Source organism: Flexistipes sp. (genome assembly GCF_036172515.1).
Lineage (GTDB): Bacteria > Chrysiogenota > Deferribacteres > Deferribacterales > Flexistipitaceae > Flexistipes.
The window spans coordinates 1-57,671 of sequence record NZ_JAXKVW010000013.1 but is presented as its reverse complement, the minus strand read 5'-3'; the positions used below and the strand labels follow the sequence as shown (position 1 = coordinate 57,671).

At 38.7% G+C, this 57,671-nt stretch carries 55 protein-coding genes and 1 rRNA gene (1 of these 56 running past the window's edge); 29 read left to right on the top strand and 27 right to left on the bottom strand.

All coding sequences use genetic code 11. The features are described from left to right. The 3 genes in view from topA to xerA are tightly spaced (each overlapping or abutting the next) and all read left to right on the top strand, a layout consistent with a single transcriptional unit that may run on beyond the window. A protein-coding gene (topA, locus tag UMU13_RS09230; RefSeq protein WP_328218610.1) for a type I DNA topoisomerase crosses the window boundary here: on the top strand, nucleotides 1-915 show its end. It extends 1,512 nt beyond the left edge of the window; the window shows 915 of its 2,427 coding nt (coding positions 1,513-2,427); the start codon falls outside the window, past its left edge; it ends in the stop codon at nucleotides 913-915. Beyond that, a complete protein-coding gene (gene trmFO / locus UMU13_RS09225; protein ID WP_328218609.1) occupies nucleotides 915-2,249 on the top strand; it encodes a methylenetetrahydrofolate--tRNA-(uracil(54)-C(5))-methyltransferase (FADH(2)-oxidizing) TrmFO in 1,335 nt (444 codons plus the stop codon). The genes topA and trmFO overlap by 1 nt, the downstream gene beginning before the upstream one ends. After that, nucleotides 2,224-3,120: a site-specific tyrosine recombinase/integron integrase gene (xerA, locus tag UMU13_RS09220; RefSeq protein WP_328218608.1), complete on the top strand. Its 897-nt coding sequence runs from the start codon at nucleotides 2,224-2,226 to the stop codon at nucleotides 3,118-3,120. Before trmFO ends, xerA begins: the two co-directional genes overlap by 26 nt. A gap of 239 nt (nucleotides 3,121-3,359) precedes the next feature. Here the strand turns inward: xerA and selD are convergent, their stop codons facing one another. From selD to cfa, 4 genes are all read right to left on the bottom strand, one after another. Further along, entirely contained in the window at nucleotides 3,360-4,388 is a 1,029-nt protein-coding gene (gene selD, locus UMU13_RS09215; protein WP_328218606.1) for a selenide, water dikinase SelD, read from the bottom strand. Between the two features lies 1 nt (nucleotide 4,389). Then, the gene (gene yedF / locus UMU13_RS09210; RefSeq protein WP_328218604.1) at nucleotides 4,390-4,974 is read right to left on the bottom strand and encodes a sulfurtransferase-like selenium metabolism protein YedF; all 585 of its coding nucleotides are present in this window, start codon (nucleotides 4,972-4,974) and stop codon (nucleotides 4,390-4,392) included. 92 nt (nucleotides 4,975-5,066) lie between these two features. Continuing rightward, nucleotides 5,067-6,374 carry an aminotransferase class I/II-fold pyridoxal phosphate-dependent enzyme gene (locus UMU13_RS09205; RefSeq protein WP_328218603.1) on the bottom strand — a complete coding sequence of 436 codons (1,308 nt, stop codon included), beginning with the start codon at nucleotides 6,372-6,374 and terminating at the stop codon, nucleotides 5,067-5,069. Between the two features lie 148 nt (nucleotides 6,375-6,522). After that, a complete protein-coding gene (gene cfa, locus UMU13_RS09200) occupies nucleotides 6,523-7,638 on the bottom strand; it encodes a cyclopropane fatty acyl phospholipid synthase (RefSeq protein WP_328218602.1) in 1,116 nt (371 codons plus the stop codon). A 198-nt stretch (nucleotides 7,639-7,836) separates the two neighbouring features. Between cfa and UMU13_RS09195 the strand changes: the two genes are divergently transcribed. Both UMU13_RS09195 and arsM read left to right on the top strand, forming a co-directional pair. Next, nucleotides 7,837-8,187 carry an ArsR/SmtB family transcription factor gene (locus UMU13_RS09195; protein ID WP_328218601.1) on the top strand — a complete coding sequence of 117 codons (351 nt, stop codon included), beginning with the start codon at nucleotides 7,837-7,839 and terminating at the stop codon, nucleotides 8,185-8,187. Next, nucleotides 8,172-8,933, top strand: a complete 762-nt coding sequence (arsM, locus tag UMU13_RS09190) for an arsenite methyltransferase (protein ID WP_328218600.1) — start codon at nucleotides 8,172-8,174, stop codon at nucleotides 8,931-8,933. Before UMU13_RS09195 ends, arsM begins: the two co-directional genes overlap by 16 nt. A 277-nt stretch (nucleotides 8,934-9,210) precedes the next feature. Here arsM and UMU13_RS09185 read toward each other — a convergent pair whose 3' ends face one another. The 5 genes from UMU13_RS09185 to UMU13_RS09165 form a co-directional block, all read right to left on the bottom strand. Beyond that, nucleotides 9,211-9,894, bottom strand: coding sequence for a TVP38/TMEM64 family protein (locus tag UMU13_RS09185; protein WP_328218599.1), 684 nt, complete (start codon nucleotides 9,892-9,894; stop codon nucleotides 9,211-9,213). Between the two features lie 151 nt (nucleotides 9,895-10,045). Then, nucleotides 10,046-11,452: a dihydrolipoyl dehydrogenase family protein gene (locus UMU13_RS09180; protein WP_328218598.1), complete on the bottom strand. Its 1,407-nt coding sequence runs from the start codon at nucleotides 11,450-11,452 to the stop codon at nucleotides 10,046-10,048. Next, nucleotides 11,439-12,080, bottom strand: coding sequence for a TIGR04282 family arsenosugar biosynthesis glycosyltransferase (locus UMU13_RS09175; RefSeq protein ID WP_328218597.1), 642 nt, complete (start codon nucleotides 12,078-12,080; stop codon nucleotides 11,439-11,441). Before UMU13_RS09175 ends, UMU13_RS09180 begins: the two co-directional genes overlap by 14 nt. After that, nucleotides 12,077-14,059: an arsenosugar biosynthesis radical SAM (seleno)protein ArsS gene (gene arsS / locus UMU13_RS09170; RefSeq protein ID WP_328218595.1), complete on the bottom strand. Its 1,983-nt coding sequence runs from the start codon at nucleotides 14,057-14,059 to the stop codon at nucleotides 12,077-12,079. Before arsS ends, UMU13_RS09175 begins: the two co-directional genes overlap by 4 nt. Further along, a complete protein-coding gene (locus UMU13_RS09165) occupies nucleotides 14,056-14,751 on the bottom strand; it encodes a TIGR04283 family arsenosugar biosynthesis glycosyltransferase (protein WP_328218593.1) in 696 nt (231 codons plus the stop codon). Before UMU13_RS09165 ends, arsS begins: the two co-directional genes overlap by 4 nt. 57 nt (nucleotides 14,752-14,808) lie before the next feature. On the opposite strand from UMU13_RS09165, the gene UMU13_RS09160 reads away from it, so the two are divergent. From UMU13_RS09160 to UMU13_RS09125, 8 genes are all read left to right on the top strand, one after another. Beyond that, complete coding sequence (locus tag UMU13_RS09160) at nucleotides 14,809-15,252, top strand: C-GCAxxG-C-C family protein (RefSeq protein ID WP_328218591.1); 444 nt, start codon at nucleotides 14,809-14,811, stop codon at nucleotides 15,250-15,252. A 314-nt stretch (nucleotides 15,253-15,566) separates the two neighbouring features. Then, nucleotides 15,567-16,889, top strand: coding sequence for a sigma-54 interaction domain-containing protein (locus UMU13_RS09155; RefSeq protein WP_328218589.1), 1,323 nt, complete (start codon nucleotides 15,567-15,569; stop codon nucleotides 16,887-16,889). A 221-nt stretch (nucleotides 16,890-17,110) separates the two neighbouring features. Next, the gene (locus tag UMU13_RS09150; protein WP_328218587.1) at nucleotides 17,111-18,187 is read left to right on the top strand and encodes a TRAP transporter substrate-binding protein; all 1,077 of its coding nucleotides are present in this window, start codon (nucleotides 17,111-17,113) and stop codon (nucleotides 18,185-18,187) included. A 65-nt stretch (nucleotides 18,188-18,252) separates the two neighbouring features. Then, nucleotides 18,253-18,762 (top strand): TRAP transporter small permease subunit, encoded by a 510-nt coding sequence (locus UMU13_RS09145; protein WP_328218585.1) that lies wholly within the window; start codon nucleotides 18,253-18,255, stop codon nucleotides 18,760-18,762. Continuing rightward, nucleotides 18,752-20,074 (top strand): TRAP transporter large permease, encoded by a 1,323-nt coding sequence (locus UMU13_RS09140; RefSeq protein ID WP_328218583.1) that lies wholly within the window; start codon nucleotides 18,752-18,754, stop codon nucleotides 20,072-20,074. Before UMU13_RS09145 ends, UMU13_RS09140 begins: the two co-directional genes overlap by 11 nt. A 15-nt stretch (nucleotides 20,075-20,089) precedes the next feature. Continuing rightward, entirely contained in the window at nucleotides 20,090-21,265 is a 1,176-nt protein-coding gene (locus tag UMU13_RS09135) for a thiolase family protein (RefSeq protein WP_328218582.1), read from the top strand. A gap of 20 nt (nucleotides 21,266-21,285) precedes the next feature. Continuing rightward, complete coding sequence (locus UMU13_RS09130; protein ID WP_328218581.1) at nucleotides 21,286-22,653, top strand: 3-oxoacid CoA-transferase; 1,368 nt, start codon at nucleotides 21,286-21,288, stop codon at nucleotides 22,651-22,653. Nucleotides 22,654-22,655: 2 nt separating this feature from the next. Next, nucleotides 22,656-23,414 carry a 3-hydroxybutyrate dehydrogenase gene (locus UMU13_RS09125; protein WP_328218579.1) on the top strand — a complete coding sequence of 253 codons (759 nt, stop codon included), beginning with the start codon at nucleotides 22,656-22,658 and terminating at the stop codon, nucleotides 23,412-23,414. 415 nt (nucleotides 23,415-23,829) lie between these two features. Here the strand turns inward: UMU13_RS09125 and UMU13_RS09120 are convergent, their stop codons facing one another. Further along, nucleotides 23,830-25,113, bottom strand: a complete 1,284-nt coding sequence (locus UMU13_RS09120; protein WP_328218578.1) for a 4Fe-4S dicluster domain-containing protein — start codon at nucleotides 25,111-25,113, stop codon at nucleotides 23,830-23,832. 66 nt (nucleotides 25,114-25,179) lie between these two features. Then, on the bottom strand, nucleotides 25,180-26,472 hold the full coding sequence (locus tag UMU13_RS09115; protein ID WP_328218577.1) for an MFS transporter: 1,293 nt from the start codon (nucleotides 26,470-26,472) through the stop codon (nucleotides 25,180-25,182). Nucleotides 26,473-26,661: 189 nt separating this feature from the next. On the opposite strand from UMU13_RS09115, the gene UMU13_RS09110 reads away from it, so the two are divergent. Genes UMU13_RS09110 through UMU13_RS09090 form a run of 5 tightly spaced genes read left to right on the top strand, consistent with a single transcriptional unit; the run spans nucleotide 26,662 to nucleotide 31,034 of the window. Further along, nucleotides 26,662-27,759, top strand: a complete 1,098-nt coding sequence (locus tag UMU13_RS09110; protein ID WP_328218576.1) for a DegT/DnrJ/EryC1/StrS family aminotransferase — start codon at nucleotides 26,662-26,664, stop codon at nucleotides 27,757-27,759. Between the two features lie 2 nt (nucleotides 27,760-27,761). Then, nucleotides 27,762-28,394, top strand: a complete 633-nt coding sequence (locus tag UMU13_RS09105) for a lysophospholipid acyltransferase family protein (protein ID WP_328218575.1) — start codon at nucleotides 27,762-27,764, stop codon at nucleotides 28,392-28,394. After that, nucleotides 28,369-29,616 carry a 3-deoxy-D-manno-octulosonic acid transferase gene (locus UMU13_RS09100; protein ID WP_328218574.1) on the top strand — a complete coding sequence of 416 codons (1,248 nt, stop codon included), beginning with the start codon at nucleotides 28,369-28,371 and terminating at the stop codon, nucleotides 29,614-29,616. Before UMU13_RS09105 ends, UMU13_RS09100 begins: the two co-directional genes overlap by 26 nt. Beyond that, nucleotides 29,588-30,475, top strand: coding sequence for a lysophospholipid acyltransferase family protein (locus UMU13_RS09095; RefSeq protein ID WP_328218572.1), 888 nt, complete (start codon nucleotides 29,588-29,590; stop codon nucleotides 30,473-30,475). Before UMU13_RS09100 ends, UMU13_RS09095 begins: the two co-directional genes overlap by 29 nt. After that, nucleotides 30,441-31,034, top strand: a complete 594-nt coding sequence (locus UMU13_RS09090; RefSeq protein ID WP_328218571.1) for a D-glycero-alpha-D-manno-heptose-1,7-bisphosphate 7-phosphatase — start codon at nucleotides 30,441-30,443, stop codon at nucleotides 31,032-31,034. The genes UMU13_RS09095 and UMU13_RS09090 overlap by 35 nt, the downstream gene beginning before the upstream one ends. Here UMU13_RS09090 and argF read toward each other — a convergent pair. Together argF and UMU13_RS09080 are read right to left on the bottom strand one after the other, a co-directional pair. Then, entirely contained in the window at nucleotides 31,031-31,945 is a 915-nt protein-coding gene (argF, locus tag UMU13_RS09085) for an ornithine carbamoyltransferase (RefSeq protein WP_328218570.1), read from the bottom strand. The genes UMU13_RS09090 and argF overlap by 4 nt on opposite strands. After that, nucleotides 31,946-33,112, bottom strand: coding sequence for an aspartate aminotransferase family protein (locus UMU13_RS09080; RefSeq protein WP_328218569.1), 1,167 nt, complete (start codon nucleotides 33,110-33,112; stop codon nucleotides 31,946-31,948). 95 nt (nucleotides 33,113-33,207) lie between these two features. Between UMU13_RS09080 and UMU13_RS09075 the strand changes: the two genes are divergently transcribed. Then, entirely contained in the window at nucleotides 33,208-34,506 is a 1,299-nt protein-coding gene (locus tag UMU13_RS09075) for a 4Fe-4S binding protein (protein ID WP_328218567.1), read from the top strand. After that, entirely contained in the window at nucleotides 34,503-34,919 is a 417-nt protein-coding gene (locus UMU13_RS09070; RefSeq protein ID WP_328218566.1) for a hypothetical protein, read from the top strand. The genes UMU13_RS09075 and UMU13_RS09070 overlap by 4 nt, the downstream gene beginning before the upstream one ends. Nucleotides 34,920-34,940: 21 nt before the next feature. Here the strand turns inward: UMU13_RS09070 and amrA are convergent, their stop codons facing one another. The 3 genes from amrA to msrB all read right to left on the bottom strand — a co-directional run bounded on the left by amrA (nucleotide 34,941) and on the right by msrB (nucleotide 37,464). Next, on the bottom strand, nucleotides 34,941-35,507 hold the full coding sequence (gene amrA, locus UMU13_RS09065; protein ID WP_328218565.1) for an AmmeMemoRadiSam system protein A: 567 nt from the start codon (nucleotides 35,505-35,507) through the stop codon (nucleotides 34,941-34,943). 479 nt (nucleotides 35,508-35,986) lie between these two features. After that, entirely contained in the window at nucleotides 35,987-36,376 is a 390-nt protein-coding gene (locus UMU13_RS09060; RefSeq protein ID WP_328218564.1) for a pyridoxamine 5'-phosphate oxidase family protein, read from the bottom strand. 14 nt (nucleotides 36,377-36,390) lie between these two features. Beyond that, a complete protein-coding gene (gene msrB / locus UMU13_RS09055) occupies nucleotides 36,391-37,464 on the bottom strand; it encodes a peptide-methionine (R)-S-oxide reductase MsrB (protein ID WP_328218621.1) in 1,074 nt (357 codons plus the stop codon). A gap of 115 nt (nucleotides 37,465-37,579) precedes the next feature. Here msrB and UMU13_RS09050 point away from each other — a divergent pair, with 115 nt between their 5' ends. After that, nucleotides 37,580-38,317 carry a sulfite exporter TauE/SafE family protein gene (locus tag UMU13_RS09050; RefSeq protein WP_328218563.1) on the top strand — a complete coding sequence of 246 codons (738 nt, stop codon included), beginning with the start codon at nucleotides 37,580-37,582 and terminating at the stop codon, nucleotides 38,315-38,317. Between the two features lie 20 nt (nucleotides 38,318-38,337). Here the strand turns inward: UMU13_RS09050 and UMU13_RS09045 are convergent, their stop codons facing one another. Next, nucleotides 38,338-38,580 carry a hypothetical protein gene (locus UMU13_RS09045; protein ID WP_328218562.1) on the bottom strand — a complete coding sequence of 81 codons (243 nt, stop codon included), beginning with the start codon at nucleotides 38,578-38,580 and terminating at the stop codon, nucleotides 38,338-38,340. Nucleotides 38,581-38,735: 155 nt separating this feature from the next. Next, a complete protein-coding gene (locus UMU13_RS09040; protein WP_328218561.1) occupies nucleotides 38,736-39,323 on the bottom strand; it encodes a DJ-1/PfpI family protein in 588 nt (195 codons plus the stop codon). Nucleotides 39,324-40,005: 682 nt separating this feature from the next. Between UMU13_RS09040 and UMU13_RS09035 the strand changes: the two genes are divergently transcribed. Next, nucleotides 40,006-40,302 carry an STAS domain-containing protein gene (locus UMU13_RS09035; protein ID WP_328218560.1) on the top strand — a complete coding sequence of 99 codons (297 nt, stop codon included), beginning with the start codon at nucleotides 40,006-40,008 and terminating at the stop codon, nucleotides 40,300-40,302. 3 nt (nucleotides 40,303-40,305) lie between these two features. Next, nucleotides 40,306-41,727, top strand: a complete 1,422-nt coding sequence (locus UMU13_RS09030; RefSeq protein WP_328218559.1) for a HEAT repeat domain-containing protein — start codon at nucleotides 40,306-40,308, stop codon at nucleotides 41,725-41,727. Nucleotides 41,728-41,931: 204 nt separating this feature from the next. On the opposite strand, the gene hslU is transcribed toward UMU13_RS09030, so the two are convergent. Then, the gene (gene hslU / locus UMU13_RS09025) at nucleotides 41,932-43,254 is read right to left on the bottom strand and encodes an ATP-dependent protease ATPase subunit HslU (RefSeq protein ID WP_328218558.1); all 1,323 of its coding nucleotides are present in this window, start codon (nucleotides 43,252-43,254) and stop codon (nucleotides 41,932-41,934) included. Nucleotides 43,255-43,267: 13 nt separating this feature from the next. Further along, the gene (gene hslV / locus UMU13_RS09020) at nucleotides 43,268-43,801 is read right to left on the bottom strand and encodes an ATP-dependent protease subunit HslV (protein WP_442902145.1); all 534 of its coding nucleotides are present in this window, start codon (nucleotides 43,799-43,801) and stop codon (nucleotides 43,268-43,270) included. A gap of 309 nt (nucleotides 43,802-44,110) precedes the next feature. On the opposite strand from hslV, the gene UMU13_RS09015 reads away from it, so the two are divergent. Further along, nucleotides 44,111-46,525 (top strand): Lon protease family protein, encoded by a 2,415-nt coding sequence (locus UMU13_RS09015; protein WP_328218556.1) that lies wholly within the window; start codon nucleotides 44,111-44,113, stop codon nucleotides 46,523-46,525. A gap of 45 nt (nucleotides 46,526-46,570) precedes the next feature. Here UMU13_RS09015 and htpG read toward each other — a convergent pair whose 3' ends face one another. Together htpG and mnmA are read right to left on the bottom strand one after the other, a co-directional pair. Next, entirely contained in the window at nucleotides 46,571-48,451 is a 1,881-nt protein-coding gene (htpG, locus tag UMU13_RS09010; RefSeq protein ID WP_328218555.1) for a molecular chaperone HtpG, read from the bottom strand. A 480-nt stretch (nucleotides 48,452-48,931) separates the two neighbouring features. Continuing rightward, nucleotides 48,932-49,966: a tRNA 2-thiouridine(34) synthase MnmA gene (gene mnmA / locus UMU13_RS09005; protein ID WP_328218554.1), complete on the bottom strand. Its 1,035-nt coding sequence runs from the start codon at nucleotides 49,964-49,966 to the stop codon at nucleotides 48,932-48,934. A gap of 432 nt (nucleotides 49,967-50,398) precedes the next feature. Here mnmA and UMU13_RS09000 point away from each other — a divergent pair, with 432 nt between their 5' ends. Then, a complete protein-coding gene (locus UMU13_RS09000; RefSeq protein ID WP_328218553.1) occupies nucleotides 50,399-51,175 on the top strand; it encodes an RsmB/NOP family class I SAM-dependent RNA methyltransferase in 777 nt (258 codons plus the stop codon). Here the strand turns inward: UMU13_RS09000 and UMU13_RS08995 are convergent. Next, complete coding sequence (locus tag UMU13_RS08995) at nucleotides 51,162-51,854, bottom strand: class I SAM-dependent methyltransferase (protein ID WP_328218552.1); 693 nt, start codon at nucleotides 51,852-51,854, stop codon at nucleotides 51,162-51,164. The genes UMU13_RS09000 and UMU13_RS08995 overlap by 14 nt on opposite strands. Before the next feature lie 228 nt (nucleotides 51,855-52,082). Here UMU13_RS08995 and UMU13_RS08990 point away from each other — a divergent pair, with 228 nt between their 5' ends. Then, the gene (locus UMU13_RS08990) at nucleotides 52,083-52,838 is read left to right on the top strand and encodes an SDR family oxidoreductase (protein WP_328218551.1); all 756 of its coding nucleotides are present in this window, start codon (nucleotides 52,083-52,085) and stop codon (nucleotides 52,836-52,838) included. Nucleotides 52,839-52,904: 66 nt separating this feature from the next. On the opposite strand, the gene UMU13_RS08985 is transcribed toward UMU13_RS08990, so the two are convergent. After that, the gene (locus UMU13_RS08985) at nucleotides 52,905-53,165 is read right to left on the bottom strand and encodes a ComEA family DNA-binding protein (RefSeq protein WP_328218550.1); all 261 of its coding nucleotides are present in this window, start codon (nucleotides 53,163-53,165) and stop codon (nucleotides 52,905-52,907) included. Nucleotides 53,166-53,353: 188 nt separating this feature from the next. Between UMU13_RS08985 and UMU13_RS08980 the strand changes: the two genes are divergently transcribed. Both UMU13_RS08980 and UMU13_RS08975 read left to right on the top strand, forming a co-directional pair. Continuing rightward, on the top strand, nucleotides 53,354-54,184 hold the full coding sequence (locus UMU13_RS08980) for an SIR2 family NAD-dependent protein deacylase (protein ID WP_328218549.1): 831 nt from the start codon (nucleotides 53,354-53,356) through the stop codon (nucleotides 54,182-54,184). Then, nucleotides 54,177-55,103: a surface lipoprotein assembly modifier gene (locus UMU13_RS08975; protein ID WP_328218548.1), complete on the top strand. Its 927-nt coding sequence runs from the start codon at nucleotides 54,177-54,179 to the stop codon at nucleotides 55,101-55,103. Before UMU13_RS08980 ends, UMU13_RS08975 begins: the two co-directional genes overlap by 8 nt. Nucleotides 55,104-55,286: 183 nt before the next feature. Here the strand turns inward: UMU13_RS08975 and UMU13_RS08970 are convergent, their stop codons facing one another. Continuing rightward, a complete protein-coding gene (locus tag UMU13_RS08970) occupies nucleotides 55,287-55,571 on the bottom strand; it encodes an FmdB family zinc ribbon protein (protein WP_328218547.1) in 285 nt (94 codons plus the stop codon). A 381-nt stretch (nucleotides 55,572-55,952) separates the two neighbouring features. On the opposite strand from UMU13_RS08970, the gene UMU13_RS08965 reads away from it, so the two are divergent. Further along, a complete protein-coding gene (locus UMU13_RS08965) occupies nucleotides 55,953-57,077 on the top strand; it encodes a DUF362 domain-containing protein (RefSeq protein ID WP_328218546.1) in 1,125 nt (374 codons plus the stop codon). Nucleotides 57,078-57,104: 27 nt separating this feature from the next. Here UMU13_RS08965 and UMU13_RS08960 read toward each other — a convergent pair whose 3' ends face one another. Continuing rightward, the gene (locus tag UMU13_RS08960; protein WP_328218545.1) at nucleotides 57,105-57,533 is read right to left on the bottom strand and encodes a C-GCAxxG-C-C family protein; all 429 of its coding nucleotides are present in this window, start codon (nucleotides 57,531-57,533) and stop codon (nucleotides 57,105-57,107) included. Between the two features lie 34 nt (nucleotides 57,534-57,567). Beyond that, nucleotides 57,568-57,671 (bottom strand): 5S ribosomal RNA (rrf, locus tag UMU13_RS08955); the annotation flags it as partial.

The window sequence follows — 57,671 nt, the reverse complement described above, 5'->3', positions numbered from 1 at the left end:
ATTTCCACGATTATCGAAAGAAACTATGTTCTCCTTGAGGAAAAGAAATTCAGACCCACTGAATTGGGAAGAATTGTCAACAAGCTGTTGATTTCAAATTTCACAAATCTTTTCAATGCGGAATTTACGGCGGAAATGGAAAAAGAACTGGATCAGGTGGAATCCGGAAGCAAGGAATGGGTGGAACTGCTGAATGAATTTTATAAAGATTTCAGAAAAGAACTCGATAAGGCCGAAGATAAATTTGATGCAGATCTCACAATCGACGAAAAGTGTCCGAAATGCGACAAAAAGTTAATTATAAAATACGGTAAAAACGGCTCATTTATTGCCTGTTCCGGCTATCCTGACTGCAGATTTTCATGTAATTTTGAAAGGGATGAAAACGGTAAAATCAAACTGACCGATGAAAAAAACGGCAAATCCACAGGATTGAAGTGTGAAAAATGCGGAAGCGAACTTGTCATCAAGCAAAGCAGATACGGCGAAATACTGGCATGTTCGGCTTATCCTGATTGCAAAAATATAAAAAGTTTCCTTCGTTTAAATGATGGGACTCTGAAAGTAATAGAGCCCGGCGAGAAATTAGAGGACAAATGTCCCAAATGTGAATCCGAACTGGTTGTAAAAAGCGGCAAAAACGGTATATTTGCAGCCTGTAGTTCATACCCTGATTGCAACTATACTGCAAATATCAAAGTGGATGAAGATGGTAATTTAAAACCTCAGATACTTAAAATCGATACGGTTAAATGCGAAAAGTGTGATGCGGAAATGGTTTTAAAACGAAGCAGAAGAGGTTCTTTTTTCGCATGCCCCAACTACCCCGACTGCAAGAACACCAAAGCTGCCGTTACAAATGAAGACGGACTGGTTACTGTAAAACAGAAAAAAGCCAAGTCAAACACCGAATAATGAGAAACAATGTCAAGACAATAACCATTATCGGCGGCGGCCTGGCCGGCACGGAAGCCGCGTATCAGCTGGCTGAACACGGGTTTAATGTAAAGCTTTATGAAATGCGCCCCGATAAAATGACTCCCGCCCACTCCACTGGTTTCCTGGGAGAGCTTGTTTGCTCAAACTCTCTCAAATCAGAATCACTTTCCACCGGCAGCGGCCTTTTGAAAGCAGAGCTTGATAAACTGGGCAGTATTATTATTAAAACTGCTCAAGAAACAAGAGTTCCCGCCGGAAATTCTCTTGCCGTTGACAGACAGGCACTTGCCAGACAACTCACAGAAATTATAAAGCAGCATGAAAACATTGAGATAATAAATGAAGAAATAAAAGATATTCCTGCAGACAGGCCTTTAATAATCGCCACAGGCCCGCTGACTTCCGACTCATTTGCCCAGACTCTAATGAAAAAACTGGTATCAGAGGAATTATTTTTTTACGATGCAATTGCCCCTGTTATAAGTGCCGATTCAATCGATTATAACCACTGCTTCTTTAAAAGCCGTTATGACAAGGGTGAGGCAGACTATTTAAACTGCCCCTTAGACAAAGAAACTTTTGAACTTTTTTATAACGAGCTTTTGGATGCGGAGAAAGTGCCGTTAAAAGATTTTGAGGAAGCTTCCGTATTTGAAGCCTGTATGCCTCTTGAAGAAATGGCTGAAAGGGGCGAAAAAACACTCACTTTCGGCCCGTTAAAGCCTGTAGGTCTCGACCACCCGGATACCGGCGATAAATACTATGCTGTTCTTCAGCTTAGAAAGGAAAATAAAGAAGGTACAGCATATAATCTTGTAGGATGTCAGACAAAGATGAAAATTCCCGAGCAGAAACGTGTTTTCAGAATAATACCTGCTTTAAGAAATGCTGAATTTCTCAGATACGGCTCCATCCACAGGAATACATATATTAACTCACCCCTTTATCTTGCAAATAATTACAGGATGAGAGAACGATACATCTATTTCGCAGGACAGATAACAGGTGTGGAAGGTTACATTGAATCGATAGCAAGCGGCTTAACCGCTGCATACGATCTGATATTCAGGCTGCTTTTGGACAAACAGCTAAACTTTCCTGAAACCACTGCACTTTCAGCCCTGCAGCGTTATGTTCAGGAGTATAAAAACAAATACGCCCCTTCGAACTTTCATTTCGGTCTGCTTCCCCGGCTTGAAGAAAAAATCAAAAAGAAGAAATTAAAAAAAGAGAAGCTGAGCGAGAGGTCACTGAAGGATCTTCAAAGATACTGGGTGGATAACTATGAGAATCGGCAGAGCAGTAGATAAGTTTTTATACTTTCTCCAAAATGAGAAAAACTGCAGTAAACATACCATTAAATCCTATTCAAAAGATCTGAACGATTTTATAGATTATCTGCAGGATGAAAATATCCGAATAAATGAAATCGACTTTTTTCTGCTCAGAGGTTTCATCGCCGGTTGTTATGAAAGGAAACTGGCAAAAGCCACTGTGGAGAGAAAAATATCAACAATAAAATCATTTTACAAGTTCCTCACTATGAGAAAAATCATTGAAGATAACACAGCCAAACCGCTAAAATTCCCAAAAAAGGAGCAGAAATCCTTTAACATTTTTAATATCGACGACCTTTTCAATCTTCTGGAGGCACCTGATAAAGAATCCGCCGCCGGTTTAAGGGATGCTCTGATTCTGGAGCTTTTATATGCAACCGGGGTAAGAATCTCCGAACTTGTGGGCATAGAGATATCCGATATCGATTTCAGCGGTAAAAGACTGAGAGTGATGGGAAAAGGAAAAAAAGAACGCATAATACCGTTGGCCGATATTCATCTAAAAATGATAAAGGATTACAGCAAAAACAAAGATAAAATTCCTAAAAACAGAACAGTAAAAACCCCGCGCCTTTTTATAAACAAATTTGGAATGGCTTTAACTGACAGAAGTGTAAGAAGAATTGTGGATAAATATCTGAAAATATCAGGACTACCATCAAATTTCAGTCCGCATGATTTCAGGCACTCTTTTGCAACCCATATGCTTGAAGGCGGAGCAGATTTAAGAACAATTCAGGAACTGCTCGGTCACAGCAGCCTCTCAACAACCCAAAAATATACCCATCTGAATCTCTCTGAGCTGTTAAAGATTTACGACAAAACACATCCGAAATCAAAATAAAGGTACCGTGATGCGTCATGGATGACTGGTTCAAGGTTAGTGAAAGTGAAATAGTTATTTATTGTTATTAATGATTATTCCTTGTGTAAGGCCTGCCCTGCTTGACCTGTTAAATATAAAAAAATTTGTACAGGGTGAAATAATCAAAATTGGTGAAAGTACTAAAAACTCAGCACTCAGAACTTAACACTTAACACTTAACACTTAACACTTAGCACTTAGCACTTAATACCAACATCCTATTCAAATACAATATAATGATCAGACAGATCCGCAGCTTCACCGATTATACAGCTGTCTTTATAACCGCTTCTTTTTAATTCATTAACCAGCTCATCCGCGTACTTCCTATTTACCCCGATAAGCAGACCACCCGAAGTCTGAGGATCAAACATAAGCATTTCTTTATTTCTATGATTTTCACTGAAAGAATAATGGTGGGCAACAAACTGTCTGTTATGATAGGCACCTGCAGGGATTATTCCCATTTCGGCGTAATTCAGAGCACCCTCAATTACAGGGATTTTTTCAGTAAAGAAATTTATGCTGCAACCCGAAAATTTAGACATTTCCAAAGCATGTCCGGCCAGACCGTAACCCGTTATATCGGTGCATGCAGACACCGGATAATTTTTGATAATCTCAGATGCTTTTTGGTTTGATAAAAGCATAAGCTCGGTTACATCTGATATTTCATCTTCCTCAGCCATTTCCCCTTTAATTGCTGTTGTTATAATACCGATTCCCAAAGGCTTCGTGTATACCAGCGCATCCCCGGGTTTAAGAGTGTTATTTTTCAATATCTTCCCGTCATCAATCATACCTGTAACAGAAAGGCCGAATTTCACCTCGTTGTCTTCAAGAGTATGCCCGCCGACAAGTACACAGCCGATTTTCCCAAGCTCATCGCAGGCTCCCTGCATAATCTCATGCATTATGCTGCCGGCAATATCACAGTTGTACATTAACAGCGTCATAGCCGTCAGAGGTTTCCCCCCCATTGCATAAAGATCACTCAACGAGTTAACCGCCGCTATTCTGCCGAAGTTATAGGGCTCATCAACCACAGGTGTAATAACATCAATACTTTGCACCAGGTATTTGTTTTCAGCAATTTTATACACACCGGCATCATCGCTGGTTTCAAATCCAACCAGCAGGTTATCGTCTTTATAAACCTTCAAGCCTTCGAGTGTCTTCTGCAGGTCCTCCGGACCTATTTTAGCCGCTCAGCCTGCAGCTTTTGCCAGATGTGTCAATTTAATCATCTTACAACCTTATCACCTTATCCGCATCGAACAGCTTCTTCATTACCGTATAAGCATCGGTAACTTCTCCGACCTGCAAATCATCCTCCAGGTTAAAATATTCCAGGCATGTACCGCAGCTTAAAATGTTTACCCCCTTTAGCTGTTGCAACGCTTTTATTGTTTCGTCATTTGTGGTGGTTAAAAAAACACCGCTGTTAACGAAAATAATTGTTTTAGGCAGATAATCCATATTTTCTATATTTTTAATAAAATTATCCATCAGTTTCTTGCCAAGATCGCAGTCGCCGCTTCCGATAGACTCGCTGCCTACATATAAAACAACTTTTGTACTATCAGTCTTTCCGGACTGATTTGCTGCAGGAATGGAACATGTAAATCCTTTTGCAATTTCAATCGTAAATTCACCGTTTTTTTCACTTACATCAGCCGAAAATCCCTGGCTCTGTGCAAATTTTAAAACATTATCCCTGGATATCTCAGAATCCAGCAGTATTGTAACAATCCCTTCTTCAAGAGAATCCAGAGCTTTCTTAGTCATTATCACCGGTTTTGGACATTCTTTGCCTCTGGCATCAACATTCATGATAACCCCTGGTATTTCTTAATACAGTTTTATGATTAACGCCAAAAAGAAACCGCCCGCTTGACGCAGACGGTTTTAATAATTTTTCAAATTTACTTATTAAGATCTTTACAGCCTTTGTATATAAACTCAAAGAGTTCTTCAATTTCATCAACCTCAAGGCACGAAAAAGCAATTCTCAGATCAGTTTTGTTGACTGATATTGTTCCCACGCCGTATTTATCCAACAAATGGATACGAAGTTTTTCAGCGTCTACATTTTTTAATTCCAGACACATAAAATATCCGGAATTAAAAGGATAATATACAAATTCATCGTCATATTTACCGCTGTCCAGAACCTCCTTTACTTTCAATGCTCTTTTCTGCATTACATCATACTTTTTCTGCTTGTCCTTATAAAAATCAGGATGGGATAATGCCCGTAAAACAAATGTCTGCGAAGGATGAGGACAATTGGAGATTGTCGCACGTATTATGCCCCCGACCTTCTTTTCAAGAGCTGTAAAAGTCTTCGGCATATCTTCCCCGGAAGTGCTGCCGAAAGTTATAAAACCTACTCTGAACCCCCAGACATACTCTTCTTTTGTGGCACCATCCAGTTTGATAGGCAGGAGATTTTGGCTTCTTCCCGCAAGATATCCGAAAAGAGACTCTTTTAAGGTATCTTCATAAAAAAGACCGAAATATGCATCATCAGTCACTGCAACTATTTTAACACCGCTTTCCGCAATCTTAACCAATCCGTCAGCAATCTGCTCACCTTCCTTTACTGTAGGCATATAGCCTGCCGGATTATTGGGAAAATTCAGGAGCACAACAGCTTTACCGTTAATCTTACCGCATTCTTCCACCTTTTTAAGCATGGCATCAACATTAAAGGATCCTTCAGGAGTAAATGTGCTATAAGTGCTTATTTCCGCCCCTCTGCGAACGGTATAGGTCAACCTGTAATTTCCCCAGAATTTGTCAGGCAGCACAACTGAATCCCCTTTATCAACAAACAGATCAGCAACAATGCTTAGTCCGTGGGTGAGTGCATTGGTAACAACGGGGTTACTTGTGTATACGCCCTCCATTCTGGGGTTTTCCTTAAACATCTTCTTTTTCCACTCTTTCCTGAGCTCCGGCTTGCCTGTTGCAGGGGCATAGGGAAAAATATCTGCAGGTTTAAAATCCTTTAAAGGTTCATACATACAGTCCAGATACATAGGGCCGTTATTTTCCGTAGCAATCCCGATTGTAGCATTATATTTTGTAGCCTTTTCTTTCGCTTCAGCCGATTGGGTCAAAATGCCCTTTGGAAAGAAAATATTTTTTCCCAAATCTGAAAACATTTCAACTATAGTGGGGTTTTCTTCTGCGATCATTTCATTAAGTTCTTGAGCTAACGGGTTCATATAAAACCTCCTGATTTTTTAACTGCACATATATATAAATTATATTTTAACACATGTAAACTGCCTGTTTCAATTAAAGAAGGGAATTTAATGAATGTTATCTCACGGAAAATAAGAAATAAAAGGTTTAGTGCCCTGAACAGCTAAATTATACAAATCTGCAAAAGGGCTGTTCTTTCCTCTCATGGGTAAACACAATCTGCCATAACTGAAGATGTCTTGCCCTGAAGCCGCCTGCAGATGAAAGAAGATAATACTCCCACATGCGCTTGAATGTTTCGTCATAGTCGTTTTCAAGCTTTCGCCACGAATTAAGAAAATTATTATGCCAATGCATAAGGGTTCTGTCATAATGAGGGCCGAAATTGTGCACATCTTCAATAACGAAGCGATTTTCAGCAGCCCTTGCAATCTGTGCTATACTGGGCAGGCTGCCGTTGGGAAAAATATATTTATTCACCCACGGATCACAGTTCACCGATGACGTGTTGGATCCAATTGTGTGCAGTAAAAATATACCATCAGGCTTCATGCATCTTTTTACAGTATCCATAAACTCTTTGTGATTTTTTGGCCCTACATGTTCAAACATGCCTATAGATACAACTTTGTCAAATTTTCCTTTAATCTCTCTGTAATCGGAATTTACTATTTCCACGGGCAAATCCCTGCAAAGCTCTCTTCCATACTCAATCTGCCTTTCGGAAATATTTACACCGACAACTTTGCATCCATAGTTCTCAGCAGCGTATTTGGCAAATCCGCCCCATCCGCACCCGATATCCAGAAGAGTATCTTTTTCATTTAATTGCAGCTTCTTACAGGTAAGATCCATTTTGTTTTTTTGCGCAGTCTCCAGATCTTCCTTGTTGTAAAAATATCCGCAGCTATACTGCATATAAGGATCCAGGAAAGATTCAAAAAGTTTGTTCCCAAGATCATAATGTCTTTCAGCAATTATGCGTGCTCTTGAAGAGGACTGTCTGTTAAAAACCAATGAGGGCAAAATATATAGAAAATCTCTGAAATTTTCCTTTATTTCTGTATGCAGGTTATGGGTTAATATTTTGTTAATAAATTCATCCGGAGCTTCACAATCCCACCATTTAAGCATGTAACCTTCGCCAAGAGCGAGATTCTTGCGAAGCAAGACATCCTTGAAAAGCTGCTCGTTATGAACAGTAATGTCCCAAGGTTTGTCTCCATTGATAGTAATATCAGCTTTTTCAAGAATTGAGGACACAAATTCTTCAGCGTTTTTCATATTCCACCTGCAACTTCCTTATTTTATCAATGTTATAAAATTATTGTCAACAGAAGTTTGTTTTCCGCTAAACACATGCTCTTAAAACACTTTGTAAAAATAACAGTATTTGCCCTGCCAAAGAACACATATTTTCTCTTGCTTTTTTAAGTCAAATCATTTATCGTATTTTTACGATAAATAAGTGAAGGTAATAGTATGATAAAAAAAGATAAATTCAGCGGAGATGAAATACAACTGGCCGCCATTGCCAAAGCTCTTGGTCATCCGGCGAGAATTCAGATCATTAAATTTCTTGCGGAATCCGGAGAATGTATGTGCGGCCGGATTGTCGATGTGTTACCTTTGTCCCAGGCTACAGTATCTCAGCATCTTCGCACACTAAAAAACGCCGGTCTGATAAAAGGAAATATTGAAGGCCAAAGGGTATGTTACTGCATTGACGAAAAAGCGTTTAAACTGTTTGAGAATGAAATAAACGCTTTCCTGAAGAATATAACTCTTAACAATACATGTAAAAATGGAGGTATTAAATGTCAGACAAGCTAAAAGAACTTATTAAAAACAAATACGGCGAAATAACCCGCCAGTCGGATTCCTGCTGTTCTTCCGGCGGATGCGGCTGTGAACCAATGGTATCCGGAGAAGACTATGCAACCCAACCCGGATACACGGAAGATGCCGATTTTGGTTTAGGATGCGGTATCCCCACACGTTTCATAAATATACAACAAGGCGATTTAATTGTAGACCTCGGTTCAGGTGCAGGAAACGATCTTTTTATTGCCCGCAGATTTACTGGAGAAAAGGGGTATTGTATAGGAATAGACATGACGGAAGAGATGCTGAAAAAAGCCGAAGAAAACAAAAAGAAATTAGGCTACAAAAACGTTGAATTCCGTTTGGGTGATATAGAAAATATCCCTGTGGATAAAAATACAGCCGATATTGTCATGAGCAATTGTGTCATCAACCTTGTTCCGGACAAAAACAAGGCGTTCCAGGAAATCTACCGTATTTTAAAGCCGGGCGGGAAATTCTGTATTTCCGATATCGTCATCGAAGGGGAAATGCCCGTTGAAATAAGAAGTTCTGTTGAAATGTATGTGGGATGTGTTGCCGGTGCAATAAGTAAAAATGAATATCTGGATATAATAAAAAGTGCAGGATTCAGTGATGGGGAAATAGTTGAGTTAAAAAAGCTTAATTCAAAAATCCCGGAAATTGAACGCCTGGAATTAAACAAGGATGAAAATTTTGGAGTATTCAGCGCAACTTTTTTAGGCGAAAAATAATACATTAAAATTTTTAATTAAGGAGAGCGTGACGTAAAATGCTATGGTACCAAGTTGCAGTCAAAAAAGTAACAAACTTATCAGTATTAAGTACTAAGTTTTAAGCACTAAGTTTACACCTTTAATACCACATTGTAGTCAAAAGAGTAATAAAATTTAGTAGGATATACTTGCTTTTTGGAACTGGCGTATTATTTTTTGGTGAAATGGTGAAGTAGTAAGGTAGAAAAGTATTTATTGGATGCCCGCTGAACCAATACACCAATAGCCAATACAATTAAAGTTCCGGTTTTTGTTTTGCAAATAATTTCTTCAAGACTGGTGGTACAATTGCAAATAATCCCAGCACTGTAAAAGCCAGAATTACTTTCGTACTGAATATCTCCCCCGGACTGTCAATACTGCCCAGATTGCGCCCAGCGTATGTATAGACCAAAGAACCGGGTAAGATTCCCAAAGACGTAGTCCAGAAAAAAGTCCAGATTCTTATGTTTGTAAGTCCTGCCAGAAAATTGATCAGAAAAAAAGGGAAAACGGGTATTAACCTGAGCGTCAACAGATAATAATGTCCGTTGGTTTTAAGTTCTACGTTGAATCTCTTTAAACTTTCTGCATATTTTTCCTGAATTTTGCCACCCAGCAGATATCTCGCAACAATAAAAGCCATGAGCGCACCTGCTGTTGCCCCTATGTTTACATAAAATACACCCGGAAATACATTAAACAGCATCCCGCCGCCTAATGATAGAATAGCTGCACCCGGTAATGAAAATGTTATGGCAAAAAAATAAATAAGGATAAAGGATATTGAAGAAGCAAAATAATTGTTTTCTACCATTAGTAACAGTCTGTTTTTGTTTTTAATGATATTTTCGAAAGTCAGATAATCCGCCAGAGGAGAGTTTCTCAGTATGATTATCGCCGCAATAAACAATATTATTATAACTGTTTTTTTATTCATCAAAATTTTCATCATTTTTTCCTTACTTATATTGGCATATTGGTATATTTGTGTATTTGTTTATTGGTTGAGTAGTTGAGTGGGAATTCAACATTGACCCCTACTACCCATAATACCCATACTACTTCCAAGAACCTCTAATAACCTCTTTTCACTTAAACTTCTTAATTAACTTAACAAAGAAATTATTGTTTATTTTGTGAATATATGCGGCTCTTGCAAGATATTTCAAACACTGCGCATAGGTGGGATAAGTAAAAATTATTCTGTCCAGCCTGTAAAGCGGTACATTGTTATCCATCGCAATCTGAACCGCCGCTATTATCTCCCCGGCACGCTCTGAAAGAATCGTCGCACCAAGAATTTTGTATGACTTATCCGTAAAAATTTTGGCCATCCCGGTATTTGTACCATCTGTTACAGCCCTGTCCAGACTATCAAAGGGAAATCTGAATGTCAGAAAATTTTCTCCGTATTTCTGTTTTGCTTGGACAGCTGACAATCCCGTTTTAGCCAGTTCAGGTTCGGTATATGTACACCAGCCCAGTGTTTTGTAATTAATACTCTTTTTCACAGGCAGAAACATATTCTGAACAGCAATAATAGCATGGTTTTCGGCCAGGTGAGTAAATTTATAGGGAGCCACAACATCCCCGGCGGCATAAATATTCTTGTTATCCGTCTGAAGCTGGTTATTAACATGAACCCCTTTCTTATCGAAGCTGACTCCGCATTTTTCCAGATTCATATCAAAAATATTTGGTTTTCTCCCCGTTGCCACCAACAAACTTTCCGAGCAAATACCAAAATTTTCACCTTTTTTCTCCACAATGCACTGTATACCATTTTTTTCTTTTTTTAGCTCTTTAACTTCTGTCTCCAGATAGAAATTTATCCCTTCGTTTTCCATCGTTTTTTGAAGAATTCCGGTCAATTCGCTGTCATCGTTGAAAAGTATTCTGTCACTCATCTCCACCACATTAACACTGACTCCTAAACGTCTGAAAGCAAAAGCCATCTCTATCCCTATGGGACCGCCGCCCAGAATAGTAATGGATTCAGGAGGTTTTTCAATCTCGAAGACACTCTCATTTGTAAGATATTTCACATCTTCTATCCCGGCTATCGGAGGAACAAATGCGGAAGAGCCTGTAGCAATCAAAAATTTTTTAGCGGTATAACTATTGTCATTAAGCCTTATGGAATTTTCATTCTTGAAAAAAGGCTCTCCTGTTACTACGTCAATCCCTTCATTTTGGAAAACTTCCGGTGTCTCCCCTGAATAAACATCGGCTCTTAATTTCCGCACATGCCCAAACACCGAATCAGCATTATCAAAATAACCTTTTATTCCGTAATCATCTGCGTCCTGTATATGTTTTGCAACAGAAGCAGATTTCAGAAGTGTTTTGCTGGGTACACATCCGTACCATGTGCAGTCACCTCCAAGGTAACGTTTTTCCACAAGGAGTACACTTTTCCCCAGCCCTTTCGCAAGTTTGGCCCCAACGAGTCCCGCCGAGCCTCCGCCCAGCACAATCAAGTCATAAGTTTTCATACATTTGCTCCACAAAAGAAGATAGTTGTTTATCATATTTCATTTCATTTTTAAGATCTTCCAATGTATCCACATCGTTCAATGTTTCCAATAACTGAACACTTCCGGATTCATTTATCTTTTGCAGTGTATCAGAATAAACATCAGGGCCACTCCATTTTATACCCTCAAAGATATCCTTCTTCAAAAAGCCTTTCTGCATACCTATCAGATAATAACCGCCGTCATTCGATCCACCCAGACAGTAATGATAATTTCTGAGTGATTCCTCACCGTATTTTATCAGGTTTTCGGAAATTCCCGGAATATCACTGCCCATAAGCAAAGCACAGTCAAAAGTCTTTTCTGAAAATATCTTTTCAAAAGCATTATACATTCTTTCCCCCAGACTTTCTCCCGTCTGAGTTTTTATGTTCTTATATCCGGAAATTTTTGCAAATTTTTCCACATTCTCTTTTCCGGAAACAAACCAGTAAACATCCTCAATATTTTTCAATTCAGAAAACAACCTGTTTAGTAAAAATCTATAAATTTCCACCGCAAAGTTGTCTGATGAATCAGAAGCCAATCTCGTTTTAACATTTCCGGCCTCAGGATATTTCACAAATACAATCTTTGCACATTTCAACAGCAGCATCCTTTATCTGTATTATCAACATTCTCTTTACCCTGTATTTTTCCTCCGCAATCCTCAAACGCTCCGAAATGCTCATCAAAATCACCTATAATTGTAAAATAATTTCTAAATCTGGATTTGCTGAGCATAAGAGCTGTGTTGCCGCAAACCCTCTCGGGCTTATTTTTTTCAAAAACATGTTCTTCATCCAGAATAAATTTGTTTTCCGAATATTTCAGCTCGCCTTTGTATATTGCCACATGCCCGTAATCTTCACAGGCATCCTCCAGTCCATCAATTTTAAACAGTCTGTATGTAACGGAATAAAATCTTGCATTTCCCACAAGGTCTTTAACCTTTTTATTTGTAATCTCAATCTCACGGAAATTCATAACCCTTGGATCATTAAACCCCGCCTTGCGCGCAAGCCTCATAAAATCATTTATATAAAGAGCTCCGCCAAGACATTCCGCATAAAGAAGATCATTTTTTCTGATATCATCCGGCAGTCTCCTGTCGGCATAAACATCTGAAAAGTAAAACTCACCGCCGTTTTTCAGCATACGATAAATATCATCCAAAACCCTCCCCTTATCCTCAGTCAGGTTTATCACACAGTTGGATATAACCACATCGGCAGAACCGGAATAAACATATTCCAATGCATTTTCTATATAATCATGCACAAATTTTACATTTTTGTTTTCATATCCGAAAGCTTTCATCTGGGTATTGACATATTTTCGGGCCACATCTATCTGCTCATTCGTCATGTCTATACCGAGCACTCTTCCATGTTCTCCTGCAAGTTTGGATATTATATAAGAATCTCTTCCTGTGCCGCAGCCCAAATCAACCACACTGCACCCTTCCAGATGCAGAGGAATTGGAGATCCGCAACCGTAGAATTTCATCTGGATTTCATCGGCAATCAACGGAGAAATATCTTTCACATATTCGGGAATATCGTCGAGATCGCAACATGCAGTAGTTTTAAGATCGTTTGAGGAGCTCAGAGTACTGCCGTAATAGCCTTTAACCACCTCTTCCGTGTCAAAACTTTTCAATTCACCGTGGCAGCTGCTCCCCCTGTTAACAGTACAGGCAAGGCAGTGCTCTCCTACAATAATTTCAGATTCGAAATTATCCGGGTCAATATCCCAGAAATAAACGTCCTCAAATCCCTTTACAGGTATCCTTAGTGCATAATTAAAGTCACAATCGTAAATTCTGCCGTCATGACCGACAGTCAGCAAACTCCGGCACATTACGTTTTGCCATGTGGCTTTGTTATGATTACTGAAAAGCAGATCGATATAATTTTCATACCGGTTGTTCTTTACAAGATAATCCCGAAAACGTTTAATGGGAACATTAACAATTGCCGATAGCTTATTGAACGACACACCGAAATTTTCACCGAGGAAATTTCTGAATTCATTCTGGAGTTTTACCTGTTCCGGCGGGAGATAATCACCGGCAGGGTTATAAACAATATCCAACGGCAGTGTTGTTCCGTAACCAATTTCATTCAAATCTTTCAGAACATTTATTGATGTTTTATAATAATTCTTCCCCCTCTGGGTGTCTGTTATATCCTCAAGAATGCTGGGCAGCGAAGCTATAATCTTAACATTATATTTTTTATAAAGTTCTTTAAAATGACTGTATTTACTGCTGTTCAGTATTGTCAGACTAGATCTTACAGTTAACTTTTTCAAATTTCCCAATTCTTCCAGAAACATCCTGAAGTTGGGGTTCATTTCCGGTGTTCCGCCTGTAATTTCTATATTTTCAATGTTCATTTTTTTAAGTTTTTCAATAACTTTAACAGAAGTATCATAATCCATTATATTCTCTCCCTCCGGAGAGGCCTCAATATGGCAGTGGCTGCATGCGTGATTGCAAAGATTACCCATATTTATTTGTATGATTGACAGTTGTTTCCTTTTTAGCGAGATTTTGTTGATTGTATTCTGCACTTCATTCATTTTTGACTCCTGTAAAACTTTTTAAGATAATGTGGATTTATATTAAATACAAAATAAAGTATTTGTAAATACCAATTACGCATCGTTGCTTTTAAAATTCCTTCAGATTCCCATCTTCTTGAAGATGTTGTCACCGTTTCTTTTAAAATATGAATCTTTGCTCCACTTTTTTTTAACTTCCTGACAAGATCCACATCTTCAAAAACAGGTATCTCTAAAAAACCTCCTGATTCAAAATAAGCCTCGCGTTTCACAAAGATTGCCTGATCCCCAAAAGGCATCTGCAAATATTTCGCCCTTAAATTCGTAAAAAATTCTATTATTCTGTAAAGATGTTTGCCGGAATCAATTTTTAAGCTGAAGGCTCCGCAGGAAGAAATTTTGTCACAAGTGTCTGTAACAGCTGAATAAAAATTATCAGGAAGTTCGGTATCTGCATGAAGAAAGAGCAGAAGATCACCTGTTGAGTGCTCAGCACCTTTTTTAAGCTGAGTACCTCTGCCCTTTTCGCTTGTAATTGTTTTCAGATCGTACTTTTCAAGCCTGGAGATTGTAGAACCTGAGCTATCACCGTCCACAACAACTATTTCCACATTAAAATTCTTTACTTTCCGCTGGAGTACGGCAACAAAATGGTCAATATTGTATTCTTTGAAAACGGGAATTATTATTGAAACTTTTTTATTTTTCATAACTCTAATAGATATCATATTTTCAGATAAAAAAAAGCATATACAAGAGGCTTAAAGTTGGACAAAAATTTAAAGGAAGAAATCACTTCATATGCAGTGGATGAATTCAGAAGAGGGTATTTCTGTTCTGAAATTATCGTCAGGGCTTTCGAAAAATTTACAGGCCACAGATTCTCTGATGAAATACACAGAGGAATGACAGCTTTTGCCGAAGGCATCGGATCTAACGGCTGTATTTGCGGTGCTGCTTCGGCAGTTACCTTTGTAATAAGCACCTTTGAAGGGAGAACAAACAATAAACAGAACTATAAAAATGCTTTCGATTTAAGCAATAATTTTATGAAGGAATTTAAAAAGAAATACGGGTCAGCCTGCTGCAGAGTTATAACCAAAAATGCAGCTGGCAAGCTGGGATTCGGAAAATTCAAACACTGTCCATATATCACCGCTTTTTGTGCATTGAAAGTCGTGGAACTTTCACAAAAACATGAGTGGATTTAGCTGAAACAGCTATTTTGTACAACTCTTACTTATAATAATCAGAAATATTTCCCAAGGATTTAAAAGTATATACAAAAACAGCGCTGTCAAATTATTTAAAGGACTGTTATTGTAAAAATATTTTAGTTAGCATAATATTAATATTCAAGTTTCGCACTTGCACCTATTGTAAGTCTTTGCGAGGAGTGCTAACGACGAAGCAATCTCTCTTTTTTTATTATTTTGAGATTGCCACAACCCTGTATCCACAGGGTTTCGCAATGACCGACGTAAGTGCGAAACTTGAATTAATATAAAAAAGCAAAGGTATTAATATGGAACTCAGATTTAATGAAAGCCTTTTCAGAACAATCTTTGACAACGTTTATAATGGCATATACGTAGTTGACGGTGAAGGCAGAACACTTCTTGTCAATAAAACCTTTGAAATGATGTCCGGATTTACCAACGAAGAGCTTGCCGGAAAAACACTTTACGACCTGGTTCATCATTACAAATATTTTTCCGGTGCAGCAAGCTTACTTGTTCTTGAGCGAAAAAAACCTGCGACAATAACCTATAAGACGAAGACCGGTAAAAACCTTTTAGTGAAAGGCAAACCCATTCTTAATGATAAAAACGAAATAGAATTAATCATTAATACCATATGGGATTTAACAGTGATTAAATACAACGATGTGCTGGACAAAGATACTGCCAGAGACTCTTATTTGAAAGAAGAAGGGTTCATTGCCACAAGCGAAAAAATGACAGAAGTAATAGATACCGTTCTCAAGCTTTCTAATACAAGTACCACAATATTGCTCACCGGAGAAACAGGGGTGGGCAAAAGCGTTGTGGCCGAAATGGTGCATAGAACAAGCAAAAGAAAAAATAATAAATTTTTAAAAATAAACTGCGGGGCTATTCCAGAAGGTTTGATAGAGTCAGAACTTTTCGGATATGAGCCTGGAGCCTTCACTGGCGCAGACAAAAAAGGTAAGCTTGGAATTTTCGAGTCGGCAGACAAAGGAACGGTGTTTCTCGATGAAATATCCGAACTGCCCCTTTCTGCTCAATCGAAATTGTTGTTGTTTTTACAGGATAAGGAATTTTTTAAGATTGGGGGCAGAAAATCTATAAAAACAGATACCAGAATAATTGCCGCAACAAATAAAAATTTATGGGAATTGGTGAAAAGTGGAAAATTCAGAGAAGATCTGTATTACAGACTGAATGTGATTCCCATAAATGTTCCTGCATTAAGGGAAAGAACTGACGATATTCCTGTGCTGGCAAAATATTTTCTCAACAAATTTAATCAGCATTATCATGCTTATAAATATTTTTCAGAAGAGTTACTCGAAGCTTTTCAATCGTTTAATTGGCCCGGGAATGTAAGGGAATTGGAAAATGTAATAGAAAGATTAATTCTTTTATCTCCTAACCAGGAACTGACAACAGAAGATTTTTACCGTATTCAACAAAAAAGAAAGATAGTGCCTAAAAAGTCGCTGCAAAATATGCTTGATAAATTTGAATATGAAATACTTGTGCAGGCTAAAAAAGAACATTTAACCACACGAAAAATTGCTAAATCTCTTGGCATCAGCCAACCTAAGGTAGTAAGACTTCTCAAAAAACATTCTCTAAATTAAAACAATTTTATATAACATAAGCACTTATGATTCATATTGTTATCGAACGATTCATGAATGAATCATTATTATATTCAACGATATGAATAACTTAAATACCATGGCCATTTTTGATTCAAATATGAATCTATATTTACCCGCAAACACACTAAATTAAGGCTTTTTATTTTGGAACGCTTTTTGCTTACAGTATAAGTATAGAACGTCATAGGAGGATGCATATGAAGAAATTGGCATTAATCATTTCGATAGTTTTTATGCTATCAGCAGCAACTACTACTTTTGCTGCAGAGACTTACAACTGGAGACTTGTTACAACATGGAGTACCAGTATCCCTTTTTATGAAACAGCACAGCATTTTGCTAAGACTGTGGACAAATTATCCGAAGGTCAGCTTAAAATTAAGGTTTATCCGGCTGGCGCTATTGTCCCTGCATTTCAGGTATTTGATGCAGTAAGAAACGGCGTAGCCCAGATGGGACACGACTGGCCAGGCTACTGGAAAGGCAAAGATCAAGCATTCGTTCCTTTTGCATCTGTGCCTTTTGGTATGAACAGTCTTGAATATACTATTTGGCTTCAACATGAAGGGATGGATTTAGCCAAAGAGGTTTACGGGAAATTCGGTCTTGTACCTTTAATGGGAGGCAATCCCGGACAGGAAATCGGTTTTTTTACAAAGAAGGCGGTTAATTCTGTGGATGAAATGGGCAAAATGAAGATTCGAACTGTCGGCTGGGCTGCAGAAATATTTGAAAAAATGGGTGTAAATGTATCCCCGCTGCCAGGTGGAGAAATTTATCTTGCTTTTGAGCGTGGTGTATTGGATGGAGCAGAATTCAGCACTCCAAGTACAACTTATCCGCTTGGATTCCAGGAGATAGCTAAAAATGTGTTGGTACCCGGATGGCATCAGACTTCATGCCAGAACATGTTTATGATTAATGAGAAAGCTTATAATGAGCTCCCTGATCATCTGAAGTATGTCCTGGAAATAGCATCCCGGGAAACACAATTGTGGTCAATGGCGGAAAGGGAGTACGGAAACGCAGTCGCAATAAAAAATTATAAAGAAGAAGGTGTATCGTTTAACAAGCTTGATGATGAGTCGCTTAACAAACTCAGAGAAACAACAAAGAATTACCTTGAAGGCTTAAGAAAGAAAAACGCTTTGTTGGATAAAGTACTAACATCCCAGGAAGATTTAATACAGCTATATTCAAACTGGAAAGAAGTAAAAAGCGGCGTTTCGGCATATCCTTATGAAGATTATGTCAAAGGAAAGCATTTGGAATAATAATCAAATTTTACCCACTAAGCCGGAGAGATTATTCTCTTCGGCTTAATTAAAAGGTGATCAGTATGAATACTGCAATTAGATGGATCGACACTCTCAATACTGCAATAGGAAAAGCTTTAAGTTTTATTGTTTATATCTTACTTGTAATTGTTTTATACGAAGTAGTCAGCAGGAAAATTTTTGGGAACCCCACTGTCTGGGGTTTTGAGTTAAGCTATATGTTATACGGTTTTTTATTCATGATAGGGTATGCTTATGCTTTGAAATCAAAGAGTCATGTTAATATAGACATATTTTATTCCCGTGCAACCCCAAGGAAGCAAGGTATTCTGGATATTATCGGCTATTTGGTATTCTTTTTTCCTTTTATATATTTTGGATTAAAAGCTTCATATCAATTTACAATTCAATCGTGGCAGATTATGGAACACAGTCAATCCACATGGGCTCCGCCTGTGTATCCTTACAAAACTACATTACTGATTGGTTTCTTCTTACTATTTCTTCAGGGAATTTCGGAATTTCTCAAAGCCATATACAAAGTTAAAACGGGAGAAATGTATGAGTCCTGATTTATTAGCAATAGCAATGTTTGTTGTCCTCCTCCTGGCAGTATTCTTAGGGCATCCACTTGGGTTTACACTTGGAGGACTTGGAATAATTTTTGGGGTTATAGGATACGGTCCCGGAGCTTTTTTTATTTTAACCAGTAAAACATATGGTCTGATGACAAATTACGTATTAGTAGCAATACCGTTATTCATTTTAATGGCACAATTTCTTGACAAGTCAGGGGTTGCAGAAGACTTATACGAATCGATGTATATCGTCCTGGGACCTGTCAGGGGCGGCTTGGCTCTTGCAACAATCGTAGTAAGTACGGTTTTTGCTGCCACAACAGGTATAATTGGGGCATCTGTTGTGGCAATGGGCCTCCTTGCAGCACCGACAATGCTTTCCAAAGGATATCAGAAAGAGCTGACGGCCGGAGTTATAACTGCCGGCGGTACACTGGGGATATTAATTCCACCTTCCATAATGCTTGTTGTTTACGGCGGGCTTATTGGAATGTCAGTGGGTAAATTATTTTTGGCTGCATTTATCCCCGGTTTACTACTTTCAATGCTTTATCTTATATACACTTTCGTACTTTGCTATATAAGGCCGGATTACGGGCCTCCTATCCCTATGAAAAAAAGAACCCATACCACAGCTCAAAAGATAGGGATGACACTAAAATCTATGCTGCCACCTTTATTTCTCATTTTTGCTGTACTGGGCAGTATAGCAGCAGGTGTCGCAACCCCAACTGAAGCCGCAGGCTTAGGTTCACTCGGAGCGTTGCTTCTTGCTGTTGTAAACAAAAGAGCAAACTGGAAGTTTTTCAAAGAGTCTTCTTATTCCACTTTAAAAATAACATGCATGGTAATGCTTATTTTTGTGGGAGCTAATTTTTATACCGCTATTTTTATGGGACTTGGCGGCGGAGATATGTTTGAGAAATTGTTGTTTGCAGTCAGTGACAACAGATGGGTAATTCTGGCAGTAATGATGATAATAATGTTTTTGCTCGGCATGTTTGTCGACTGGCTTGGCATTTTACTGTTATGTGTTCCGATTTTTACTCCGATAGCCGTAGGGAAACTTGGTTTTGACCCTCTTTGGTTTGCTTTAATTGTCTGTGTAAACTTACAGATGTCTTTCCTTACGCCACCCTTTGGATACGCTTTGTTTTATCTTAAAGGGGTGGCGCCCCCTGGAATGCAATTAGGTCATATTTACAGGGGTATTATCCCTTTTGTAATTCTTCAGGTAATAGGGTTGATATTGATTATTATTTTCCCCGAACTGGTTACATGGTTACCTAATTTTATAATGAACTAACAAGGAGAATTTAATATGGAAGAGGTATATTTATTTGAAGCACTGAGGACACCGTTCGGCTCTTTTGGGGGTTCTCTTTCAGATGTTCCGGCTACCGATTTGGCAACGACTGTTATCAAGGAAATTATAAAAAAATACGATTTGCCAAATGATACAGTTGATGAAGTTATTCTGGGGCAGGTCATACAGGGAGCTGCCAGGCAGGCACCGGCAAGACAGGCTATGCGCAATGCAGGCTTAAGCGATAAAGCGCATGCCATGACGATAAACAAGGTATGCGGAAGCGGCTTAAAATCCGTAATGCTTGCCGCCCAATCGATAATGCTTGGCGATTCCGACCTCGTACTTGCAGGTGGGATGGAAAGTATGTCTATGGCACCATATGCTTTGGAAAAGGCGCGTTACGGTTACAAAATGGGTAATGGAAAAATTATAGATACAATGATTGTTGATGCTCTGGAAGATCCATATTCCGGAAATCATATGGGTGAAATTACCGAAGAGAGTATCAAGAAGAATAATATAAGCCGTGAAGAGCAGGATGAATATGCAATAAGGTCATATACACTTTCACAGAATGCAATTCAAAAAGGAACCTTTAAAAATGAGATTGTACCGGTAACCAAAAAATCAAAAAAAGGCGACATTGTAGTAGACACCGATGAAGAACCCGGAAGGGGTAAAATCGAAAAAATCACAAGCCTGAAGCCCGTCTTCAAAAAGGACGGTTCTATCACGGCGGGCAATGCTTCCACAATAAATGACGGGGCAGCTGTACTCCTTGCAGGAAGTAAAAAAGCCGGTGAAAAATACGGATTGCGCCCTAAGGCAAAAATCATCGCTTATTCCACAAACAGCATACATCCCGATGATTTTGGAGAGGCACCGATTGGAGCAATAGAAAAGATTCTTAAAAAATCCGGCTTCAAAAAAGAAGATATCGATCTGTATGAAATTAATGAAGCTTTTTCCGCCGTTCCTCTTATGGCGATAAAAAGTCTGAGTCTGGATTTTGATAAAGTCAATGTAAACGGTGGAGCTGTTTCTCTGGGCCACCCTGTTGGAGCAAGTGGAGGCAGACTGACTGCAACACTTTTGAGAGAGTTGATAGCAAGAGATAAGAGATACGGTATTGCATCACTGTGTATCGGTGGCGGCGAATCTGTTGCTGTTTTAATTGAAAAAATTTAACAATTAAGGAGGGTTTTTCAATGAACAAATTGTATAAGAATGCTGAAGAAGCATTATCTGATGTCATTAAAGACGGAATGTTGGTTGCCGCCGGAGGTTTTGGACTTTGCGGAATACCGGAAAATTTGATTAACGCATTAAAAGAGAGTAATGTAAAAGATTTAACCGTTGTCAGTAATAATGCAGGTGTGGACGATTTCGGGCTCGGTCTGCTGCTTCAAACAAGACAAATCAAAAAAATGGTGGCTTCCTATGTAGGTGAAAACAAAATTTTCGAACAGCAATACTTAAATGGTGAGCTGGAACTTGAGCTTGTCCCACAGGGGACACTTTCCGAGAAATTAAGAGCGGGAGGGGCAGGAATCCCGGGATTTTATACAAGAACAGGGTATATGACAAAACTGACAGAGGGCAAAGAGATAAAAAACTTTAACGGTGTGGATTATGTTCTGGAGGAAAGCATTGTTCCGGATCTTTCTATTATCAAAGGGTGGAAAGCCGATAAAGCCGGAAATGTCATCTTTCGATATACTGCAAACAACTACAATGAACCGGCAGCAAAAGCAGGCAAAATGACAGTGGTGGAAGTTGAGGAAATTGTTGAAGTCGGAGAGCTTGACCCGCATTGCATACATCTGCCTGGTGTATACGTGGACAGGCTTATTAAAGGTAGAAATTACGAGAAACCTATCGAGCAAATAACCACTTCGGATTCCGGAGTAACGGCAAAAGGCTTTAATGAGAAAAGAGAATGGATGGCAAAAAGAATTGTCAAAGAACTAAAAGACGGGGCATACGTTAATCTTGGGATCGGTATGCCGACACTTGTGGCCAATTATATTCCTGAAGATATTGAAATTACACTGCATTCGGAAAACGGGCTTATGGGTATCGGACCGTTTCCAAAAAGAGATGAAGTTGACCCTGATCTGATTAATGCAGGAAAACAAACTGTCACTTTTAAAAAAGGAGCCTCTTTTTTTGATTCATCTGAATCGTTTGCAATGGTCAGAGGTGGACATATTGATCTTTCGGTTCTTGGAGGTATGCAGGTGAGCAAATACGGTGATCTTGCCAACTGGATGATACCGGGAAAGATGGTTAAAGGTCCCGGTGGTGGAATGGATCTGGTCAGCGGTGTTAAAAAGCTGGTTATAATGATGGAGCATGTCGCCAAAGACGGCAGCCCAAAAATACTGAATGAGTGCAGCCTTCCTTTAACGGGCAAAAATGTTGCCAATATGCTTGTTACTGATAAAGGTGTCTTTAAGATAGATAAAAATGAAGGTTTGACATTAATCGAAATATCACCGTATTCAGACCTTGAGGACATTAAAAACTCCACAGGCTGTGATTTTCAGGTAGCTGATAATTTGATAGGAGGATAACCATGAAAAACAGAACAGCGATAATAACCGGTGCTGCAAGCGGTATCGGTTTGGCTATATCAAAAAAATTTGCTGAAGATGGAGCCAACGTTGTTATGGCGGACATTAATGATAGAGACGGCATTAAGGAAGCGGAAAAAATAAACGCATACTTTATTAAAAGTGACTTAACAAAACAAGAGGATTGTAAAACTCTGATTGATGAAGCTTACAATAAATATGGCCGGATAGACATTCTGGTTAATAATGCCGGTATTCAGCATGTAGCACCAATTGATGAATTCCCGGAGGAAAAATGGAATTTTATAATAAATCTTATGCTGACTGCTCCCTTTCTTCTTACCAAATACGCATGGCCTTATTTAAAAGAAAACAAGTGGGGCAGAGTGATAAATGTAAACTCAGTTCACGGACTAAGGGCGTCAGAATTTAAATCGGCATATATATCTGCAAAACACGGCCTTATGGGGCTTACTAAAACTACTGCGCTCGAAGGAGCTCCTTACGGCATAACGGTTAATTCCATTTGTCCGGCATATGTCAGAACTCCCCTGGTGGAAAATCAGATAAGTGACCAGGCAAAAACACACAATATATCTGAAGATGAGGTGATCGAAAAAATAATGCTGAAAAAAGCATTTGTTAAAAAATTGATAGAGCCTTCCGAAGTTGCAGAGATAGCTTCATTTCTTTGTAAGGATGCCGCTTCTACAATCACAGGAACATCAATAACCGCCGACTGCGGGTGGACTGCGAGCTAAAATAAGTTAGCAGATATGCAGAAATTGTTAATATATAGATAGAGATTCCTCGATTCCGCTTCGCTCCACTCGGAATGACATAAAGTCCTGTCTAACATCCGCCTCGTGCGGATAAATAGAATGTAAACATATTTACCAGTCTAAAAGACTGATGCTAGCCGCAGGCATTCTTTCGGACGAAGTGAGAAATCTCTACCATATGAAACGACATAACGAATAAATATGCAACTGTGCCTTGAATGTGTCAGTGCCTCCCAAAATTACCATTATTTGGTTGATCCCTCTCTGTGCCTTCTTCGGTGCTGACACTATATGGTAATTTTATCAGAAGGTTAGGAGAGGGGTCATTTGAGCTATGTTATGGCAGTAATGTTTAAACAGCATTTTCGACAGGAAACGACAGTTTGAATACAAACTATAGACCGGATTTTTTCTCAATAAGACGCCCGAGATAGCGGGATTTTATCTGCTCTGCAGCGAGAACTTTCTTTACCGGCGGTAATTTCAATACTGACCCCATTATAGCCGCCATTGCTCTGTGTGAAAAAAGGGCTCTGTTATCAAAAATCAGATGTTCAAGCCCGCCTCTTTCAATTGACATCATAACTGCTTTGTGAACCGAATTAACCGGAGTAATAACCCTTTTTTTACGAGGCTCCATATTAATGCACTGTGCAGGACATACGCGTACACAGACTCCGCATCCCAGGCACCTGTCTTCATCAATATCAGCCTTTTTGTATCGTGGCTTAACCGGGTTATTGGCAGAAACAAGGCTCATTGCCTCCACAGGGCAGACCTCAACACATTTGCCACAGCCCGTACAATCATTATGTACGATTTCAGGCATGAAATTAGAGGTATGAACCGGATTCATCAGACCGAATTTTCTTGCAGCTATCATCGCCTCACAACAACATCCGCAACAGTTACAAATAAACGAAACTTCATGCTGAACATTTTCACCAAATTGTACCAGATTATTTTCATATGCCTCTGCAAGAAGCTCCAATCCTTCATTTGCATCCACCCGCCTTGCAAAACCATGTCTGATCAGTGAATCAGCGACCGTTCCGAAGGTCATGCAGATGTCCATTGGTGCATCACAGTTTTTTCCCAAATGCTGCATTTTATGGCGGCAGTAACACATACTAACACCCATATGTTCTGCTGTTTCAATAACTTTACTGGCTTTTTCGTAATCATAAACAAAGAGATCACTGTCCCTTGGGATGGTGTCTTCATTAACAAAGGTTCTGCCCAGCTGGGTCTCACCATTTACAAAAAGAGCCTTTATAAAATCCTCTTCAACTGTTATATACTGATAAAAAAGCTCGCTTAATAGCTTCTGATCGATATCGCCCCTTGTCCGCATCATTGAAAATTCAAAGAAACCTGCCATAGGCGGTGGCAGCACATAATGTTTTTCCCCTTTTATTGTCATATCAAGCAAGAGTACTCTGTCAGCAAGACTCTCCAGTATTCTGACCGCTTTCACTTCAGATATTTTCCATATGCCGGCTGCCTTTTTTGAGGTAAACGGCTTAATGGGAAGCAGCGCAATAAGTGAAGCTTCCTTTTCACTCATGAGTACAGATAGAATTTTATATAAATATTCTGAAGGAGGGGCTCCCTGCGGGAATCTGTTCAGCCTGTTTGTAAGCTCGGCAAAACCCTGCCGTGCGGTAAGATGAGCCATTAGCAATCCTTTTTAAAACTAATCAGAAAAATTATAACACATAAAAAAGTTATCAAAAATGCTAATTTACTTAAGCGGTTCCCTGCTGCCGTCTTTAATCCATAAAGATACCGCAAAGGCAACCAAAGAAACAAAAGCAAGAAATATCGCTGGAGCCGTCGAAAGCGAGGTAACCTCTATCAGCCATGTGGAAATCATAGGGGCAGATCCACCAACTACACCAAGCCCCAGATTGTATGCGACCGAGTACCCGGAAAGTCTGTCACAACTGGGAAAAAGTTCTACAAACATTGCCGGGGCAGAGCCAAGAGGTACGGCCACAATCACTATAAAGATGAATTGTAACAATACAACACCGGCAAAGCCTGCAGAAGGAAGGAAATAATATGCCGGCCAGGAAATGACAGCAGAAATCAACATTGCCAAAGAAATAAAATGTGTTCTTCTTATGAGATGGTCACTTAATTTGCCTGCGAACGGAATAAGAATCATCAAAAATGCTGTAGCTGCTGTATTTATCCTCATTGCACTGTCCAATTGAAAATTAAGCTCTTCATGTAACCAAGTGGGTAAATATACTAACGGAATATAAAACAAAACACCATAGGCGGAAGCAAAAAGAATAGCCTGTATCATTTCTTTTCTGTTTGTCGTAAAAGCAGCCAACAATGGAGATGTTTCCGACCTTTGCTTGTGATGTTTTTCAAAATGCTTCGACTTGGGCAAATCTTTCCGTAGGATTATTGCGATAGTTCCCAAAACGCCACCGAAAAGAAAAGGTATTCTCCAACCCCATGAGGTAATTACTTCAGAAGATAAAGTTGTAGTAAGTAATGCTGCAATACCGGATCCCAAAAGCATTCCAAATATACTGCCGGTATTAGCCCAACTGCCTGTAAACCCTCTTTTACCTGTTGGGGCTGTTTCGACCAGATATGTCACAGAGCTTGAAAATTCTCCGCCTACTGAAAGTCCTTGAACCAGCCTTATCAAAACAAGTAAAATAGGTGCCAGAATTCCTACTGTATCAAAGGTGGGCAGACACCCCAAAAGAAAAGTCGGCAGCGACATCATGGAAACAGAAATAAGCATCGTTTTACTTCGCCCGAAGGTGTCGCCAAACCAGCCAAATAAAGCTGACCCCAAAGGCCTCATAATAAAACCGGCAGCAAAAACCCCATAAGTAGCAAGCAGGGAAGCTGTATTATGACTGCTGGGAAAAAACTGCTGAGAAATGATACTGGCCATATATCCATAAAGAGCAAAATCATACCACTCCATTACATTCCCGATAAAACCAGCCAGTACAGAAGTATATTTTTTCCCTATACTTTCAAGTTTTGCAATTCCCGGCACCATTACCGCCTCCTAACTCCATGAACATTTAATTAAAAATATATGTACTCCGATAAAATGCAATAAGTGAACTTAAAATAAATAATGAAAGAATTGTTTAAATCTCTTAACAATGTTATTTTTTCAAAGACTTATTGCTTTTTATTATATCATTGATTATAATTTTTGTTTGTTTAAACTCAGGAGGCAAATATGATACCAATGCTGGATTTGAAAAGAGAACTTGCAGATATAGGAGATGAAATAAGCAAAGCCGTTGATAAAAGTATAGGGGGAACAAAGTTTATTTTGGGACCTAATGTCAAAGAGTTTGAAAGAAATGCAGCTGATTATCTCGGCTGCAAATATACTGCCGGCGTTGCAAGCGGTACTGATGCACTTCATCTTGCATTAAAGGCTTCCGGAATAAAGGAGAATGACGAGGTAATCACAACGCCTTTTACCTTTATTGCGACAGCCGAAGCCATTGTATACTGCGGAGCAAAACCTGTTTTTGTGGATATCGAGCCTGAAACAATGAACATAAATCCGGAACTCATAGAAAAAAGCATCACAGAAAAAACAAAAGCAATTATTCCGGTGCACCTTTTCGGTAACCCTTGCAGAATGGATGAAATTAAACAGATTGCAGACAAATACAATCTGGCTGTTATAGAAGACTGCGCACAATCTTTCGGAGCAACTTATAACAATAAACAAACGGGAACTCTCGGAGACATCGGTTGTTTCAGTTTTTTCCCCAGCAAAAATCTGGGATGTTACGGGGACGGCGGCCTGATTTCAACAAGCGATGAAAATATTTATAACGATATAATGGCTTTGAGAAATCACGGTTCTTACGAAAAATATTACCATGACAGAATAGGCTTCAATTCGAGACTGGATGACATTCAGGCGGCTATTTTGAATGTTAAAATCAAATATATAGACAAAGCTAATGAAGACAGAATACTTGGAGCAGAAAAATACAAAGATATTATACAAAACAATGTTTCATATCAGAAGGTTGAGAACAAATCAAAACATGTATACCACCAGTTTACTATCAGAAGTGAAAAAAGAAATCAAATCATGTCAGAACTTCAAAAGCACGAAATAGCCTCAGCCATCTATTACCCGGTTCCTCTGCATCTTCAAAAAAGCTTTGCTTCTCTTAATCATAAAGAGGGAGATTTCCCTGTATCGGAAAAACTTACAGAAGAAGTACTTTCTCTGCCGGTAAATCCTTATCTGGAAGATGAAGAAATCACAGTTATCAGTGAAATAGTAAAGTTAGCAGCCGGAAAATAATAATGTCCTTAGGCAGTAAAATCGGGTTTACTCTACTTTTTTATATCATCAGAATCTATTCATGGACATTGAGATTCAATGCTGTATACCTTTCCGATGAATTTAATAATAATAAAAAAAAAGTTTTTGCCTTTTGGCACGGTCAGCTTCTTCCTTCAGTTTTATTCTACAAAAATACGCAAACTGTAGGCATTGTATCAAAGAGCAAGGATGGTGATATTGCTGATTTTTTTCTCAAAAAACTTGGTTACAAAACGGTAAGGGGTTCCTCCTCCAGAGGCGGAAGTGAAGCTCTTATGAACGCTGCCAATTTAATGGAAAAAGGATTTAATGCAGCTGTTACGGTGGATGGACCAAAGGGACCGAAATTTTCAGTAAAACCCGGCGTGATGTATCTGGCAAAAAAAACCCGTGGTGAAATCATCCCTGTTGTATGCAGTGTGAAATGGTACAAAAGGTTTAGCAGCTGGGATAATTTCATCCTTCCCGCTCCGTTTTCCAAAATCAACATATATTTCGGTAAAAATGTTCAAGTGGCTGAATCCATGGACAGAGAAACAATAAACAGCGAGATAAAGACTTTAAGAAAAGAAATGCTGGAGCTGACGCGTGTTTATTCTAAAGATTTTTTATAATATTTTTATTTACCTGTCTATTCCTTTTGCGCTGCCTGTGGGGTATATTTTTGCGTATAAAAAAGGTGAACAGGATTCGTATTTCGAACGTTTCGGATTTATCCGTCTGAAAAGTGAACATAAAAAATCCGTTTGGTTTCACTGTGCAAGTGTGGGAGAAGTAAAGAGTATTAAATCCCTTGTGGATGAAATCAGAAACGCATACCCTGATTATTCTGTTGTTTGCTCTACAATGACTGCCACCGGTAAATCAGTGGCAGAAAAGTATCTGCGCCCTGATGAAGCGTTTTTACTGCCTGTAGAAAACAGCATTGCCATTAAATATTTAATCGATGTACTTAACACGAAAATTTTTTTTATTGTGGATACAGAACTTTGGCCTAATCTCATAAACTCCGTGCATACAAGATGTAAACTGTGTATGGTCAACGGCAGGATTTCCGATAAAAGTTTTAAAACATACAAAAGGTTTTCTTTTATTTTCAGGCCGCTCTTAAGACGTTTTCAGACTATCTTTGTAAAAAGCACTGCCGATTTAGAAAAATTTTCAATAATTACAGGAAAAAAGGATAATATTATAAATTCAGGCAATATAAAATTCATGCAGCCCGTTGAAATAAAGTTGTCTCAACCCTCTGAGGCTCTCCAAAAAAAGAGCATTTTTCTGGCGGCAAGCACACACGTTGGTGAAGAGGATATTATATTTAAAGCATTCAGCCGGTGTAATAATCTGGATCACCTCGTTGTAGCACCCAGGCATATAAACAGAGCTGACTCTATTTGCGCCAAAGCTAAAGAATACGGCTACCGGTGCGGCAAACTAACAGACCTCGATACAGCTGAATATTTTCCGGATGTTATCGTTGTGGATAAGCTCGGTTTGCTTGAAGAACTTTACTATATAACAGATAAAATCTTTATAGGAGGGTCCCTGACCGATATAGGGGGGCATAATATTTTTGAAGCTCTTCAGTTTCTAAAATATATATCAACCGGTCCTTACATGCAAAATTTTCAGGAAATAATGGATATCGCCCGGGAATATGATGTTATAAAAATCATTGAGAATGAAAAAGATTTGGTCGAATACATAACAAATAATTACGATAAAACGGACAGCTTTGATTCATTTTTTAAGAAATTACATGAATCAAATAAAAATAAAATGAAAATGATTTTAAAAGAGATACCGGATGAAAACAGCAGTAAGATTGCTCAGTAATTTTTTGAAAAATAAAGACTGGCAGACACTCAACAAATACGGCAGAATCATCGGTCTGCTCTTATATTATATCCTCAGAAGCAGACGCAGTGTGGTGGCAAAGAATCTTGAGATTACAACGGGCAAATCAAATAAAAAATTACAGAAAAGCGTGTTTAAAAATAACTTCGCATCCTTTATGGAAATATTTTTTGCACCAAAAATTAACGAACAGTTTATTGTGAACAATGTTGAAATAGATAATGAGAAGGATATTCGGGAATTCATCAGAAAAAATAAAAAATTTGTGCTTGTAAGTGCACACATAGGAAGTTGGGAACTGGCTCCGCCTATCATCTCGAAGGTGTTCAAAACGAGAATTGCCGTAATCGGCAGACGGATAAAAAACCCGTATGTCGACTCACTGGTGGCTGACTTGAGAAGTTCCGGCAAAGTTGAATATCTGCACCATAGGAATATCACGGGCAATATTTACGAGTACCTTGAAAACAACGTCCCCATAGGGGTACTTCTGGATCACAGCGCAACGAAGAAAGATTCGATTTATGTTGATTTTTTCGGTTTGAGAACCACTTTTAATGCCGGTATACCTGCAATTTGTATCCGGAAGAATATTCCAGCTCTAATCTGCTTCTGCATACGTGAGTCAGGAAGAATAAAACTGATCAGTTACCCTCCCGTTTACCCGGACTCAAAATTAAAGCTTAAAAGTCGTGTAAGAATGTTTGCAAAAGAGATAAATACAATATATGAAGATATCATAAAGAAATATCCGGATCAGTGGTTGATGCTGCATAAAAGATTTAAAAGACTGGAGCAGAGTGATGGCAAAAAGACCGATAGTATTTATCGATCGTGACGGAACACTGAACAAAGAAGCCGGATATATAAATCATATAGACAACTTTCAGCTGTATCCTTTTGTATATCAGGCCATACGCCTGTTAAACCATTTCAATATACTCTCCGTTGTTATAACAAATCAGGCGGGCATCGGACGGGGTTATTTTACTGAAAGTTTTTTAAAGGATGTACATAATAAGATGTTCTCTATGCTGAAAAAGAACGGGGCTTTTATTGACGGACTGTATTACTGTCCTCACCATCCTTCTTCAAAACTGGCTGAATATGCCGTTGAATGCGATTGCCGAAAACCGAAAACAAAAATGTTGGAAAAAGCTTTGGAAGAATTCTCACCAGAAGTGGATAGAAAAAAGATGTACGTCATAGGAGATAAATTCAGCGACATTAAAATGGGTAACAATTTCGGATGCAGAACGGTTATGGTAAAAACCGGTTACGGCAAAGGTGAATTAATGTCCAAAGACAAAAATAGCCCGAAGCCTTCGAAGATTGAAAATAATTTCCTTTCAGCAGTTTTATGGATAATCAGAGACCTTAACCTGAATGCCTTTTAAGATTCCCCGATAAGTTTTGCCATAATAGCTTTCTGTGCATGCAGTCTGTTTTCCGCCTCATCAAAAACAACGGATGCACCGGATTCGAACACATCCTCAGTCACTTCCTCTCCCAAATGTGCCGGAAGGCAGTGCATAAAAATAGTGTTCTTTCCCGTACTTTGCATAAGTTTTCCATTTACCTGGAAATCAGCAAATTTTTCCTTTCTGCTGCCTGCTTCACTCTCCTGCCCCATACTTGCCCATACATCCGTATATATAACATCCGCACCTTTCACCGCAGTAAAAGGATCATTGGTCTGGGAAATATTGGAGCCGCTTCCCTCTGCAATTTTTACCGCATCATTAATATATTTTTCGTCACATTCATAGCCTCTCGGAGAAGCTACAACAATATCCATACCAAACTTTGCCGCTCCGATAACCCATGAATGAGCCATATTATTACCGTCGCCGACAAAAGCAACCTTTACCCCTTTAAGTTTCCCAAGTTTTTCGTATATCGTAAGAACATCTGCCATCACCTGACATGGATGCAAGTCATCGGTTAGTCCGTTTATAACAGGGATAGATGCATTTTCTGCCAATTCTTCAAGCTTGGCATGCGCAAAAGTTCTTATCATTATGCCGTCCACATATCTGCTCAGTGTCCGGGCTGTATCTTTTATTGATTCCCCGCGCCCCAGCTGGATATCGTCTTTGCTCAAAAATAACGGGTAACCCCCTAATTCATAAACACCCACTTCAAAAGAAACCCTCGTACGTGTGGAAGATTTCTCAAAAATAAGAGCGATTTTCTTGTCAGCCAAAGGCTTTTTTGTATAAACACCGTTTTTCATCTCATCTGCCAGCTTTATAAAATCAAATAATTCTTCAGAACTAAAATCTTTTAACGTCAAAAAATCTTTCATCTAATCCTCCGACAGATCTTTCAATGTCTTCTCAGCCAAACCAAGGCCGTAATCCAGATCATCCTTTGCGGTATTAAGGGGAGGATAAAACCTGACGGTATTATCTCCTGCCGGGACAAGCAAAAGTTTATTTTCCGCCGCAGCTTTAATAAACTCTGCCGCCTCCATACCTTTCAGGGACGCTCCAACCATAAGCCCCTCTCCTCTTATTTCCGCCTTTTTTCCAAACAGATTTTCAAGTTCTTTTTGGAGATAAGCCCCGTTTTGCCTGACCTTCTCAAGAAAACCCTCTTCCGTCATAATATCCAGAACTTTGTTTGCAGCGGCACAGGCGAGATAATTGCCACCGAATGTGGTTGCATGGGTACCTGGCTTAAAATAAGTAGAAACCTTTTCAGAAGCGACCGTTGCACCAATAGGCACACCGTTTGCCAAGGCCTTTGCGAGGGTCATAATATCAGGTTTTATATCACAATGCTCATATGCAAACATCTTTCCTGTCCTCCCCATGCCGGTCTGAACTTCATCAAAAATCAGCAGAATATCTTCCTTGTCGCAATAATCCCTGAGCTGCTTCAAAAATCCCTTTCCGGCTACTTTCACACCACCTTCACCCTGAATAACCTCAAGCATCACAGCAACAACATCACCATTGTCTGCCTGGGTACGTATCGCCTCAAAATCCCCGAAAGGGACATGTTTAAAAAAATCAGCCACAGGTCTGAAACCATCTTTGACTTTATCCTGTCCTGTTGCGGAAAGTGTTGCATAAGAACGGCCGTGGAAGGAGTCTTCCATCGTAATAATCTTATATCTTATTCCTTCATATTTTTTGTTTCCGTAAATACGGGCAAGTTTTATAGCGGCCTCATTGGCTTCCGCACCGGAATTACAGAAAAACACATCCCCACCGAAAGAAAGCTCGGACAGCTTTTCCGCTACTTTTTGCTGCAATTTGTTTTCAAACAGATTGGAAGTATGTATTAATCTTGAGGATTGATCACAGACAACTTTTGAAATATCTTTATTGGCATGCCCCAGATTAACTACGGCAATACCGGAAGTAAAATCTATGTATTTTTCACCCTTTTCGTCATAAAGATAACATCCGGAACCGCTGTTAAAACTTACAGGCATTCTGTTATAAGTATTCATAATTCCGCCCATATTTACCTCCGTTTAAACTTTTATTGTACATATTTTGTTTTAAAAATCAATTTTTTATATTGTGTTAATTTGTGTTATTCTATATATAAATCATCATGCTGCCAAAAAACAGTTCTGAAATAATAACAGAGTTTATCGAACAGGCCGGTTTCAGTACAGGTTTTGCTGAAATTAATTTCCCCATATTTTTCCCGGAGTATGACTTAAGGCTTTCAGCTTCTGAAGGTATTGACTATCTTTTGGGTGCTGCCACATCAGGCAACAAAAGTATTGGTTTTTTTCACTCACCGGTCTATTTTAATTTACATAATTTTATTAAAAGCGAATGCATCCTCATAACCACCAGTCTGCCTGAAAACCTTTGTGTTCCGGTAATTTTCTGTAAAGATATTATTTCTCTTAAAAATAAGCTTACTACCGCAATCAGGGTTTCAGAAGAATCCGGGCTCCCTGTTATCCTCGTAATAAGTGAATCCGTTCTTTTTAACTATTGCGAAATCGATGACTTCGAATTTGATAGTGAACGAATGGCCCCTGCCATAGACAAAAAAGGTCTGAGCAGAAAAATTTCTACTGACAATTTTCTGGAAAATCTGAATATTGCTGAAGCACTCCTGTCAGCTTCTTTTGACAACAAATTTTCTTCCGGTGATATAATTTCATTAAACGATGTTCAGGGAACTTTTTTTGACTATATAGTGCCTCATATAAAATCCCCACAGCTGGAATCCCTCGAAAAATGCTCAGAAATTTTTATTTCCGAAAACGAGGAAAGATTTTTCAAAAAACTCTGCCTCCATTTTTACCCTTTGACTTTAAACTACCGGACATTACCGGAGAAATATGAGGAAGAACTTGCACCGATACTTTGCCCCGGCTGCCCTTTTGCTTATATATTTTCACGGCTCAAAACTGAAGACTATCTTGTCCTTACTGACATTCAATGCCCTTCACTGAACAGGTATCTGAGCGTGGAAATAAGAAAGGCTGATTTTACAATTGGATTGGCCCGTAACATCAAAAGCAAGATGCTCTTTATAGGAAATATCAGTAATTTCAAATATCCTTTATTTAACATTAAAAGCAATATTGAAATAATTCTGCTTAAAGATACTGATACAGCTGTGGAATTTTATCCCGAAATAAAACTCCATAAACTCCAAAAAACTGGTGTTACATTACCTTACAGCTGTAATAATATCAGAAAATACGGCAAAATGACCATCAACCCTAAAAAATGCAAGTGCCTTAAAAAAAATGAGCCCCCAGAATGCATTGAACAATCTTTCTGCCCGGCACTTTTCAGAAGCGATGACATAATTTTGATAAATAATGATCTCTGCACAGGATGCGGATTGTGCAAAAACGTGTGTCCTTACGGAGCTGTAAAATGAACTACTGTATTAAAATGTTCGGGATACACAGAAAAATTTTTGACAAAACATCCAGACTGCTTTTAAAAACTTTTGCCGAATCGGATTATTTTGTACACACCCATTCCGGCATACCTGAAAATTATTTTGCTCCGTTAAAACTAACGATAAATATTATCGGCAGTCAGAAAAACACATTCAAATATATTTTTGTAGACTTTGATAATCTGTTAACAAGTTCAGACGCTGAGAAGAAAGTGATTTCCCCAAACAAACTAAACGTCAAATATTCACCATCAGGCTTGCACTACTGGGCTGTTACCGGAAGGCTTTTCCCATTTATCGAAGATATTTCCCCTGCATATATATCCGGCTGTCTTCTGGAAGAGAACCTGGAAAAAGAACTGGCCTATTTCAGAAAATTCTCATCTTAGAATATCACCGCAGAATAAACATCATTCCTTCAAATCCTGTTCGGAGAAAACAAGTGCCTCGAATCTGTAAACCTTTGTATCTGCAGCTTTATAGGCATCAACAGGAAGCCCGGCTTTTCGGCAGGTATTTTTCAAAAATTCTTCTACATTCCATCCGTATTCTGATGCAACCTGTGGCAGCAAAACACCGCTGAAAATCCCTTTTGAAATATACAGTCCATCCCGCCCGATTTTTATTTCATCAAAACGGCTTACAGGAACCATAGGGCTTAAAACGGAGATTTCGATTTCAACATGGGAAAGCTCATTTTCAGCGAGAGGGGGGAAACGCATATCTTTAAAAGCTGACTGAACAGCCATTTCCGCCACATTTTCCACAATATTTTTGTCTTCTCTGAAATTGCCGATGCACCCCCGGAGTTTTCCGTTCTTGTGAAGGGTAACAAAACAACCGCTGTTAAAATCAAGTTCCCCGGGAATATCCTGTTTATTAATTATTAACTTATTTTTATTAAATTCAGAGGTGATTGCCTCCCGAGCCGTTCTTACTAAAAACTTACGGGCTTTTTCGGATAATTTAAAACTCATTTTACCTCCCTTACATGTTGAAAATTTGTTTAAAAAACATCCTTATGAAACCCTTGCCTAAAGGCAAGTTACAACCTAAGTCAAAAAAGTACACGTCACATCAATATGTTAGGAAAAACACTTTCTATTGTAGTAATTTACAAAAACCAACAGGAAAATCAACAATTTTTTGTTACTAAGTTGTTGAAAAACAGCTGCAAAACTACAAAAAACATTTATGACAAAATGCTGCATTCATGTTGACTAAATTCTAAGCATACTCAATGAACAATAATTCAGTACATGAAATACCGAATTATCATTAACTTTCTGTATACACATTCATAATACGGGGAGAATAATGTTAAGCACCTTATCTTCCACTTTACCATCTCCCCATTTCGCAACCTGACTTTTCGCCGATAATGCCCAGCTTTTCAAAAATATAGAGAAGACATTATCCAATAATCTTCTATATATCTGTTTTAAAGGATTAAATATCAAAATTCAATTTCACGATCTCCGATAAGTGATAATATTTTATCAATCTTAAATGTCACAAGATGAAGTCTCTCTTCATTAAGAGTTTTTTCCACTGGCGAATTTCTCCGCCTGTATTTATCCACATCGGCAGGATCTGCACTATCTTCCAAAAATGTCATGTACATCCTGATTCCGTCAAACTTATCATCATCTGAAACATACAAATAGTTCGCACTGGCATTCTCATTGATATTCGCGTATGTTTTCCTTTCCCTCATAACAAAGACAGCATTGCCATTTTCTATATGAGGTCTTGCATACAAAGCTGTGTTAACTTGTCCTGATCTGTCTGCAGTAGCCAGAACTCCCATTCCTTTACCATTTTCAAAATATTGTTCCAGTTTCATAAGCCACCTCGCATTTAAATTGATTTTCTATTATTTTCAAAAAGATACAAGTATTTATCGTACCCTTCTTCCTGCATCCGTGATTTCGGTACAAATTTTAATGATGCGGAATTGATACAATACCTCAGACCCGTTGGCTCCGGCCCGTCTTGGAACAGATGACCCAGGTGTGAATCTGCATATCTGCTTCTAACCTCTGTTCTTTTCATCAGAAAGCTTTTATCTTCCTTTGTCACAATAAATTCACCGGAAATAGGTCGTGTAAAACTCGGCCAGCCTGTTCCCGAATTAAACTTATCTGTGGAGCTGAAAAGCGGCTCACCTGACACAACATCAACATAAATACCCTCTTCTTTATTGTTCCAGTACTCATTTTCAAAAGGCTTTTCTGTAGCATTCTTCTGGGTAACAGCATACTGAGTTCTGGTCAATTTCTTTCTAAGTTCACTATCTGTAGGTTTACTGTAATTTTTATGTCTTTCGTCAAAGATGTTTTCTTTACCACGCCATAGTCTGTTTAAAAATTCATCCCTGCCTGAGGCCGCCCTGTAAAATTTATATTGATTAACTTTTTTTCTGAAATAATCCTGGTGGTATTCCTCTGCTTTGCAAAATACTGATGCAGGGAGAATCTCTGTAACAACAGGGTTGCTGAACTTTTCGCTTTCATCCAGAATTTCTCTGTATTTTATAGCTGCTTCTTTTTGATTCTCACTATGGTAAAAAACTGCAGTTTTATACTGACTGCCCTTATCAGCAAACTGGCCTGCAGGATCTGTGGGGTCTATATTTTTCCAGAAAATTTCGAGAAGTTTTTCATAGGAAATTTCCGAAGGGTTATAGACAATCTGCACAGCTTCAAAATGACCGGTTTTTCCAGTACAGACCTCTTCATATGTTGGATTTTCAGTCTTTCCTCCGGTATAACCGGAGATAACATTTTTTACTCCATCAACCTGTTTGAAAAGCGCCTCCATGCACCAAAAGCACCCGCCGGCAAAAGTCGCTTTTTCGTAACAATTGCCTCCTTCTTCCGAAACTAACGAAAATTTTGCCTGTATAAATTCAGAAAGTGGTATAAATATCATTTTCACAACGCACCTCACAAATAACCTGAAATTAAAATAATGATAAAAACACAAATTTAAAGTGGTTTATGAATCTTTTTAATGAAAAAAATAATTATTTTTGATACTATCTCATATGCTTGAAATAGTGCTATTTTTAATAGGAATAATTTCCGGTTTTGTAAATATATTGGCCGGAGGCGGCTCATTTCTCACTATTCCCATACTGATATTTATGGGACTTCCTCCCACTGTTGCCAACGGGACCAACAGACTGGGCATCTTTTTGCAGAGCCTTATAGGGGCTGTCAAGTTTAAGCAGTACGGCGTTTTTCCAGCAAAATTCGCACTTATTGTTTCAATCCCGGCAATAGCTGGAAGCATAATAGGCAGCTATCTGGCCACAATTATAAGTGATGAAGCATTCAAAAACTATCTGGTTTTTTTTATGGTGGCCATTACACTCATCACCCTATTTAATCCTGTGGGAAAATTGAAACAAAAGGATATTTCGCTATCCCGAGGCAAATGGGTATTCAGCATAATCGCTTTTTTCTTTGTAGGTATTTACGGGGGATTTATACAGGCGGGTGTCGGATTTCTTATTTTAGCCGCAATAATCGTTACCGGTTACGATCTTGTATCAGGTAATGCCGTAAAGACATTCGTTATATTGATTTTTACCATCTTTGCCCTTGCCATATTTTTTATCCAGGGCAAAGTTAATCTCTATTTAGGACTGATTTTAAGCATCGGCAACGTTATAGGTGCGTTAGCCGGTACAAAGGTAACAGTATTAAAAGGAAACAATTTTATCAGATGGTTTGTCGTAATCTGTGTTTTAATTTTTGCAATAAAACTGATTTTTTTCTGATAGTCCTGTTTGTCAGACTGTTAAAAAATAGCCTTCATAATAAGCTTTTCAAATTCTTCGTGGCCTTCAATTTTTATCTTCTGTCTGCCGTCAAGCACCGCCGCGGGCGGATTGATTATTCCGTAACTTTCGGGAATTTGGTCTTTTGTTGTATCTCTAAGCAAAATATCAACTTTATCTGCAAATTTTTCCTTTAACTTTTGAGCCAGATTTTCCGTCTCATTATCCACTTCGCTGTTATAAAAAAGTTCCAGTTTTATCATCAATCCCTCCTTTTTTAATTATATATAACAATATTAGGGAGATAATTCAACGGTATTTGCAACTGACAAACAAAAACATTCCGGGTATTGCTTGAAAAGCAGGCAGAAGAGGTGCTCACCCCTCCATCTGCTTTTAAGTTTACGTAAACAGATAATCAGGTATCAATAGTTGTACCCAAAACCTCCAGAAATTTTCTCATCCATTCAGGATGTGCAGGCCATGCAGGAGCTGTGACAAGTTTTCCATCCACTACCGCGTTGGAGAAAGTCTCATTGGCAGCCACCCATTTTCCGCCGCTTTTTTCAACTTCCGGTTTTACGGCAGGATAAGCTGTACAGCTTTTACCTTCAAGAATACCCGCAGCTGATAATATCTGCTGACCGTGGCAGATGGACGCGATAGGTTTATCCGCCGAGTTAAACTCTCTTACAAGTTTCAGCACATCCTCGTTTAGCCGCAGATACTCCGGAGCTCTGCCGCCGGGGACAACCAAAGCGTCATAATTATCCGCTTTTATATTCTCAAAATCTGAGGTAATCATAAAATTATGACCTCTCTTTTCCGTATACGTCTGATCTCCTTCAAAATCGTGAATTGCCGTTTTTACAACATCACCCTCTTTCTTTCCCGGACATACGGTATCCACTTCGTGACCTGCTGTAATCAGAATCTGAAATGGTGACATAGCTTCATAATCCTCGACAAAATCACCAACCAACATCAAAATTTTCTTTGCAGCCATATTTACCTCCACATTTTAAGACTCATAATTATCAATTTAAAAATTCAAAAATCTTAATCAACAAAAAATTACACACAAAGCCTCTAAGCCTTCTCTCACCAAAACTTCAACTTATTGCAAAAAAGAAATTCACTTGATTAAAATTATTAGCGTCCTCCCACAATTTTGTATTTATAATATTTGGCAATACGTTATATAGCTGGCATCACACCAAAAATTATATAAAAGTATTGTTTTACATATACTTAGCTAACATGACACTGATTTCAATGTAATTTGCACAAATGAAGCAGCCGATGTCGAATGTGTTCCACATATTTACCAGCCTGAAAGGCTGGTGCTAGAGAAACGTACTGCCGGTTAGCGGTCACACCCTGTGTTGGAATGTAAAGTGGATAAATATTTGCAAATAAAAACAATTATGAGAGGAGGGGGATGTGTTCCACTGGCATCGGTCAAAGACCGATAAATTTGTGTATACAACATATTTACCAGCCTTACGGCTGGTGCTATTAGGCGGTTACTGGCAGTAGTTACGAGTTTCGATCTCGAATATGAGTGAAAATCCCAATATTGATATATCTTTCTAAAAAAAGGGAGGGTGCCAAATAAAATTAAATTTGTACAAAAAGCTTTTTTCTGATATAAATCTTTCTTCGTTAGCCTTGAAGGAGTATCAAAAATGAATCATAATACAGTTTATCCGGACGAAAAGCTGAATAAAGACAGTTCATCAGAATTGAAAGAAAAAATAATGTATTCAATAGAGAAAAACAAAGTCACCTTTATTTCTTTCAAAAATGTCATTTACCTTGACAAGGAAGGCCTGAACACCCTTATTGGATTGCTGGAGTACAGTAAAAAGCGAAAAAGGGAACTTTGGCTGTGCGAAATAAAACCTGAAATAATGGAAATAATGACTTTTACAAACCTCAGCAATCTTTTTAAAATGTATAACACCAGCAAGTCTTCGGAGTAAAAAATGTCATACAGAGTTATCAGAGAAAACGGTATTGTAAAAATTATGATGTCTGAAACCCTTTCAGTAAATGATATTGAAAAAATGAAGAATGAGTTGGAGATTTTCGAAGAAACAACCCTTGTAAAGCTTGATTTAAGAAACTGCTCGTACATACAGAGTAATGTTGTCTCAAAAATCATTGATCTAAAAAAAGAACTCAGCAGAAAAAATGCCAGCCTCATACTGACAAACGTTCATGAAGCTGTAATGCAGCTAATGGAAATAAGTAATTTAATAAATTTTATCGATATCGAAAAAGATTTTTCTTCCTACTCAGTTGATGAACTAACTGATTTTTTTCTGGATCCCGAAAACTGTGACGCAGCCTCTGATTACATAGCTGAAAATTACAATGACAGCCTTAAGCAAAAGATGACAGAGCTTTTGTATAACACTGATCCAATCCTCAAAGAGTATGCCATATTAACCGTAGGGAAAGCTTTTGACAGAAGTCTGCTAACAACAATACGAGAAAATCTCGACGATGATGTCGGCAATGTAAACAAAGCTGCAATTTTGGCTCTCGGCTGGCTGCATGATGAGGCATCGAAGGATAAAATATACTCATTTCTGAAGAGCCCTTTTATAGATGTGGCAGAGGCTGCTGCAGCGACTATAGCTTTGCTAAGTGATGAAAATGATGCTGCGCGCCTTAAAGAATACCTGACAGACCCGGATGACCGGCTAAAGCGAATCACCATTAGGGCATTAAGTCTTATCAATGATGATAACAGCTATATATATCTCAAAGACATGCTGACAAACGGAACCAACGAATTCATCAAAACAACCATTGTTAAAGCCATCTCCTTATACAGCTATCCGGAAACAGCTGACATTCTATTAGGACTGTTAAGGGATGCGTCTTTAAAGGTCAGAGAAGAAGCAGCCCATGCTCTTATCAGAATCAAAGCCAAGGATAAAATTGGTGAAATCCTGTCAATAATACAAAAAGAAAACGGATGGTTTGCTTATTATGCAACCAAAGCTGTAGGCGGCCTCTGTGACAATGAATCATGCACCAATTTTCTCGTTAATGCTTACGAAAATGCATCGGAAAATGTCAAAATAGCAATAATTCAGGCTGTGGGTAATATTGGTGTGGACTGTTCCGATTTTCTCTTTGATCTTCTTGGAAATGAAGATGCGGATATCCGCAGAGAAGCTTTGGTGTCACTCTCCAAGCTTAACAAAAACAGAGCTGTTCCCGCTGCTAAAGAAGTGCTGTTAAATGACGAAAGCCCTGAAGTCCGGCTGAAAGCTGTCGAGATACTGACTGAGGAGAAACCTTCCGGTTACAGAAGGTTTCTGGAAAAAATATGTGAGAAGGAAACAAGCGAAAAAATTAAAGAAAAAATCCTGAACGCTATAGAAAAACTGTAAACCATTGAATAATCCAGCAAACACACAAAAAGCCCGTGATGCGTAATCAGTGATGAGTGATGAGCAGTGCTAAGGACTAAGTGTTAAGTGCTAAGAAAGAACAAACAAATTCCTATTTCACAATTTCTCCAACTTACTACCTCTCTATTTCCCTAACTCACAACCTCCCCGTTTCACTAACATAAAGCTTCTCTCTTTTTGAATTTATAAGATATATTTACTAAGATCCTGGTCACGGACAACATCTTCCAGCTTGGAGTCAACGTACTCAGCATTGATCTCAATTTTGCTGTCTTTAACATCCGGGGCTTCAAAAGAAATATCTTCAAGCAGTCTTTCCAGTATCGTATGAAGTCTTCTCGCCCCTATATTTTCATTTGTCTTGTTAACCTCCGTGGCGATTTCCGCAAGCCTTTCTATACCGTCATCACAAAATACCACTTCCACATTATCTGCCCCCATCAGGGCTTGGTACTGTTTTGTAAGAGCATTTTCAGGCTCTTTGAGTATTTTTACAAAATCAGATTTTGACAGTGAATCCAGCTCAACTCGAATAGGAAATCTCCCCTGCAATTCGGGCACCAGATCCGAAGGTTTTGAAATATGGAAAGCACCGGCAGCTATAAAAAGTATGTGATCCGTTTTCACCATACCATATTTCGTCATTACTGTGGAACCTTCTATTATCGGCAAAAGATCCCTCTGGACGCCTTCGCGGGAAACATCGCCTCCTTTATACCCTGAAGCTCCGGAGGAAACTTTGTCAATCTCATCGAGAAATATAATGCCGGACTGCTCCACCCGTTTTAAGGCATCACTTTTCACCTCATCCATATCGATAAGACGATTAACTTCCTGCTGCAGGATTATATTCCTTGCTTCTTTTATCTTAACCTTTCTTCTTTTTTTCTTTGAAGGAAACATATTTTTAAACATATCCTGCAGATTCATCCCCAAATCTTCCATTCCGGTGTTGGTCAGAACCTCCACTTGTGGGCCTGCTTCATCCACTTCAATTTCCACACTTCTCTCATCAAGTTTTCCGTCCCTCAGCAGCTTACGAAACTTTTCACGAGTTTCAGAGTCGTCTTCAGTGTCTGCATAGCCTTTCGGTTTGGGCAGCAATAAATCCAGCAGCCTGTCTTCGGTATTAATTTCTGCTTTATCAAGCACATATTCCCTTTTCTCAGCCTTAACCATACTGATAGCAATCTCCACAAGATCTCTGATCATAGACTCTACATCTCTTCCCACATAACCCACTTCGGTAAATTTACTGGCCTCTACTTTAATAAATGGCGACTTGGTAAGTTTTGCCAAACGTCTTGCAATTTCAGTCTTACCTACCCCTGTGGGGCCTATCATAATAATATTTTTGGGGGCAATTTCATCCTGCAGATTTTTTGACAGCTGAAGACGTCTCCACCTGTTCCTCAGGGCAATGGAAACGGCCTTTTTGGCATTGGCCTGCCCCACAATATATTTATTCAAAATGTCAACAATTTCCCTCGGTGTAATATTTTCCACATCTACCTCCAGTTTACAAACTTTCAATACTGATATTGTGATTCGTATAGATACATATGTCAGCAGCTATCTCAAGAGATTTCCTGACAATTGTGCCTGCATCGTAATCGGTATTTTCAATTAAAGCGGTTGCAGCCGCCTGAGCATAAGCTCCTCCGGAACCTATTGCAGCCAGGTTCTTTGCCGGATCCACAACATCGCCGTTACCCGTAATTAAAAAAAGATTGTCTTTATCAGCAACAATCATCATCGCTTCCAGGTTTCTCAGGTATTTATCCGTCCGCCAGTTTTTCGCAAGCTCGACTGCGGCTCTGAGGAGCTGACCGCTGTACTCTTCAAGTTTCGTTTCAAAACGTTCCATAAGAGTAAAGGCATCAGCAGTTGATCCTGCAAAACCACATAGAACCTTTTTGTTAAAGAGTTTTCTGATTTTTACAGCATTGTGTTTTAATACCGTATGTCCGAACGTAACCTGTCCGTCAGCACCTATGGCGATATTACCGTCTTTATAAACGGCTAAAACTGTTGTTCCGTCAAACATTTTCATCTCCATTTTTTGAAATAGGGGATTTAATATATCACTAATACTGTATTTTTCAAGAGATTACTAATTTTGGCAACCTCTTAACCGTCTCAACCTATACCTATACCTTTGCCTTTTTCCCTACTTCTCCACTTCACGAGTTCACTACCTCTCCATCTCACTACTTCACTCCCTCGTCAACAAATTGCCATAGCTCTTAAAAAAGGATGATGGAAAATTACTCATTATTAAGGAGGGAAACCCTGTCGATGCATTTTACAGAAAGAAAAAGCTGTGTTAATATCTATTATATATTTGAAACAAGGAGGGAATATGCCGGTCAAACGTTTAACATATGAATCACTGTACAACAGATGTGACCCGGAATCCTTTAATTTTAAGACAACAGAGGACTTGGCTACAATAAAAGATTTCATAGGGCAGGAGCGTGCTAAGCGCTCTCTTGAAACCGGAACAGGAATTAAGCACAGAGGATATAATATTTTTGTAATGGGTCGTGCAGGAACCGGCAGACACGTTTTAACAAAAGAATACCTGGAATCCATCACGAGAAAGGACGGTAAGCCTTACGACTGGTGTTATGTAAATAATTTTAAAAATTCCCACAAACCGTATGCGATAAAACTTGACCCTGGAAGAGCATACAACTTCAAGAAACATATGGATGATCTTGTAAATGCCTGCAAAAGAACATTAAACGAAGCTTTTGAAAGCAACGAATACATGAACCAGCGCCGGGCTATCACTGAACAGTTCAATAAAAAGAATGAAGAATTGTACCGCCAGTTAGAATCACAGGCCCGCTCAAAAAATATTGCTATGGTTCAAACACCCCAGGGTATTGTGTTCGTTCCGATGAATAAAAACGGGAAGAATATGAGCCAGGAAGAATTCCAGCAGCTTGATGATGCAACAAAAGAGGATTTTTCCAAAAAGATTGTATATCTCCAGGAAGAACTTCAGGCACTTATGCGAAAAACAGGACAGATGAGAAAAGAGATGGATGAGCAGATAAACGCTCTCAACAAAGATACCGCCAGAAATGTAATAGATCCTCTTTTAAAGCAGCTGAAAAGCTATTACTCCAATAATTCGAAAATACAAAAATACCTTGATGAAGTTGAAGAGGATATTGTGGAAAATTTCCAGGATTTTATTTATAAAGACTACAACCAGCAGGAAGATAAGCAAAACCCATTTTCTGCATATTTTAAGCCGAGCTTCAAACGTTATTCCGTAAACGTTCTTGTGTGCCATGAAAATAGCGCAGAACTGCCTATCATTTATGAACAAAATCCCACATATCAGAACCTTGTAGGACGGATTGAGCACACGTCCCAAATGGGGACACTGATGACTGACTTTACACTGATAAAACCGGGCTCCCTTCATTCCGCTAACGGTGGCTACCTAATACTGGATGTCAGAAAGCTACTGATGCAGCCTTATGCATGGGAAGGACTCAAAAGAGTTATTCGCTCTGAATCGATAAAAACTGAAAGTATACAGGAGTTATTAAGCCTGACCAGCACAGTTACACTAGAACCGGAAGAAATTCCGCTTAAACTGAAAGTTGTTTTAATCGGTGAAAGGATTTTTTATTACCTCTTGAGTCAGTATGACCCCGATTTTCTTGAACTGTTTAAAGTTGTAGCAGACTTTGAAGAAGAAATCATAAGAACTGATGAAAACATGGAGCTTTATTCGAAACTCATAGCTTCGATAGTTTCAAACTGCGAACTAAAACCTCTAAACAGATACGCCGTTGCCAAAGTAATCGATGCAAGTTCAAGAAAAAGCGGGGATACGAAAAAGCTCAGCATACATATGCAGAGTATCTCCGATTTACTCAAAGAAGCTGATCATTTCGCTGATATAGAAGGACGAAATGTTATAGAAGCACAGGATATAAAAAAGGCACTTGAAGAGCAGGAGTTCAGAGGCGGAAGAATAAAGGAAAGGTTATACGAATCCATTAAAAGAGAAATTAAACTGATAAGCACAGAAGGTGAAAAAACAGGTCAGCTAAACGCTCTTACCGTTATGCAGCTGGGTCAGCTTGCATTCGGCAGCCCTGCTAAAATTACGGCTACGGTAAGAATTGGAGAGGGCAAGGTAATAGATATTGAAAGGGAAGTAAAATTCGGAGGCCCCATACACTCAAAGGGGGTACTGATACTTTCCGGTTTTCTCGGGGATAATTTCGGGAAAAAAATAAAGCTCGGTCTGACGGCAAGTATTGTATTTGAACAGTCATACGGAGGAGTGGATGGCGACAGTGCTTCTCTTGCTGAATTGTGTGCCATACTCTCTGCCATATCAGAGAAACCGATAAAGCAGAACATTGCACTAACCGGCTCAGTAAACCAAAAAGGAGAAGTCCAGGCAATCGGCGGAGTAAACGAAAAAATAGAAGGGTTCTTTAAGGTTTGTAAAGAGAAAGGGCTGACAGGAAAACAGGGTGTAATAATACCAAAATCCAACATAGACCACCTACTGCTTAACGACGAGGTTCTTAAAGCGGTGAAAGAGGGTAATTTCAGTATATATGCAGTGGAGAATGTCAGTGAAGCTCTAAAGCTCCTCACGGGCTATCCCCTGGGAGAGCGCAACACCAAAGGCAATTTCAAACGCGGCAGTCTCGGATACTATATAGAAAAAAAGATCAGAGAATATAACGAGGCAGGTAAGACCAAAAGAACGAAACAAGAACCAGGTAAGAAATAAAATCAAGCTCGTACATTATGCACGAGCTTGATTTTAATCTGTTTTTCAGGATTTCAGACTTTTTGACATCATATTTGATAGTTTTTTGACAAAATCAGAAGGATTTTCCGGCTTTTCTCCCTCCACAACGAGACTCAGGTTATACAATAAATCCATATAATCGCTTACAGTACCGCTATTCGGATCGGTTTCATATATTTCCTTCAGCTGCTTTACAACAGGATGTTCCGCATTTATCTCCAGTGTCTTTTCCTGAGAAGGTACTTCCTGACCCATGGATTCCAGAAGTTTTTTCATCGCAGGATCCATCGCATCTTCATCAACCACAAGACACGCAGGTGAATCTTTCAATCTGTTGGAAATTTTCACATCTTTAACTTTGCCCTTCAGATAATCTTTTATCGAATCAAGAAAGCCTTTCAGCTCTTTCTCTCTGTTTTCAGTTTCCTTTTTTTCTTCCTCATCCAGGCTGATATCACCTTTTAAAACGGATTTCAGAGTTTTCCCCTTATACTCACCAAGGGTGCTCATAATCATGTCATCAATTTCATCGGTAAAAAATATGACCTCAACATCTTTGTCCTTAAAACGCTCCAAATATGGCGAATTTTTTACCTCATCCACACTGTCGCCGCAAATATAATAAATCTCTTTCTGCTCCTCTTTCATATTCTCCAAATATTTATCGAAATCTATCTTTTCATTTGCAGCTGTTTTGGTTGTATGAAACGTCAACAAACCCGCTATCTCTTCTTTTCTGCTAAAATCGTAGTGTATCCCCTCTTTGAGAATTTTGCCGAATTCACTAATAAACTTATCATATTTTTCGCTATCATTCTCTTTAATTTTCTTTAATGTTTCCAGAACCTTCTTTGTGATATTCTTTTTTATCACTTCCACTTTTCTGTTATTTTGCAGAATCTCCCGTGAAACATTGAGGGGCAAATCAGAGGAATCAACGACACCTTTGATAAATCTGAGATAAGGAGGCATCAGCTCCTCACAATGATCCATAATCTGAACCTTTTTTACATACAATGCCGGTCCGAACTTGAAATCTTTGTAAAAGATATCGAAAGGCGCATGAGATGGAATGTAAAGAAGTGCTGAAAATTCCTGAGTCCCTTCCGCTTTGAAATGTATGGTTTCCAGCGGATCGGTAAAATCGTGGGAAATATGTTTGTAAAACTCATTGTACTCGTTTTCCGTTATTTCCGACTTATCCTTCAGCCACAAGGCCTTCATCGAATTCAGCGTTTCCTCTTCAATGGACTTATTACCGTCTTTATCCTCTTTTTCAACATCCATAGTTATCGGATACTCGATATAGTCGGAATATTTTTTTACAATCTCCTTTATACGCCATTCATCCAGAAACTCCATTTCATCTTCTTTAAGAGTAACTGTAACATCTGTGCCGAAACTTTCCTTATCGGCATCATCCACAGTAAATGTACCATCGGCAGCCGACTCCCATTTTACTCCTTTTTCCTCGCCGACTTTTTTGGAAATCACAGTTATATTGTCAGCAACCATAAAGGCCGAATAAAAACCTACTCCGAATTGTCCGATCAATTCCGGTTGTTCTTTTATCTGACCAGATTTAACAGCATTGATAAATTCCTTTGTACCCGAATGCGCTATTGTACCCAGCGATTTCACAGCTTCATCCCTGCTCAAGCCGATTCCGTTGTCTGAGATGGTAATAGTACCTTCATCTTTATCCGATTTAATTTTTATTTTCCATTCAGTGCCGGCTAAATTGTTGGACTTATCGGTTATTGAAAGATATTTTGCCTTATCGATGGCATCCGATGCATTGGAGATCAATTCCCTTAAAAATATCTCTTTATGCGTATATAAAGAATTGATTACAAGGTTTAAAAGTTCCTTAACTTCTGCCTGAAACTGAACAGTTTCCGCCATTTTTACGCCTCCGTAATATTAATTTTTTCGCTGAGATAATTTATATATTTAGTATAAAATTTCAACAGGAAATGCCATAATGCGTTATGCGTAATCCGTGATGAGTGTGAGATAGTGCAATGTTCAATGTTTAATGTTAGTAAAAGTGAACAGTTATTTATTGTTATTCTTCGTTATTCGTAGTTATTCACTGGGAAAAAGTTTGTCCGTTGAAATAGCTAAATTTTACGAAGGTACCCAAACTTACTGCACTGATTCTCCGCTCAATCATATCAAGCTATTCAACTTCATCAACCTTTACCTTAAACCTCAACCTTTGCTCTTAGCACTTAGCACTTAATACCAATATCCCACTCAACAAATTACTACTTTTCTATCTCGCTACCTCACTTTCTCACTATCTCACTAACTCACTCCCTGTTTCACTATTTTCTCAAATAAATTGCCATAGCTATTAAAAAAACGGAAGAGTGGTGTAGGTCAAAAAGCCTTTCTTATTATTCCGCCTCCGGCAACCAAATCTCCATCATAAATTACTGCCACCTGTCCCGGTGTGGGAGCTGACTGTTTTTCATCAAAAAGTACAGCCGCTTCATTATTAGGGAGAATCTCCACTGTACAAGCTGCGCTTTTCATCCTGTATCTTAATTTGATTTCAGATTTGAAAAACTTTCTTTCTGTAATAAAATTACATTCCTCTAACTTTACACCTTTAAAGTATGTTTCCTCTTTGGAGCCAAGGTAGATATTGTTGGAAACAGGGTCAATTTCAACAACATATAAAGGCTTGTGAAATCCTGTTTTCAGACCTTTCCTCTGACCTACAGTATAGAATTCTACCCCTTCGTGTTCTTTGAGTATCTCACCTTTGTAAATAAAATTTCCCTTTTTGATTTTATCAGATGGTATCTTTTCACTCAGATATTCTCTGTAATCCCCACCCTCAAGAAAACAGACATCCTGGCTGTCTTTCTTACCGGAAACTTCAAGACCAAGCTCCTCAGCAATTTTTCTTACCTGATATTTGCTTGGGAATTCTCCTAAAGGAAACTCAGTTAAACCTATATAAAATTCGTCCAGCAGACTCAAATAATACGATTGATCCTTTTTTAGGTTTGCGGCTTTTGCAATAAACCAATGTCCGTTCTTAAAAGTTTTACGGGCATAGTGCCCTGTGGCTATCTTATCGGCATTATGCTTTTGCATCTGTTCAAAAAGATATCTGAATTTTGCATACTCATTGCAATAGCAGCAGGGATTGGGCGTTTTACCTTTTCTGTATGTATTTATAAAATATGATATAACCTCATCACGGAAAAAATCTGTATAATCCTCAAAATACCATGGTATATTTAGCTTTGCAGCCATTTTACCTGCATCATCCAGATGCTTTTCCTGCCCTTCAAACATTTTCAGGGTTAAGCCGATAACATCAGCCCCCTGCTTCTTTAAAAGGTAAGCGGTTACGGTACTGTCAACTCCTCCGCTCATAGCCACTAAAACTTTCCCAGGCAAATTTTACCCCCGTGATTGACTTCTAAAGCGTTTTGAATATATTTTCTACTTGTATGAAAGTCAATACAGGAGTTCATAATGAGGTCTCATGATTCATAACGATGTAAAAAAAAAATAAACGAACTTATCATCAGATGCGCAGAGTCTGGAGAACTGGCAAGAAGCCTTCTGGAAAAATTTTTAAGAGATAATAACTTCGGCTCTTCACTCAGACGCGAAATAACGGATTATTTTTACTGTGGTATCAGGTTTTACGGGCTTTTAAAGAAAGACACAGAAAATTTCAGTTATGAAAAGGCTTATAATGTTCTTGAAAGTAAAAATATAAACTCCCCTTCTGCTCTATCGGAAATATCAGGTTTCAGCCTTAATTTTGCTGAAACCGTTTTGAAAAATGTGGATGATATACGTCCATTTTTCTACCGGGCACCGATGAGTATCAGGATAAACACATTAAAGGCTACAAAAGATTTGATGCTGGATAAATTCTCAGGTAAATACAATGCTTCTCCAACCAAAGTCAGTCCTTTCGGCATTACTTTCAACCAGCATATAAATGTCAGGCAGCTGAATGAGTTTAAAAAAGGTTACTTTGAGATACAGGATGAAGCCAGTCAGCTCATCCCTTTGCTTTTGGATATAAAACCGGGCGAAAAAATTCTCGATTTCTGTGCAGGAACAGGAGGAAAGGCTTTGGGAATTTCTTCCTTAACATTTAACACTGCGGATATTTACATACACGATATAAATGAAAACCGCATACAAAAAGCCATAAACAGGTCTAAGAAAACCGGTGCTAAATTTAAAAAATTAAAAGAGGGGCAGTATAGATTTTTTGATAAAGTTCTGGTGGATGCCCCCTGCTCAGGTATTGGTTCGATGCGGCGGGATGCTGATCTGCCCATGAGGCTTGATAACAACAAGCTTGAAAAATATACAGACTTACAAAAAAGTATATTCAACAAAGCGTTATCTTACGTCAAACCAGGCGGATTAATAGCATATGTAACCTGCAGTTTCCTTGAACAGGAAAATGAGAAACAAGTAAGCAACTTCCTTGACAATAATCACCGGCTTGAATTAGTAAAAGCCGTTGATATACTCGACAAAGACATCTCGGACAAACTCAGCCTCCTAGACTTCTTCAGGACATCCCCCGCCTGTTATGGCATGGATGCCCTCTTTGGGGCTGTTTTCAGGGTTTCGTAAAGGTAGCCACAGTCATAAAACTTTCGTTTTTAAAAAATTTACCGTAATCAAAATCTCCGTTAAAACAAACAAAGGATGAGCCCGTTCTGCTTGAGGCTCTTATAAAATCTTCATAAAAAACAGGTACCAAATTCACTTCGGAAGACTGTTTTTTATTATTTTTCTTGTCCGTCAAAACACCTTTGAATACAACCCGTTCGTCGTCGGTATATTCATAATATCGCTCGAACTTAACATTAGGTGTTTCAATTGGATCCAATTCTTTGATACCGTTAGCGCAAATTCTGTCATAATTTACTGTCTGAACCACCAAGCTGCCTTTGGGTTTTAGTAAAGAAAAAGCGCTGTAAAGTACTTTATGGACCTCATTTCTGTCAATAGAATGAGCAAGTGTGTTACCAATACAAAATACGGTTTCAAAAGACTCTTTTTTAAAGGGAAGTTTATGCATGTCACCGATTACCATTTCGTAGGGGTTATCCATAAATATTTTACTGTACTCAAGCCCAGTAGCTTTGAATCCGTCCTTTTGAAAAGTTTTCACATATTTGCCTGTTGCAGACCCTATCTCAAGCAAATGTGCATTTTCAGGTACCAGTTCTTTTATAAAACCATAAGTGGACTTGCTGAAAGGAAATATTTCATCATAATAATTATTTAACATTTCATAAAATTCCATTATTACCTCCAATTATATTTTACTCGTACAGCAGAAAAGTTTCAACCCCTATCTTGGATATGAGTGAAAATCCCGCTATTGCCATAGCTTGTTTAAAAAGCGGGGGCACCTGTCTTGCTGGCCATTTTTCTTTATAAGCAATGTCTTGTAGATGTGAGATCATGAAAAATTCACAGATATAGACAAAAAATAACATATGGGATAAAATTGACCAAAAAGGAGATTGTTATGTCAAAAACAATTTTAATCACAGGAGCGACTTCCGGATTTGGATTAGCATGTGCTGAAATTTTTTTCCACAACAAATGGAACGTAATCTTGACGGGCAGGAGGAAGGAAAGGCTTGAAAACCTGGAGAAAAAACTCGGCAATATTTCCAGTGTCTACACTTCAGAACTTGATGTGAGAAACAGTAGCAGTGTGGAAAAGTTTATAACAGATTTACCGCAGGGATTCAGGGATATCGATGTTCTTGTCAATAACGCCGGTCTCGCCCTTGGCTTGGATCCGGCATATGAGGCAAATTTGGATGACTGGGATGTTATGGTGGATACAAATATTAAAGGACTTTTGTATTGCACAAAAAGTGTTCTTAAAACAATGGTAAAGAAAAACAGCGGTCATATTGTTAATATAGGTTCCACAGCGGGGAACTGGCCGTATCCGGGTGGCAATGTTTACGGCGCAACCAAGTCTTTTGTCCAGCAGTTTTCAAGAAATCTTAGGGCTGATTTACTGGGGACAAAAGTCAAGGTGACAAATATCGAGCCTGGAATGGCTGAAACAGAATTTTCCCTGGTGAGATTTAAAGGTGATAAGAAAAAAGCTGAAAAAGTTTATGAAAATGCCGACTTACTGCAGCCGGAAGATATCGCTGAAATAATATATTGGGTGGTAAACACACCTGAGAGGGTCAATATAAATACTTTGGAAGTAATGGCAACATGCCAGGCCTGGGGTCCGCTGCAGGTAAACCAGAGCTAAAAGAAAACAGTCCGGTTTTAAAACCGGACTGACATTAATCAGGGATGCCGGTATAATTTTACAAACTTAACAGTCGCCGTTGCCGGTGCAAAGATTATCCTTATTCATTTCGAAAACTCTCTCACCTACACCGTCAACTTTAATAAACTCTTTTATATTCTCAAAAGGATTTTTTTCTCTGTAATCTATTATGGCTTGTGCCTTTGCATCCCCAATATACTCCAGCGAGGAAAGCTCCTTTTTGGATGCAGTATTGAGATTTACCTTTGCAAAAGCAAGAGTAAATACCATAAGCAACATTAAAATAGCAAAAATTATTTTTTTCATACTAGCCTCCTTGTAAAAAATATGGGAAAATGGGATAAACAAATACTCGGCACCCCTAATAATAAAGTTATAAAACTATACCATACTATATTAACTTTTCAACATTTTATTTTTCTCTCCTTAAAATAAACAAAAAAACTTGAACAGAGCTAAAAATAAAAGTAATTTTGATAAAAAGGGGTGTTTTCATGGATTATAAGGATAAAATTAAAGCAGCTGCTGATATAATCAAAAATTCAGAATCATTGGTTATAACTGCCGGTGCCGGAATAGGTGTTGATTCCGGTCTGCCTGATTTTAGGGGCAACCGGGGATTCTGGAAAGCCTACCCTCCTTATGAGCGCCTTGGACTCAGTTTTATCGAAGCCGCTAATCCTGCTCATTTTGAAAGAGATCCCTCTTTTGGATGGGGTTTTTACGGACACCGACTGCAGATGTACAGAAATATAACACCTCATAAAGGATTTTATTTAATGCTGGACTGGATAAAACAGTTCGGTATGGATTATTTCGTTGTGACTTCCAATGTTGACGGGCACTTTCAAAAAGCGGGTTTTCCTGAAGATAAAGTATATGAGATTCACGGTTCCATACATTACCTACAATGTCTCAATGCCTGTACATCAAGCATTTGGGAAAACAAAGAAAAGATTGACGTTGATACAGAAAGTATGAGGGCAAGAAATGTTCCCAAATGTATTAACTGTCACACAGTGGCCAGACCCAATATTTTAATGTTCGGGGATTTTTCATGGCTGCCGTACAGAAGTCACGAGCAGTCAAACCGTTTTGATGATTTTTTGGACAGTCAAAAAAAATCAAAAATAGCTGTAATAGAAATAGGTGCAGGTACAGCTATCCCTTCAATAAGACACACCAGTGAGCGTATACACAGGAATTTGAATGCTGAAATAATAAGAATAAATCCCAGAGAACCTGAAGTTAAAAGACCGAATATAGGAATCGGAGAGGGCTCCTTAAAAACCCTCTCCGACATTGACGAGGTTTTAAATGATTAGATTATTAATAATTATATTACTGATTTCAGCCTCTATCTGTTCCGCGCAAAATAATTATATAGAGTTAGGATCAGCATATCTGTATCAAAAAAGCAATCTGGCCGTTGACAGTAAAAACGAAATAATTCACAACTATTCCGAACCTGATGACGCTTTCGGCAAATTCATACCTGTAGTACGTTTTAACTACTCCCAGAATAAAAACGGTACCGGCTTTTACATCGGTTCGCCTTCTCTAAGCTCATCGGGCGGAGGATTTCTGATTGGTTTAAAAAAGCCCGGTCTGTTAAACACTGAATTTTCTGTTTACTTGTCTTACCGGCTGCCTGAAGAGGTATGGGAAGACCCATTTCTTTTAAACAAGGAACGTTCGAGTACCTATAAAGATAGTTATGGTTTTGGCTTAAACCTCAACAACATTTTAAATACACGTTTCTCATACAAACTCAAACTTCTTTCTGAAAACATCCGCGATGATGTTATTGGCAGTAATTACAGCAGACTTCAAAGAGACGGATACATAATCAGTCAGGAAATATCAAAAAATATCCGTATGAGCAACAAAATGTTTCTCAACTTAGGGATATTTTACAAAAAAGGTGAATATGAAGGTGACGCCAACTCATATGATGAGCCCGGAATTAGTGCATCATGGGCTTATCTGTCACCAAAAGGACTATCAGCAAGGATAATATATTCTCTCAGTTATGCAAAATATGCCAAAGAACACCCTCTTTTCGATAAAACAAGGAAAGATGTGAATGAAAATATCATTCTTGTTTTAAGAAAAAATAACATTCTGAATCTTAAAAATGTTTTCGCTTCAGCTTATATAGGAGTTGGAGGATCGTTTTCAAACATAGATTTTTACGAAAAAAGGCTTGCTTTTACTGGAATGAGCGCAGGATATTCCTTTTAAAGACAGTACCTGTTCCAAACAGCTAATTTTGGCAATTCGTTTAGTAGTGTATTTGCTATTGGGGTAATTTTTTTGATGTGTTAAAGTCCGAAGATTATCACAACATCTTCTGCCAAGTTTCCTGATTTATTAAAAAGTTTTTATTAATTATAAGATAAGAAAGGGCAGATGGAGCTGCCCGTTTTATTGAGTTTTACCTGCTCCGGCAGCACATGTACTACACGCATCGGCAGTGTTTTTGTTTTCAGGTTTGCTCTTCCCGGATGCACTGTTTGCACAGGTATTTTTTCCTTTGTAGTCTGTGACATACCAGCCTGATCCTTTAAGCTGGAAATTGGACATAGATATTATCCTTTTGGCATCTCCGCCACACTTGGAGCATTTTCTTATTTTACTTTTTGAGTTAATTCCTTCAAACAACTCAAACACATCAGAACATTTTTCACACTGGTATTCATATATAGGCATATCTACCTCCCAAATACTATAATTTTTCAAATGAATAATATGCTAAACATTTTAAAAAAATCAAGTGAAATATTTGTTGGTAACACAAAATTGATGCATTTGAAAGTCGTAACACGTGATGAGTGTAGAAAAGGTAGTTAAAGGTATTTGAAGTATTTGAGGTTCCAATAGCGCCCAAAACTTCATCAATTTCCTTAACCTATGCATTTCTCCCTATTTCACTCCCTCCGCTTCCCTATCGACATAGCTCTTAAAAAAAGGAAGTGTGACAAAAATATTTATCATAACATGTTTTACCTATTTTCACAGGAATCTTGAAACATTCCACACTTGCAGAAGCTTTACTACTATATTACAATATCCACTGTATAGGAGGTACAGATGAGCTCAACAGTTTACCATATTAGTCCGCACTCGAAATCATTTACTTACGAGAACGGGCTTCAGGGAAAGTTTGAACAGTTTTTAAAAAACTTTGAAATTGATAAATATATCGGCAAAGATGAAACAGTGCCTCTCAAAATACATTTGGGAGGAAAAGGCGCTTTTCGAACAATCAGGCCTCAATTTGTAAGGCAGGTTGTCCGGGCAGTTAAAAGTATACCTGCAAAACCTTTTGTTACCGATTCGGTCAGGATACCTGCGTATGATTACTTGGAGGTTGCAAAAGAAGCTGGTTATAATCATTTGACGCTGGACGCACCGGTGGTCATAGCAGATGGGATGTATGGTAAAGACTCCCTGAAATCAAGGGCAGGAGAGCCGATTGGCGATGTCTATATCGCATCGGCACTTTATGAAGCTAAATCAATGGTTGTTCTGACACACGTAAAAGGTCACATCCAGGCAGTACTTGGAGGAGCTATAAAAAATATTTCGATGGGAGGGGTTTCCAACGAATCCCACCACGGAGACTGGCACGAAGGCCGTGGAAAGATGCACTTTCTTATGGGTGATATCATGGAGTGGGACCAAGAAAAATGCATCCTATGCTATGATTGTATGAAGGTATGTCCTGCAGAATGCATTACATTCCCGGACAACATATATACAGTGGACAAAGATAAATGCTGGCGGTGTGGAAGATGCGCGCGTGTTTGCCCGGAAGATGCCATTCATGTACCTGTAACCCACGAAAAATTTATGAAAGCAGTTGCTGAAGGAGCAAATGCAGTAACATCCACTTTTGAACCCAAGCGTATTATCTATATAAATTTTTTAACGGAAATGCAGCCAGAATGCGATTGTATGCCCATTGCTGAAAATCCGGTGGCGCAGGACCAGGGTATTCTCATATCAGATGATCCCGTTGCAATAGATACAGCAACACTGGATATATTAAGCGAAGTGGAGCCCCTTCCCGGTTCAAGGGCTGAAGGTATAAAAAAGAAGGACGGTTGGGACATATTCAGTCTCCTGCACCAAAAAGACGGAAGACTTCAGGTAATGGAAGCGGAAAAGATTGGACTGGGTACTATAGATTACACTATAGAAAAAGTGGATTGAATTAATATCAAGACTTATCAGACTGAACTAAAATTTCTCAAGTAACTCCACAGAGTTTTTTACACATTCTACGCAAACCCTTTCTCTCAATTCATTCTTCTTAAAAAACTCTTTTCCATCTTCCGTGTTAAGATCACACCCTAAAAGGTCATAACATCTAAGATGGCCGTTTTGCGCGGAAAATTCTCTACTGAAATCCTGGATGATTTTATATAATTGAGGTTTTTTATAACTTTCCGATTCTTCACCATATCCGTATTTCAACCCCAAAATCATAAAAGCACCGCTTGCCGCACCACACACATTCTGCATACCGCCCATCCCGCCGCCATAACCGGACGAAAGAAGGCGCAACACATGCTTATCAATTCCGTACTCTTCTGCAAATACAGAAACAACGGATTGAGAACAATTAAATCCACTACGAAACAGTTGAGCTGCATCAGATGATTTCATGAATTTACCTTAGACATTAAAGTAAAGAAAAGAGCACTGGCGGCGACCTATTTTTCCGGGGCTTGGTTAACCCGAGTATCTTCGGCGCTGGAGGTCTTAACTTCCGTGTTCGGAATGGGTACGGGTGTAGCCCCTCCG

Excerpts from the sequence above, each read along its gene's own strand:
- trmFO (WP_328218609.1), top strand. The coding sequence starts at position 915 with ATGAGAAACAATGTCAAGACAATAACCATTATCGGCGGCGGCCTGGCC.
- xerA (WP_328218608.1), top strand. The coding sequence starts at position 2,224 with ATGAGAATCGGCAGAGCAGTAGATAAGTTTTTATACTTTCTCCAAAAT.
- yedF (WP_328218604.1), bottom strand. The coding sequence starts at position 4,974 with ATGAATGTTGATGCCAGAGGCAAAGAATGTCCAAAACCGGTGATAATG.
- UMU13_RS09205 (WP_328218603.1), bottom strand. The coding sequence starts at position 6,374 with ATGAACCCGTTAGCTCAAGAACTTAATGAAATGATCGCAGAAGAAAAC.
- cfa (WP_328218602.1), bottom strand. The coding sequence starts at position 7,638 with ATGAAAAACGCTGAAGAATTTGTGTCCTCAATTCTTGAAAAAGCTGAT.
- UMU13_RS09195 (WP_328218601.1), top strand. The coding sequence starts at position 7,837 with ATGATAAAAAAAGATAAATTCAGCGGAGATGAAATACAACTGGCCGCC.
- arsM (WP_328218600.1), top strand. The coding sequence starts at position 8,172 with ATGTCAGACAAGCTAAAAGAACTTATTAAAAACAAATACGGCGAAATA.
- UMU13_RS09185 (WP_328218599.1), bottom strand. The coding sequence starts at position 9,894 with ATGAATAAAAAAACAGTTATAATAATATTGTTTATTGCGGCGATAATC.
- UMU13_RS09180 (WP_328218598.1), bottom strand. The coding sequence starts at position 11,452 with ATGAAAACTTATGACTTGATTGTGCTGGGCGGAGGCTCGGCGGGACTC.
- arsS (WP_328218595.1), bottom strand. The coding sequence starts at position 14,059 with ATGAATGAAGTGCAGAATACAATCAACAAAATCTCGCTAAAAAGGAAA.
- UMU13_RS09165 (WP_328218593.1), bottom strand. The coding sequence starts at position 14,751 with ATGAAAAATAAAAAAGTTTCAATAATAATTCCCGTTTTCAAAGAATAC.
- UMU13_RS09155 (WP_328218589.1), top strand. The coding sequence starts at position 15,567 with ATGGAACTCAGATTTAATGAAAGCCTTTTCAGAACAATCTTTGACAAC.
- UMU13_RS09150 (WP_328218587.1), top strand. The coding sequence starts at position 17,111 with ATGAAGAAATTGGCATTAATCATTTCGATAGTTTTTATGCTATCAGCA.
- UMU13_RS09145 (WP_328218585.1), top strand. The coding sequence starts at position 18,253 with ATGAATACTGCAATTAGATGGATCGACACTCTCAATACTGCAATAGGA.
- UMU13_RS09140 (WP_328218583.1), top strand. The coding sequence starts at position 18,752 with ATGAGTCCTGATTTATTAGCAATAGCAATGTTTGTTGTCCTCCTCCTG.
- UMU13_RS09135 (WP_328218582.1), top strand. The coding sequence starts at position 20,090 with ATGGAAGAGGTATATTTATTTGAAGCACTGAGGACACCGTTCGGCTCT.
- UMU13_RS09130 (WP_328218581.1), top strand. The coding sequence starts at position 21,286 with ATGAACAAATTGTATAAGAATGCTGAAGAAGCATTATCTGATGTCATT.
- UMU13_RS09125 (WP_328218579.1), top strand. The coding sequence starts at position 22,656 with ATGAAAAACAGAACAGCGATAATAACCGGTGCTGCAAGCGGTATCGGT.
- UMU13_RS09120 (WP_328218578.1), bottom strand. The coding sequence starts at position 25,113 with ATGGCTCATCTTACCGCACGGCAGGGTTTTGCCGAGCTTACAAACAGG.
- UMU13_RS09115 (WP_328218577.1), bottom strand. The coding sequence starts at position 26,472 with ATGGTGCCGGGAATTGCAAAACTTGAAAGTATAGGGAAAAAATATACT.
- UMU13_RS09110 (WP_328218576.1), top strand. The coding sequence starts at position 26,662 with ATGATACCAATGCTGGATTTGAAAAGAGAACTTGCAGATATAGGAGAT.
- UMU13_RS09105 (WP_328218575.1), top strand. The coding sequence starts at position 27,762 with ATGTCCTTAGGCAGTAAAATCGGGTTTACTCTACTTTTTTATATCATC.
- UMU13_RS09095 (WP_328218572.1), top strand. The coding sequence starts at position 29,588 with ATGAAAACAGCAGTAAGATTGCTCAGTAATTTTTTGAAAAATAAAGAC.
- UMU13_RS09090 (WP_328218571.1), top strand. The coding sequence starts at position 30,441 with ATGGCAAAAAGACCGATAGTATTTATCGATCGTGACGGAACACTGAAC.
- argF (WP_328218570.1), bottom strand. The coding sequence starts at position 31,945 with ATGAAAGATTTTTTGACGTTAAAAGATTTTAGTTCTGAAGAATTATTT.
- UMU13_RS09080 (WP_328218569.1), bottom strand. The coding sequence starts at position 33,112 with ATGGGCGGAATTATGAATACTTATAACAGAATGCCTGTAAGTTTTAAC.
- UMU13_RS09075 (WP_328218567.1), top strand. The coding sequence starts at position 33,208 with ATGCTGCCAAAAAACAGTTCTGAAATAATAACAGAGTTTATCGAACAG.
- UMU13_RS09070 (WP_328218566.1), top strand. The coding sequence starts at position 34,503 with ATGAACTACTGTATTAAAATGTTCGGGATACACAGAAAAATTTTTGAC.
- amrA (WP_328218565.1), bottom strand. The coding sequence starts at position 35,507 with ATGAGTTTTAAATTATCCGAAAAAGCCCGTAAGTTTTTAGTAAGAACG.
- UMU13_RS09060 (WP_328218564.1), bottom strand. The coding sequence starts at position 36,376 with ATGAAACTGGAACAATATTTTGAAAATGGTAAAGGAATGGGAGTTCTG.
- msrB (WP_328218621.1), bottom strand. The coding sequence starts at position 37,464 with ATGATATTTATACCACTTTCTGAATTTATACAGGCAAAATTTTCGTTA.
- UMU13_RS09050 (WP_328218563.1), top strand. The coding sequence starts at position 37,580 with ATGCTTGAAATAGTGCTATTTTTAATAGGAATAATTTCCGGTTTTGTA.
- UMU13_RS09045 (WP_328218562.1), bottom strand. The coding sequence starts at position 38,580 with ATGATAAAACTGGAACTTTTTTATAACAGCGAAGTGGATAATGAGACG.
- UMU13_RS09040 (WP_328218561.1), bottom strand. The coding sequence starts at position 39,323 with ATGGCTGCAAAGAAAATTTTGATGTTGGTTGGTGATTTTGTCGAGGAT.
- UMU13_RS09035 (WP_328218560.1), top strand. The coding sequence starts at position 40,006 with ATGAATCATAATACAGTTTATCCGGACGAAAAGCTGAATAAAGACAGT.
- UMU13_RS09030 (WP_328218559.1), top strand. The coding sequence starts at position 40,306 with ATGTCATACAGAGTTATCAGAGAAAACGGTATTGTAAAAATTATGATG.
- hslV (WP_442902145.1), bottom strand. The coding sequence starts at position 43,801 with ATGAAAATGTTTGACGGAACAACAGTTTTAGCCGTTTATAAAGACGGT.
- UMU13_RS09015 (WP_328218556.1), top strand. The coding sequence starts at position 44,111 with ATGCCGGTCAAACGTTTAACATATGAATCACTGTACAACAGATGTGAC.
- htpG (WP_328218555.1), bottom strand. The coding sequence starts at position 48,451 with ATGGCGGAAACTGTTCAGTTTCAGGCAGAAGTTAAGGAACTTTTAAAC.
- UMU13_RS09000 (WP_328218553.1), top strand. The coding sequence starts at position 50,399 with ATGAGTATCAGGATAAACACATTAAAGGCTACAAAAGATTTGATGCTG.
- UMU13_RS08995 (WP_328218552.1), bottom strand. The coding sequence starts at position 51,854 with ATGGAATTTTATGAAATGTTAAATAATTATTATGATGAAATATTTCCT.
- UMU13_RS08990 (WP_328218551.1), top strand. The coding sequence starts at position 52,083 with ATGTCAAAAACAATTTTAATCACAGGAGCGACTTCCGGATTTGGATTA.
- UMU13_RS08985 (WP_328218550.1), bottom strand. The coding sequence starts at position 53,165 with ATGAAAAAAATAATTTTTGCTATTTTAATGTTGCTTATGGTATTTACT.
- UMU13_RS08980 (WP_328218549.1), top strand. The coding sequence starts at position 53,354 with ATGGATTATAAGGATAAAATTAAAGCAGCTGCTGATATAATCAAAAAT.
- UMU13_RS08975 (WP_328218548.1), top strand. The coding sequence starts at position 54,177 with ATGATTAGATTATTAATAATTATATTACTGATTTCAGCCTCTATCTGT.
- UMU13_RS08970 (WP_328218547.1), bottom strand. The coding sequence starts at position 55,571 with ATGCCTATATATGAATACCAGTGTGAAAAATGTTCTGATGTGTTTGAG.
- UMU13_RS08965 (WP_328218546.1), top strand. The coding sequence starts at position 55,953 with ATGAGCTCAACAGTTTACCATATTAGTCCGCACTCGAAATCATTTACT.
- UMU13_RS08960 (WP_328218545.1), bottom strand. The coding sequence starts at position 57,533 with ATGAAATCATCTGATGCAGCTCAACTGTTTCGTAGTGGATTTAATTGT.